Source organism: Pseudomonas sp. 3MA1 (assembly GCF_029237275.1).
Classification (GTDB): Bacteria; Pseudomonadota; Gammaproteobacteria; order Pseudomonadales; family Pseudomonadaceae; genus Aquipseudomonas; species Aquipseudomonas fluorescens_AP.
In genome coordinates this window covers 1-50905 of the sequence record NZ_JAACFX010000020.1, presented here as the reverse complement: position 1 = coordinate 50905, position 50905 = coordinate 1, and the positions used below count along the sequence as shown (strand labels likewise).

Annotated in this window: 53 protein-coding genes; 29 read left to right on the top strand and 24 right to left on the bottom strand. The window is 65.5% G+C overall.

What is annotated here, in order from left to right:
• Nucleotides 1-316: 316 nt before the first annotated feature.
• Complete coding sequence (locus GWQ44_RS30475; protein WP_179596972.1) at nucleotides 317-1021, bottom strand: glutathione binding-like protein; 705 nt, start codon at nucleotides 1019-1021, stop codon at nucleotides 317-319.
• A 217-nt stretch (nucleotides 1022-1238) separates the two neighbouring features.
• On the opposite strand from GWQ44_RS30475, the gene GWQ44_RS30470 reads away from it, so the two are divergent.
• The 3 genes from GWQ44_RS30470 (at nucleotide 1239) to GWQ44_RS30460 (ending at nucleotide 3775) form a co-directional block, all read left to right on the top strand.
• Nucleotides 1239-1895 (top strand): histidine phosphatase family protein, encoded by a 657-nt coding sequence (locus GWQ44_RS30470; protein WP_275929071.1) that lies wholly within the window; start codon nucleotides 1239-1241, stop codon nucleotides 1893-1895.
• A gap of 254 nt (nucleotides 1896-2149) precedes the next feature.
• On the top strand, nucleotides 2150-3205 hold the full coding sequence (locus GWQ44_RS30465; RefSeq protein ID WP_275929070.1) for a permease: 1056 nt from the start codon (nucleotides 2150-2152) through the stop codon (nucleotides 3203-3205).
• Between the two features lie 228 nt (nucleotides 3206-3433).
• A complete protein-coding gene (locus tag GWQ44_RS30460) occupies nucleotides 3434-3775 on the top strand; it encodes a DUF3077 domain-containing protein (protein ID WP_275929069.1) in 342 nt (113 codons plus the stop codon).
• Between the two features lie 52 nt (nucleotides 3776-3827).
• Here GWQ44_RS30460 and mnmH read toward each other — a convergent pair whose 3' ends face one another.
• The 3 genes from mnmH to GWQ44_RS30445 are packed head-to-tail and all read right to left on the bottom strand — an operon-like array spanning nucleotide 3828 to nucleotide 6374.
• Nucleotides 3828-4931 carry a tRNA 2-selenouridine(34) synthase MnmH gene (gene mnmH, locus GWQ44_RS30455; RefSeq protein ID WP_275929068.1) on the bottom strand — a complete coding sequence of 368 codons (1104 nt, stop codon included), beginning with the start codon at nucleotides 4929-4931 and terminating at the stop codon, nucleotides 3828-3830.
• Nucleotides 4931-5965 (bottom strand): selenide, water dikinase SelD, encoded by a 1035-nt coding sequence (selD, locus tag GWQ44_RS30450; protein ID WP_275929067.1) that lies wholly within the window; start codon nucleotides 5963-5965, stop codon nucleotides 4931-4933. The genes mnmH and selD overlap by 1 nt, the downstream gene beginning before the upstream one ends.
• Nucleotides 5966-6008: 43 nt before the next feature.
• The gene (locus GWQ44_RS30445; protein WP_275929066.1) at nucleotides 6009-6374 is read right to left on the bottom strand and encodes a nuclear transport factor 2 family protein; all 366 of its coding nucleotides are present in this window, start codon (nucleotides 6372-6374) and stop codon (nucleotides 6009-6011) included.
• Nucleotides 6375-6587: 213 nt separating this feature from the next.
• On the opposite strand from GWQ44_RS30445, the gene GWQ44_RS30440 reads away from it, so the two are divergent.
• From GWQ44_RS30440 to GWQ44_RS30390, 11 genes are all read left to right on the top strand, one after another.
• Nucleotides 6588-7559, top strand: coding sequence for a LysR substrate-binding domain-containing protein (locus tag GWQ44_RS30440; protein ID WP_275929065.1), 972 nt, complete (start codon nucleotides 6588-6590; stop codon nucleotides 7557-7559).
• Between the two features lie 96 nt (nucleotides 7560-7655).
• Nucleotides 7656-9116 carry a 2-hydroxymuconic semialdehyde dehydrogenase gene (locus GWQ44_RS30435; protein ID WP_110594934.1) on the top strand — a complete coding sequence of 487 codons (1461 nt, stop codon included), beginning with the start codon at nucleotides 7656-7658 and terminating at the stop codon, nucleotides 9114-9116.
• A 13-nt stretch (nucleotides 9117-9129) separates the two neighbouring features.
• The gene (locus tag GWQ44_RS30430; RefSeq protein ID WP_199011069.1) at nucleotides 9130-9942 is read left to right on the top strand and encodes a fumarylacetoacetate hydrolase family protein; all 813 of its coding nucleotides are present in this window, start codon (nucleotides 9130-9132) and stop codon (nucleotides 9940-9942) included.
• 13 nt (nucleotides 9943-9955) lie between these two features.
• Nucleotides 9956-10894: an acetaldehyde dehydrogenase (acetylating) gene (locus GWQ44_RS30425; protein WP_275929064.1), complete on the top strand. Its 939-nt coding sequence runs from the start codon at nucleotides 9956-9958 to the stop codon at nucleotides 10892-10894.
• A gap of 12 nt (nucleotides 10895-10906) precedes the next feature.
• Nucleotides 10907-11941: a 4-hydroxy-2-oxovalerate aldolase gene (gene dmpG / locus GWQ44_RS30420; protein WP_275929063.1), complete on the top strand. Its 1035-nt coding sequence runs from the start codon at nucleotides 10907-10909 to the stop codon at nucleotides 11939-11941.
• The gene (locus GWQ44_RS30415; RefSeq protein ID WP_275929062.1) at nucleotides 11938-12729 is read left to right on the top strand and encodes a fumarylacetoacetate hydrolase family protein; all 792 of its coding nucleotides are present in this window, start codon (nucleotides 11938-11940) and stop codon (nucleotides 12727-12729) included. The genes dmpG and GWQ44_RS30415 overlap by 4 nt, the downstream gene beginning before the upstream one ends.
• Complete coding sequence (locus GWQ44_RS30410; RefSeq protein ID WP_016965506.1) at nucleotides 12726-13160, top strand: RidA family protein; 435 nt, start codon at nucleotides 12726-12728, stop codon at nucleotides 13158-13160. Before GWQ44_RS30415 ends, GWQ44_RS30410 begins: the two co-directional genes overlap by 4 nt.
• 2 nt (nucleotides 13161-13162) lie before the next feature.
• Complete coding sequence (locus tag GWQ44_RS30405) at nucleotides 13163-13735, top strand: 3-hydroxyanthranilate 3,4-dioxygenase (protein WP_275929061.1); 573 nt, start codon at nucleotides 13163-13165, stop codon at nucleotides 13733-13735.
• Nucleotides 13732-14721, top strand: a complete 990-nt coding sequence (locus GWQ44_RS30400; protein WP_275929060.1) for an amidohydrolase family protein — start codon at nucleotides 13732-13734, stop codon at nucleotides 14719-14721. Before GWQ44_RS30405 ends, GWQ44_RS30400 begins: the two co-directional genes overlap by 4 nt.
• Before the next feature lie 102 nt (nucleotides 14722-14823).
• On the top strand, nucleotides 14824-16167 hold the full coding sequence (locus GWQ44_RS30395; RefSeq protein ID WP_275929059.1) for an MFS transporter: 1344 nt from the start codon (nucleotides 14824-14826) through the stop codon (nucleotides 16165-16167).
• 151 nt (nucleotides 16168-16318) lie between these two features.
• Entirely contained in the window at nucleotides 16319-16726 is a 408-nt protein-coding gene (locus GWQ44_RS30390) for a hypothetical protein (protein ID WP_103740263.1), read from the top strand.
• A gap of 82 nt (nucleotides 16727-16808) precedes the next feature.
• Here GWQ44_RS30390 and GWQ44_RS30385 read toward each other — a convergent pair whose 3' ends face one another.
• The 3 genes from GWQ44_RS30385 to kynU all read right to left on the bottom strand — a co-directional run bounded on the left by GWQ44_RS30385 (nucleotide 16809) and on the right by kynU (nucleotide 20984).
• The gene (locus GWQ44_RS30385; protein ID WP_275929058.1) at nucleotides 16809-18140 is read right to left on the bottom strand and encodes an OprD family porin; all 1332 of its coding nucleotides are present in this window, start codon (nucleotides 18138-18140) and stop codon (nucleotides 16809-16811) included.
• Nucleotides 18141-18292: 152 nt separating this feature from the next.
• Nucleotides 18293-19708 (bottom strand): amino acid permease, encoded by a 1416-nt coding sequence (locus GWQ44_RS30380; RefSeq protein ID WP_275929057.1) that lies wholly within the window; start codon nucleotides 19706-19708, stop codon nucleotides 18293-18295.
• Between the two features lie 31 nt (nucleotides 19709-19739).
• Nucleotides 19740-20984 carry a kynureninase gene (gene kynU, locus GWQ44_RS30375; protein ID WP_275929056.1) on the bottom strand — a complete coding sequence of 415 codons (1245 nt, stop codon included), beginning with the start codon at nucleotides 20982-20984 and terminating at the stop codon, nucleotides 19740-19742.
• 356 nt (nucleotides 20985-21340) lie between these two features.
• Between kynU and GWQ44_RS30370 the strand changes: the two genes are divergently transcribed.
• Both GWQ44_RS30370 and GWQ44_RS30365 read left to right on the top strand, forming a co-directional pair.
• On the top strand, nucleotides 21341-22297 hold the full coding sequence (locus tag GWQ44_RS30370) for a nucleoside-specific channel-forming protein Tsx (RefSeq protein WP_047303441.1): 957 nt from the start codon (nucleotides 21341-21343) through the stop codon (nucleotides 22295-22297).
• Nucleotides 22298-22384: 87 nt separating this feature from the next.
• Nucleotides 22385-23413: a purine nucleoside permease gene (locus GWQ44_RS30365; protein WP_275929055.1), complete on the top strand. Its 1029-nt coding sequence runs from the start codon at nucleotides 22385-22387 to the stop codon at nucleotides 23411-23413.
• 113 nt (nucleotides 23414-23526) lie between these two features.
• On the opposite strand, the gene GWQ44_RS30360 is transcribed toward GWQ44_RS30365, so the two are convergent.
• The 3 genes from GWQ44_RS30360 to GWQ44_RS30350 all read right to left on the bottom strand — a co-directional run bounded on the left by GWQ44_RS30360 (nucleotide 23527) and on the right by GWQ44_RS30350 (nucleotide 25680).
• A complete protein-coding gene (locus GWQ44_RS30360) occupies nucleotides 23527-24483 on the bottom strand; it encodes a zinc-binding alcohol dehydrogenase family protein (RefSeq protein ID WP_275929054.1) in 957 nt (318 codons plus the stop codon).
• Nucleotides 24484-24523: 40 nt separating this feature from the next.
• Nucleotides 24524-24697 (bottom strand): DUF1427 family protein, encoded by a 174-nt coding sequence (locus GWQ44_RS30355; RefSeq protein WP_016965498.1) that lies wholly within the window; start codon nucleotides 24695-24697, stop codon nucleotides 24524-24526.
• Nucleotides 24698-24912: 215 nt separating this feature from the next.
• On the bottom strand, nucleotides 24913-25680 hold the full coding sequence (locus GWQ44_RS30350; protein ID WP_047303435.1) for a helix-turn-helix transcriptional regulator: 768 nt from the start codon (nucleotides 25678-25680) through the stop codon (nucleotides 24913-24915).
• A gap of 232 nt (nucleotides 25681-25912) precedes the next feature.
• On the opposite strand from GWQ44_RS30350, the gene GWQ44_RS30345 reads away from it, so the two are divergent.
• Entirely contained in the window at nucleotides 25913-26140 is a 228-nt protein-coding gene (locus tag GWQ44_RS30345) for a DUF6555 family protein (protein ID WP_011060569.1), read from the top strand.
• Nucleotides 26141-26188: 48 nt separating this feature from the next.
• Here GWQ44_RS30345 and GWQ44_RS30340 read toward each other — a convergent pair whose 3' ends face one another.
• Complete coding sequence (locus tag GWQ44_RS30340; protein WP_016965497.1) at nucleotides 26189-26359, bottom strand: metallothionein; 171 nt, start codon at nucleotides 26357-26359, stop codon at nucleotides 26189-26191.
• A 232-nt stretch (nucleotides 26360-26591) separates the two neighbouring features.
• Here GWQ44_RS30340 and glcD point away from each other — a divergent pair, with 232 nt between their 5' ends.
• From glcD to glcF, 3 genes are read left to right on the top strand one after another with little or no spacing between them, the layout of a single operon-like run.
• Nucleotides 26592-28091, top strand: coding sequence for a glycolate oxidase subunit GlcD (gene glcD, locus GWQ44_RS30335; RefSeq protein ID WP_275929053.1), 1500 nt, complete (start codon nucleotides 26592-26594; stop codon nucleotides 28089-28091).
• Nucleotides 28091-29155: a glycolate oxidase subunit GlcE gene (gene glcE, locus GWQ44_RS30330; RefSeq protein WP_275929052.1), complete on the top strand. Its 1065-nt coding sequence runs from the start codon at nucleotides 28091-28093 to the stop codon at nucleotides 29153-29155. The genes glcD and glcE overlap by 1 nt, the downstream gene beginning before the upstream one ends.
• Before the next feature lie 3 nt (nucleotides 29156-29158).
• Nucleotides 29159-30376 (top strand): glycolate oxidase subunit GlcF, encoded by a 1218-nt coding sequence (glcF, locus tag GWQ44_RS30325; protein WP_275929051.1) that lies wholly within the window; start codon nucleotides 29159-29161, stop codon nucleotides 30374-30376.
• Nucleotides 30377-30417: 41 nt separating this feature from the next.
• Here glcF and GWQ44_RS30320 read toward each other — a convergent pair whose 3' ends face one another.
• Both GWQ44_RS30320 and GWQ44_RS30315 read right to left on the bottom strand, forming a co-directional pair.
• Complete coding sequence (locus tag GWQ44_RS30320; RefSeq protein WP_275929050.1) at nucleotides 30418-30891, bottom strand: DMT family transporter; 474 nt, start codon at nucleotides 30889-30891, stop codon at nucleotides 30418-30420.
• Nucleotides 30892-30893: 2 nt separating this feature from the next.
• Nucleotides 30894-31319 (bottom strand): DMT family transporter, encoded by a 426-nt coding sequence (locus tag GWQ44_RS30315; RefSeq protein ID WP_233172619.1) that lies wholly within the window; start codon nucleotides 31317-31319, stop codon nucleotides 30894-30896.
• 191 nt (nucleotides 31320-31510) lie between these two features.
• Between GWQ44_RS30315 and GWQ44_RS30310 the strand changes: the two genes are divergently transcribed.
• Nucleotides 31511-32443, top strand: coding sequence for a LysR family transcriptional regulator (locus tag GWQ44_RS30310; RefSeq protein WP_047303426.1), 933 nt, complete (start codon nucleotides 31511-31513; stop codon nucleotides 32441-32443).
• Nucleotides 32444-32546: 103 nt separating this feature from the next.
• Here the strand turns inward: GWQ44_RS30310 and GWQ44_RS30305 are convergent, their stop codons facing one another.
• A complete protein-coding gene (locus GWQ44_RS30305) occupies nucleotides 32547-33866 on the bottom strand; it encodes an Nramp family divalent metal transporter (protein WP_103740276.1) in 1320 nt (439 codons plus the stop codon).
• Between the two features lie 158 nt (nucleotides 33867-34024).
• Here GWQ44_RS30305 and GWQ44_RS30300 point away from each other — a divergent pair, with 158 nt between their 5' ends.
• A complete protein-coding gene (locus GWQ44_RS30300) occupies nucleotides 34025-34486 on the top strand; it encodes a thiol-disulfide oxidoreductase DCC family protein (protein WP_275929049.1) in 462 nt (153 codons plus the stop codon).
• An 18-nt stretch (nucleotides 34487-34504) separates the two neighbouring features.
• Here the strand turns inward: GWQ44_RS30300 and GWQ44_RS30295 are convergent, their stop codons facing one another.
• From GWQ44_RS30295 to folE, 3 genes are read right to left on the bottom strand one after another with little or no spacing between them, the layout of a single operon-like run.
• Nucleotides 34505-35032 carry a DUF3833 domain-containing protein gene (locus GWQ44_RS30295; protein WP_047303420.1) on the bottom strand — a complete coding sequence of 176 codons (528 nt, stop codon included), beginning with the start codon at nucleotides 35030-35032 and terminating at the stop codon, nucleotides 34505-34507.
• A 24-nt stretch (nucleotides 35033-35056) separates the two neighbouring features.
• The gene (locus tag GWQ44_RS30290; protein ID WP_275929048.1) at nucleotides 35057-35584 is read right to left on the bottom strand and encodes a chalcone isomerase family protein; all 528 of its coding nucleotides are present in this window, start codon (nucleotides 35582-35584) and stop codon (nucleotides 35057-35059) included.
• Complete coding sequence (gene folE / locus GWQ44_RS30285) at nucleotides 35585-36145, bottom strand: GTP cyclohydrolase I FolE (RefSeq protein ID WP_016963769.1); 561 nt, start codon at nucleotides 36143-36145, stop codon at nucleotides 35585-35587.
• Nucleotides 36146-36567: 422 nt separating this feature from the next.
• On the opposite strand from folE, the gene GWQ44_RS30280 reads away from it, so the two are divergent.
• From GWQ44_RS30280 to GWQ44_RS30260, 5 genes are all read left to right on the top strand, one after another.
• Nucleotides 36568-37350, top strand: a complete 783-nt coding sequence (locus GWQ44_RS30280; RefSeq protein ID WP_275929047.1) for a hypothetical protein — start codon at nucleotides 36568-36570, stop codon at nucleotides 37348-37350.
• 97 nt (nucleotides 37351-37447) lie between these two features.
• Nucleotides 37448-38224: an AraC family transcriptional regulator gene (locus tag GWQ44_RS30275; RefSeq protein WP_275929046.1), complete on the top strand. Its 777-nt coding sequence runs from the start codon at nucleotides 37448-37450 to the stop codon at nucleotides 38222-38224.
• 100 nt (nucleotides 38225-38324) lie between these two features.
• Nucleotides 38325-39239, top strand: coding sequence for a DMT family transporter (locus GWQ44_RS30270; protein WP_047303410.1), 915 nt, complete (start codon nucleotides 38325-38327; stop codon nucleotides 39237-39239).
• A 28-nt stretch (nucleotides 39240-39267) separates the two neighbouring features.
• Entirely contained in the window at nucleotides 39268-41070 is a 1803-nt protein-coding gene (locus GWQ44_RS30265; protein WP_275929045.1) for a cobalamin-dependent protein, read from the top strand.
• A gap of 159 nt (nucleotides 41071-41229) precedes the next feature.
• Nucleotides 41230-41808: a hypothetical protein gene (locus tag GWQ44_RS30260; protein ID WP_275929044.1), complete on the top strand. Its 579-nt coding sequence runs from the start codon at nucleotides 41230-41232 to the stop codon at nucleotides 41806-41808.
• 13 nt (nucleotides 41809-41821) lie between these two features.
• Here GWQ44_RS30260 and GWQ44_RS30255 read toward each other — a convergent pair whose 3' ends face one another.
• The 5 genes from GWQ44_RS30255 to GWQ44_RS30235 all read right to left on the bottom strand — a co-directional run bounded on the left by GWQ44_RS30255 (nucleotide 41822) and on the right by GWQ44_RS30235 (nucleotide 45832).
• A complete protein-coding gene (locus GWQ44_RS30255; protein WP_275929043.1) occupies nucleotides 41822-42538 on the bottom strand; it encodes a dienelactone hydrolase family protein in 717 nt (238 codons plus the stop codon).
• Between the two features lie 71 nt (nucleotides 42539-42609).
• Nucleotides 42610-42993 carry a hypothetical protein gene (locus tag GWQ44_RS30250; protein ID WP_275929042.1) on the bottom strand — a complete coding sequence of 128 codons (384 nt, stop codon included), beginning with the start codon at nucleotides 42991-42993 and terminating at the stop codon, nucleotides 42610-42612.
• A 122-nt stretch (nucleotides 42994-43115) separates the two neighbouring features.
• Complete coding sequence (locus GWQ44_RS30245) at nucleotides 43116-44228, bottom strand: succinylglutamate desuccinylase/aspartoacylase family protein (RefSeq protein WP_275929041.1); 1113 nt, start codon at nucleotides 44226-44228, stop codon at nucleotides 43116-43118.
• A gap of 116 nt (nucleotides 44229-44344) precedes the next feature.
• A complete protein-coding gene (locus GWQ44_RS30240; protein ID WP_275929040.1) occupies nucleotides 44345-45124 on the bottom strand; it encodes an ABC transporter substrate-binding protein in 780 nt (259 codons plus the stop codon).
• Between the two features lie 273 nt (nucleotides 45125-45397).
• Complete coding sequence (locus GWQ44_RS30235; protein ID WP_103740285.1) at nucleotides 45398-45832, bottom strand: rhodanese-like domain-containing protein; 435 nt, start codon at nucleotides 45830-45832, stop codon at nucleotides 45398-45400.
• Between the two features lie 103 nt (nucleotides 45833-45935).
• Here GWQ44_RS30235 and ftrA point away from each other — a divergent pair, with 103 nt between their 5' ends.
• Entirely contained in the window at nucleotides 45936-46904 is a 969-nt protein-coding gene (ftrA, locus tag GWQ44_RS30230) for a transcriptional regulator FtrA (protein WP_275929039.1), read from the top strand.
• 149 nt (nucleotides 46905-47053) lie between these two features.
• Here ftrA and cobF read toward each other — a convergent pair whose 3' ends face one another.
• Together cobF and GWQ44_RS30220 are read right to left on the bottom strand one after the other, a co-directional pair.
• Nucleotides 47054-47815: a precorrin-6A synthase (deacetylating) gene (gene cobF / locus GWQ44_RS30225; protein WP_275929038.1), complete on the bottom strand. Its 762-nt coding sequence runs from the start codon at nucleotides 47813-47815 to the stop codon at nucleotides 47054-47056.
• 81 nt (nucleotides 47816-47896) lie between these two features.
• Complete coding sequence (locus GWQ44_RS30220; RefSeq protein ID WP_047303394.1) at nucleotides 47897-48460, bottom strand: histidine phosphatase family protein; 564 nt, start codon at nucleotides 48458-48460, stop codon at nucleotides 47897-47899.
• A 238-nt stretch (nucleotides 48461-48698) separates the two neighbouring features.
• On the opposite strand from GWQ44_RS30220, the gene GWQ44_RS30215 reads away from it, so the two are divergent.
• The gene (locus tag GWQ44_RS30215) at nucleotides 48699-50654 is read left to right on the top strand and encodes a GGDEF domain-containing phosphodiesterase (RefSeq protein ID WP_275929037.1); all 1956 of its coding nucleotides are present in this window, start codon (nucleotides 48699-48701) and stop codon (nucleotides 50652-50654) included.
• Nucleotides 50655-50905: the final 251 nt, after the last annotated feature.

Sequence of the window (50905 nt, the reverse complement as noted above, 5' to 3'; positions counted from 1 at the left end):
CCAGTTAAAAACTGTTACCTATGTGCTTGAACTGGTTTGTTACCTATGTGGGTGAGTCATACCGGCAAGACTTTTTGCTTACTTTTGTGTCGTTTGACAAAAGTGAGTCGCCGTAAGGGCGAAACCCTAAGTGGCCGTTACCGCAGCAATGGATATGTACTCCATCCCACTCGCCGCAAGAGCGAAACCCTAAGCAGCCGTGACCGCAGCAACGGATATGTACCCCACTCCCCCGCCATAAAGGCAAAACCACAAGCGGCGATAACCGCAGCACCGGATATTTACCCCCTTCGCGCTCGCCCCCTAAAAAAACACCTCAAACCACCTTGGGAATCTCCAACCCACGTATCACCGCCGGCCGCGCCACAAACTTGGCCAGCACCCGCTGCACCTGCGGGAAGCTATCAAACCCCACCAACCCGCCCGCCTCATAAAACCCGACCAAATTCCGAATCCACGGAAAGGTCGCAATATCGGCAATGGTGTAGCGCTCACCCATGATCCACTCGCGCCCCTCCAGGTGCTTGTCCAACACCCCCAGCAAGCGCTTGGCCTCGTTCACATAACGCTCCAGCGGCCGCTTGTCCTCGTAGTCCTTGCCGGCGAATTTGTGGAAGAACCCCACCTGCCCGAACATCGGCCCGATACCGCCCATCTGGAACATCAGCCACTGGAGTGTTTCATAACGCGCCGCCGACTCCTGGGCCAGCAACTGCCCGCTCTTGTCCGCCAGGTAAATCAGGATCGCCCCCGACTCGAACAACGCCAGCGGCTGGTCGCCAGGACCATGGGGATCGAGAATCGCCGGGATCTTGTTGTTCGGACTGACGCTGAGGAACTCCGGGGTCATCTGATCCTGAGTCTCGAAGCTGACCCGGTGCGCTTCATAAGGCAGGCCGATCTCTTCGAGCATGATCGAGACCTTGACCCCGTTGGGCGTCGGCAACGAATACAGCTGAATCCATTCGGGAAATTGCGCAGGCCATTTCTGGGTAACGGCAAAAGCGGAAAGATCGGTCATGACAGGCTTCCAATGACAGTCAAAGGGGGGCGCCACACAAGGCAACGGTCGAGGATTATCCGCCGGGTTTTCTTAAATCGGCAACACACCGTGGTTAGTCTGGCGCTGCATCGAACCAAACGCCGTCCAAGGACTCAGAAGCACTGCCTTCACCGGCCGTGATGACAGGGAATACACAGGTTTGTCAGCCTCCACCCTTGCGCTGAAGAAGCTCGCCATGCCCCTGTTACGCCATCTCAAGAACCGCGCCTACCTGCTGCTACCGGCCATGTTGCTGGGCAGCGCCTTGTCCCTGGAATCCAGTGCCAGCCGTGCACAACCGGTGGACGGCACCCAGACCCTGGTGTTCCTGCGCCACGCGGAAAAGCCCGCCGGCGGCCTCGGCCAGCTCAATTGCCAGGGGCTGAACCGGGCCATCGACCTGGCCTCGCTGCTGCCGGAAAAGTTCGGCAAGGCGCAGTACGTGTTCGCCGCCGACCCCACGCGCAATGTCGAGGAAGGCGAGCTGGACAATTCCTACAGCTACATCCGCCCCTTGATGACCATCAGCCCCAGTGCCATCAAGCTCGGCCTGCCGGTGAACATCGATTTTGCCGCCAATGACACCAGCGACCTGGCGGACGAGCTGCTGCACGACCGCTACCACAACGCGACCATCTACACCGCCTGGTCCCACGGCTACCTGCCGGAGCTGATCAACAAGGTCGCCGAAGAGGCCGTGGGCGAAACACGCCCGATCACCGAGGACTGGGCCTCCAGCGACTTCGACTCGCTGTACGTGCTGACCCTGACCTGGCGCAACGGCAAGGCCAGCCTGCACAGCCAGAGCTACAAGCAGGGCCTGGACGGCGGCGAGCAGGATTGCCCGAGCTGATGGTTCCGGACTACAGGCGGCCTCCGTCCCTGTAGCCGCTGCCGCAGGCTGCGAACGGCTCCGCAGGAGACGCCACGATCTTTAGGTTGCTGCGCGTTCGACAGGAGATCGCCAGGCAAGGTCCTGCGGCCCTTTGCGCAGCCTCGCTGACGCTCGGCAGCGGCTACAGTCCAATGCCGGACGAGATCGGTTCGCGGCGCGCCGGCGCCAGCGGCTACAATTCGCGCTTATTGTCTTCGTGCGGAAACCCCTTCATGTCCAACCTCGCCCCCACCCAGCCCGCCCGTGGCTGGGCGTTCTGGTGCAAACCCCTGTTGTTCCTGCTCGTGGCCGCCATCGGCCTGTACTACGTGAAGTGGTCGCCCTATTACCTCAAGGCCTTTGTCGCCGCCGACAGCCACAGCATCGGCGCGTCGATCCTTAACGATCAGCAAAGCTCACCCTGGAGCGCGGCCCTGGCCTATTCCCAGGTGTACTTCCTGGCCATCTGGAAAGCCGCGGTGCTGGCGGTGATCTTGGGTTCCCTGCTGCAGGTACTGATTCCCCGGGACTGGCTGCTGCGCCTGTTCGGCCGCGCCGGTTTCGGCTCGACCCTGCGCGGTGGGCTGTTCGCCCTGCCGGGCATGATGTGTTCCTGCTGCGCCGCGCCGGTGGCCGCTGGGTTGCGACGGCAGAAGGTTTCGGTGGGCGCGGCCCTGGCGTTCTGGATCGCCAACCCGGTGCTCAACCCGGCGACCCTGGTGTTCATGGGCTTTGTCCTGGGCTGGGGCTTTTCCGCCCTGCGCCTGGTGGCGGGCATTGTCCTGGTGCTGGGCGTGTCCCTGGTGGCGCAACGGGTCGCCGGCCCCGAGCAACTGCCCGAAGCCGCGGTGGATGCGGTGGTGGAAGCCAGCACGGTGAACGACCAACCGTTCCTCAGCCGCTGGGGCAAGACCCTGTGGCAACTGTTCTGGAGCACCATTCCGATCTACGTGCTGGCAGTACTGGTGCTGGGCGCGGCGCGGGTCTGGCTGTTCCCCCATATCGACGGCGCCATGGGCGACAGCCTGTGGTGGCTGGTGCCGCTGGCGATTGCCGGGACCCTGTTCGTGATTCCCACAGCAGCGGAGATTCCCATCGTCCAGACCATGATGACCCTGGGCCTGGGCACTGGGCCGGCAGTGGCCCTGCTGATGACCCTGCCGAGCATCAGCCTGCCGTCGCTGCTGATGCTGCGCAAAGACTTCGATGCCCGGGTGCTGGTGACCGTGGCCGTGCTGACCATGCTGGTGGGGATTGTCTGCGGGTTGATTGGTGCGGTGTTGTTGTAGAGCCCTGTTTATTGTCTTGAAACACATTGGTCAGGGAATGACGCTCCCGAAACCAGAGTTTTCGCTTTGTTTTGTAAGGCTTGTCCGAGAGAATCGCCAACGCCTTTAAGCGGCTTGCGCCCTTGGTTTTCGTCAGGCAGCCTCCCTGAGCCGCTGCACAATCAGCGACCCGGATGTGGAAGTCTGGAAGAGTCGAAGGTACATCGCCCTTAACGCGTAGGTACCCTTATGAAAAAGCTCGTCCCCGATCCATCCCGCCCCCTGCGCGATCCCGAGCTGGATCGCGCCAACGCCAACCTGCTCAGCGCGCTGAAACCGACCCAGGCACGCCCGTTCGGCCTGCGCGATGCCCAGGGCAATACCCTGTTCAGCGTGCAAGCCGGGGTCAACGCCGAAGAGGCCTTGAGGCACGTCGCCCTGCTGCTCAAGTGCGCCGAGGAGGTGTCTGATGAAATCACCGAGCGCGCCAGCGGTATCGAACGCGGCCTGATCTGGTCCATGGTGCATTCCGTGGAAATGGCCCGGGCCGTGGTCGAGGCCTTGCTCGACCGTCCACGCCCTGCCGGCTGACGCCCGCGCACACCGCGCGCTCGGGTGCTGCGAGCGCGCGGTTTTTTGAGCGCTAGCGCGATGGCGGCTGGCGCTGGCGCAGGTAATCGAGCACGGCGCCGTGGTCGCCGCTGAACTCGATCCGCGCGCCCTTGCTCTCGCGCTGGAAGGCGTACATCGGGTCGTAGTATTCGCCCAGCAAGCCTTCGATCCAGGCCCGGTGCAGTTCCACGTCGCCGCTGCGGGCCTGTTCGGCCAGGGCGGCTTCCATCAGCAGCAACAGGCGCTGGTGACGCTCGCCACCGAGGCGTTTGTGGATCTTGTTCAGGCTTTCCAGCAGGCGTTCGGCAAACAGGGCAAAACCTTCCTCGCCATGCACGGCCACGAACTCGGCGCTGAGGTTGACCACGTAATCGTCGAGGATGCGCTGCACCCGGCTGTCGAGGCGGTCTTCCAGCCAGACCATGGGCAGGCCCTGCATGCTCTGGTACAGCGACAGCGGCAAGGCGCAGCTGCCGATCATGCGGTTTTCGTCTTCCAGGACAAAGCTCTGCACGCCGCGCTCACGCTTTTTCAGCAGGTCCACCGCCAGGCGGTTTTCGAAGTCGATGTTGCTCGGCTGCCCGGTGGCGCGGCGGCCGAAGCTGGAGCCGCGGTGGTTGGCGTGGCCTTCCAGGTCCAGGGCGTTGTCCAGCTGGCCCAGCACTTGGGTCTTGCCGGTGCCGGTCATGCCCCCCAACAGGACAAAATCGCACTGCTGCAGGGCCTGTTCGGTGGTGTCCAGCAGGAAGGTACGCATGGCCTTGTAACCGCCGCCAACCCGCGGGTAGTCAATGCCCGCTTCGTCCTTGAGCCATTGCTGGACGATCTGCGAGCGCAGGCCGCCACGGAAGCAGTACAGCAGGCCGTCGGGGTGAGCCCGGGCAAACTCGGCCCAGGCCTGGATGCGCTGGGCCTTGATGTCCCCGGACACCAGTTGATGCCCAAGCACGATGGCCGCCTGCTGGCCCTGCTGCTTGTAGCAGGTGCCGACCCGCTGGCGTTCCAGGTCGGTCATCAGCGGCAGGTTGAGCACCCCGGGAAAGGCGCCCTTGGTGAATTCGATCGGCGCGCGGGTGTCCATCATCGGCCGGTCGTTGAGGAATATGTCGCGGTAGTCGGTGCAGTCCAGAGGCATCAGAACACCTCGACCGCGTGGTTCTGTCGCTCCACCAACTCGCCGATGGGCGCCAGTTCCAGGCCCAGTTCCGCCGCCAGGGCGAGGAACTCGGCATTGCCTTGCGGGGTCACCGCCACCAGCAGGCCGCCGCTGGTCTGCGGATCGCAGAGCACGCGTTTGTGCAGCTCCTGGACCCGGCCGATCTTCTCGGCGTAGCTGCTGTAGTTGCGCAAGGTGCCACCCGGCACGCAGCCCTGGTCCAGGTAGTACTCGACCCCAGGCAAACAAGGCACGCGGTCGTAGTGGATCTGCGCGGTCAGGCCGCTGCCGTCGGCCATTTCCACCAGATGCCCGAGCAGGCCGAAACCAGTGACGTCGGTCATCGCGGTCACCCCTTCGAGCTTGCCGAAACGCGCGCCGGGCTTGTTCAGGGTGCACATCCAGTCGCGGGCCAGGCCGATGTCGGCGTCGCGCAGCTTGCCCTTTTTTTCGGCGGTGGTGAGCACGCCGATCCCCAGGGGCTTGGTCAGGTACAGCAGGCAGCCGGCGGTCGCGGTGTCGTTGCGCTTCATGAAGCGTTTTTCCACCAGCCCGGTGACCGCCAAACCGAAAATCGGCTCCGGCGCGTCGATGGAATGGCCGCCCGCCAGGGGAATGCCCGCCGCGTCGCACACCGCGCGGCCGCCGCGGATCACTTCCCGGGCGATTTCCGGGGCCAACACGTTCACCGGCCAGCCGAGAATGGCGATCGCCATCAGCGGGTCGCCGCCCATGGCGTAGATGTCGCTGATGGCGTTGGTGGCGGCGATGCGCCCGAAGTCGAAGGGGTCATCGACGATGGGCATGAAAAAGTCGGTGGTGGAGACCACGCCGCGTTCTTCGTCGATGGCGTAGATCGCCGCGTCATCGCGCGAGGCGTTGCCGACCCAGAGCTTGGGATCGAGGTTCTGCGCCCCGCTGCCGGCCAGAATCACCTCCAGCACCTGGGGGGAAATCTTGCAGCCGCAGCCGGCTCCGTGGCTGTACTGGGTCAGGCGAATCGGCTCGCTCATGGGGCACCTCGTCAAGTCTGGGATCGGGATTCTAGCAGAGCCCTCAGGCACTGGGCCGCGGCGTGCCCTGATGGAACAGCATCTGCCAGCGCCCTTCGCGGCAGCGCCACAGCGAACTGCGCCAGGCACTGCTGGCCGCCCGCCCGCCGGCTGCGGCGTTATGGCACAGGTAGGTGACCTGGGCCAGATCGGCCGCCAGGCGCTGCAGCGCAAACTCGCTGATACGCCGTTCGATGAAGTCCTGCTGCGGCAGGCTGTGCAGCACCTGGGCCTTGTTCCAGCGCCCGCCGCTGGCGCCGAATTCAAGAAAGTCATCGGCCAGCAAGGCCTCCAGCGCCTGACGATCGGCGCGCACTTCGGCCAGTTGCAGTTGGCGTTCGAGCATCAACAGGTGGTCGGACAATTCCATGGTCACTCCCGGGGCGGCGGATCAGTGGCGCACTCTAGCATCCGCGCCCAGCCCCTCAAGGCAGGACACCTGCGGTAGCGCTTGCGCCAAGCAAATGCGCCGGACTTTGGTTAGGCTTGCAGCGCCCTGCCTGGGCACGCTTGTCCTCATACCCACAAAAGCGCCCCCCCGCCCCTCACCCGAGGCCAGGGCAAGACGCTGACGGAGCCCGCCATGAAATTCACCACCCAGTCCATCGCCCGCAAGCTCAAGTTCCACCAGTTGGTGGTGTTCGAGCAGGTGCTGCAAAGCGGCTCGCTGGTGCGCGCCTCCCAGGCGCTGAACCTGACTCAGCCGGCGGTGACCAAGATCATTCACGAGCTGGAATCCTACTTCGAGGCGCCGCTGCTGGTGCGCAGCAACCGCGGGGTCAGCGCCACCGAGCTGGGCCAGGTGGTGGTGCAACGGGCCAAGTCGCTGCTGGCGGAGCTGCGGGCCCTGACCGACGAGGTCAACGCCTTCCAGGAAGGCACCTCGGGGCAGGTGATGGTCGGCACCCTGATCTCGGCCTCGACCTCGCTGCTGCCCCGGACCATCCAGTTGCTCAAGCAGCGCGCGCCGGGGGTGCTGGTGTCATTGCGGGTCGGGCAGATGGACCAGTTGTTCCCGGCGCTGGCGGTGGGCGATGTGGATCTGGTGGTGGGCCGGGTGCCGGACGACTGGCACCGGCGCAGCGAGGCCCTGGAGGTCGATGTGCTGTACCGCGAGGACTTGAGCATCGTCGCCGGCGTGCATCACCCGTTGCACCAGCAGACGCCGGTCAGCCTGGCACACCTGCATGCCTACCCCTGGGTGCTGCCGACCCGCGACTCGCTGCTGCGGCGCACCGCCGACCGACTGTTCGCCGACAACGGCCTGCCGACGCCGGACAATGTTGCCGAGTCGCTGTCGATCCTCACCAACATCACCCTGATGCAGGATCAGCGCACCGTGGCCCTGATGCCCTACGAGGCCTCGTTGCAGTTCATCCAGGCCGGCATGCTCCAGGCTTTCGATCTGGGGACGCCACTGCAGTTCGGCGACATCGGTTGCTTCTACGCCGCCCAGCGCAACCTGGGCCCGGCGGCCCGGCTGTTTCGCGAATGCCTGGACCTGGCCCGGGCAGAGTCCGACAGCGGGCAAGCGCCGATCCAGGCCTCGCCCTGATATTCCAATTGATAATAGTTAGCGGCCGATCTTTGATTATTAACTAATACCAGGCCTTCCTACACTCGCCCCGAAACCCATGTTTCGGAGGTTCAAGTGTCCACTGCCCTGCTGCGTCATTTCATCGACGGCGAGTTCGTCGCCAGCCCCCAGACCTTTGCCAATATCTCCCCGGTCGACGGCCGCGTGCTGGGCCAGGTCTGCGAGGCCGACCGATCCCAGGTGGACCGCGCCGTGACCGCGGCCAAGGCGGCGCAGTCCGGCCCCTGGGCCGATTACAGCGCCAGCCAGCGCGCCGACCTGCTGCTGCGGATTGCCGCCGGCATCGAGGCGCGTTTCGAGGCGTTCGTTGCCGCCGAAGTCGCCGACACCGGGCGCCCGGTGCAACAGGCGCGCACCCTGGACGTGGCCCGCGCGGTGCAGAATTTCCGCACCTTCGCCGAGCTGCTGCGCCAATCCGGCGGCGAAATCTTCGAGATGCGCGGCGCCGACGGCAATGACGTGTTCAGCTACAGCGTGCGCAAGCCCCACGGCGTGGTGGCGATCATCTCGCCGTGGAACCTGCCGCTGTTGCTGCTCACCTGGAAAGTCGCCCCGGCCCTGGCCTGCGGCAACTCGGTGGTGGTCAAGCCGTCCGAGGACACCCCCTCCAGCGCCACGCTGCTGGCCGAAGTGATGCGCGACGCCGGGGTGCCGGCCGGCGTGTTCAACCTGGTGCACGGCTTCGGGCCGAATTCGGCCGGGGAATTCCTCACCGCCCATCGCGACGTCGACGCCATCACCTTCACCGGCGAATCCCGGACTGGCGCCACCATCATGAAAGCCGCCGCCGAAGGCGTGCGCGAGGTGTCCTTCGAGCTGGGCGGCAAGAACGCCGCGGTGGTGTTCGCCGACTGCGATTTCGACGCCGCGGTGGCCGGGGTGCTGCGCGCAAGCTTCACCAACGCCGGGCAGGTATGCCTGTGCTCGGAGCGGGTCTACGTCGAACGGCCGATCTACCAGCGCTTCGTCGCCGCCCTCAAGGCCGGCGCCGAACAGTTGAAGATCGGCTACCCCGATGAAGACGGGGTCAACATGGGCTCGCTGATTTCCCACAAACACCGGGACAAGGTCCTGGGCTACTTCCAGCTGGCCCTGGAGGAAGGCGCGACCCTGGTCAGCGGCGGCGGCATTCCGCAGTTCGGCGATGCCCGGGACCAGGGCGCCTACGTCCAGCCGACGATCTGGACCGACCTGCCGGACCACGCCCGCTGCCTGCGCGAAGAAGTGTTCGGCCCGGTCTGCCACATCGCCCCGTTCGACACCGAGGACGAAGTGCTGCGCCGGGTCAACGACTCGGCCTATGGCCTGGCCACGGCCCTGTGGACCCGCGATCTGAAGCGCGCCCATCAGCTGTCCCGGCGCTTCCGTGTGGGCATGGTCTGGGTCAACACCTGGTTCCTGCGCGACCTGCGCACGCCGTTCGGCGGCACAAGGCTCTCGGGCGTGGGGCGCGAAGGCGGCCGTCACTCCCTGGATTTCTACTCCGAGATCACCACCATCTGCGTCAACCCTTGAGGGGCACCCCGACATGCATGCAGACCTGATTGAAGCGGCGCACCACCTGCGCCAGGCCCAGCTCAACGGCCAGCCCTGCGCCCCGGTGCGCGAGCTGATTGCCCAGGCCCAGGCCGCGCAACCCCACACCTCCCTGGCCGACCTGGCCTACCAGGTGCAGCACTACAACAACCTGGCGGCCATCGATGCCGGACGCCGCCCGGTGGGCCACAAGATCGGCCTGACCTCCCGCGCCGTGCAGCAGCAACTGGGGGTGGACCAGCCGGACTTCGGCCAGCTGTTCGCCGACATGGCCCGCGGTGACGACCAGCCCATCGCCTGGAGCGACACCTGCCAGCCCAAGGTCGAAGCCGAGGTGGCCCTGGTGCTGGAACATGACCTGAACCATGAGCGCCACACGCTGGCCGACCTGATCCGCGCCACCGCCTTTGCCCTGCCGGCCATCGAGATTGTCGGCAGCCGCATCGCGCAATGGGACATCCGCCTGAGCGACACCATCGCCGACAACGCCTCCAGCGGGCTGTTCGTGCTCGGCAGCCAGCCGGTGGCCCTGGAAAAACTCGATCTGGTGCGCTGCGGCATGAGCCTGACCCGGCGAGGCGAACCGGTGTCGGTGGGCGCCGGCGCCGCCTGCCTGGGCAACCCGCTGAACGCCGCCCTGTGGCTGGCCGACACCCTGGCCCGCCTGGGCACGCCACTGCGGGCCGGCGACATCCTCCTGACCGGCGCCCTCGGGCCCATGGTCGCGGTGCAGCCGGGAGATCGCTTTACCGCGCACATCCAGGGCCTGGGCAGCGTCAGCGCCGCCTTCGCCAGCGTCCAATGAACCGGAGCCACGCATGAACCCAACCCTCAAGGCCGCGATCATCGGCTCGGGCAATATCGGCACCGACCTGATGCTGAAAATCCTGCGTCAGGCCCGGCACCTGCAACTGAGCGCCATGGTCGGCATCGACCCGGCTTCCGACGGCCTGGAACGGGCCCGGCGCCTGGGCGTGGCGACCACCCACGAAGGCGTCGAAGGCCTGCTGCGCATGCCCGAGTTTGCCGCCATCGACATCGTGTTCGATGCCACCTCGGCCGCCGCCCACCAGCACCACGAGGCCGTGCTGCGCCAGGCCAAGCCGGGCATCCGCCTGATCGACCTGACCCCGGCGGCCATCGGCCCCTACTGCATTCCGGTGGTCAACCTGGAGCAGCACCTGCACAGCCTCAACCTGAACATGGTCACCTGCGGCGGCCAGGCGACCATTCCCATGGTGGCGGCGGTGTCGCGGGTGGCCCAGGTGCACTACGCGGAAATCGTCGCCTCGATTGCCAGCAAATCCGCCGGCCCCGGCACCCGGGCCAATATCGACGAGTTCACCGAGACCACTCGCCACGCCATCGAGACCCTCGGCGGCGCCACCCGGGGCAAGGCGATCATCGTCATGAACCCGGCCGAACCGCCGCTGATCATGCGCGACACGGTGCTGATGCTGTCGGCCGCCGCCGATCAGCGGGAGATCGCCGCCTCCATCGCCGAGATGGCCGCGGCGGTGCAGGCCTATGTGCCCGGCTACCGCCTCAAGCAACAGGTGCAGTTCGAGCCGATCCCGGCCTCGGCGCCGCTGTTGATCCCAGGGCTGGGGCGTTTCAGCGGGCTCAAGACCTCGGTGTTCCTGGAGGTCGAGGGCGCCGCCCATTACCTGCCCGCCTACGCCGGCAACCTCGACATCATGACCTGCGCCGCGCTGGCCACCGCCGAGCGCATGGCCCAGTCGCTGCTCAACCGCTGAAGGAGCTTCGCCATGACTTTCAACCCCGGCAACAAGCTCTACATTTCCGACGTGACCCTGCGTGACGGCATGCACGCCATCCGCCACCAGTACAGCCTGGATCAGGTCCAGGCCATCGCCCGGGCCCTGGACGCGGCCCGGGTCGACAGCATTGAAGTGGCCCACGGCGACGGCCTGCAGGGCTCCAGCTTCAACTACGGCTTCGGCGCCCACACCGACCTGGAATGGATCGAAGCCGCGGCCGAGGTGCTCGAACACACGCGCATCGCCACCCTGCTGCTGCCCGGCATCGGCACCGTGCATGACCTCAAGGCCGCCTACCGGGCCGGCGCCCGGGTGGTGCGGGTGGCCACCCACTGCACCGAGGCCGATGTTTCGCGCCAGCACATCGAGTGCGCCCGGGAACTGGGCATGGACACCGTGGGCTTTCTGATGATGAGCCACATGACCAGCCCGGAAAACCTCGCCGTGCAGGCGCAGAAAATGGAAAGCTACGGCGCCACCTGCATCTACGTGGTGGACTCCGGCGGCGCCATGAACATGCAGGACATCCGCCTGCGCTTTCGGGCGCTGAAGGCCGTGCTCAAGCCGGACACCGCCACCGGCATGCACGCCCACCACAACCTCGGCCTGGGGGTGGCCAACTCCCTGGTGGCGGTGGAAGAAGGCTGCCAGCGCATCGACGCCAGCCTCGCCGGCATGGGCGCCGGGGCCGGCAACGCGCCGCTGGAAGTGTTCATCGCCGCCGCCGACAAGCTGGGCTGGAACCACGGCACCGACCTCTATCGCCTGATGGACGCCGCCGACGATCTGGTGCGCCCGCTGCAGGACCGGCCGGTGCGGGTCGACCGCGAAACCCTGGCCCTGGGCTACGCCGGGGTCTACTCCAGCTTCCTGCGCCACGCCGAACAAGCCGCCCACAAGTACGGCCTGAAAACCGTCGACATCCTGGTCGAGCTCGGCCGCCGGCGCATGGTCGGCGGCCAGGAAGACATGATCGTCGACGTCGCCCTCGACCTGCTCGCTGCCCGGGAGTCCCGCCCATGAACCTCGATCTTGCCCCCATCGCCCACGCGCTGGATCAGGCCGCGCGCAACGCTCGCGCCCTGCCCCAGTTCAGCCGGCACACGCCCTTCAACCTGGAGCAGGCCTACCAGATCCAGCGCGCCTCCATGGCCCACCGCTACGCCGATGGCGAACGCATGATCGGCCTCAAGCTGGGCTTCACCAGCCGCGCCAAGATGCAGCAGATGGGCGTCGACAGCCTGATCTGGGGCTGGCTCACCGACGCCATGCTGGAAGAGGACGGCGGCCAGCTGAACCTGGACCGCTACATCCACCCCCGGGCCGAACCGGAGCTGTGCTTCCTCACCCGGCGCGCCATCGACCGGCCGCTGACCCAGCTCGAAGCCGTGGACTATCTGGAGGCCGTGGCCCCGGCCATCGAGATCATCGACTCGCGCTACGAGGCGTTCAAATTCAGCCTGGAAGACGTGGTGGCGGACAACTGCTCCTCGGCCGGGCTGGTGGTCGGCCCCTGGTCCCGGGATTTTTCCACCCTGGCCAACGCCGGCGTGCTGATGCGCCTGGACGGTGCCCTGGTGGAAGCCGGTTCGACCGCGGCGATCCTCGGCCATCCGCTGCGCAGCCTGGTGCACGCCTCGCAACTGCTGGCCCGGGCCGACATCAGCCTGCCCGCCGGCAGCCTGATCATGGCCGGCGCCGCCACCGCCGCCGTAGCCCTGACACCCGGCGCACAGTTGACGGTGGAGATCAATGGCTACGGCGAATGCGCCTTCACCTGCAGCGGCCAGGCCCAAGGTGAACGCTCATGACCGTCAACCGCGCGACCCTGGTGCCGGGCAAGGCCAAGCCCCGGGGCCGCTTCCCCCATATCAAGCGCGCCGGCGATCTGCTGTTCGTTTCCGGCACCAGCTCGCGGCGCCCGGACAACAGCTTCGACGGCGTCGAAGTGGACGAGCTGGGCACCACCCGCCTGGACATTCGCGCCCAGACCCGGGCGGTGATCGAGAACATCCGCGATATCCTCGCCAGCGAAAACGCCGGGCTGCAGGACCTGGTGGAAATCAGCGCCTTCCTGGTGGATATGAATGACTTCGGTCCCTACAACCAGGTCTACGCCGAGTACTTCGACGAACAGGGCCCGACCCGCACCACCGTGGCCGTGCATCAGTTGCCGCACCCGCACCTGCGCATCGAAATCAAGGCGGTGGCCTACGCCCCGCTCAATCGCCGAGAACAATAACAATGGACAAGCACCACTACAGCGCACCGCTGAACTTCAACCGCTGGCTGGACGAACATGCCCATCTGCTGCAACCGCCGGTGGGCAACCGCCAGGTATGGCAGGACGCCGACTTCATGGTCACCGTGGTCGGCGGCCCCAACCAGCGCACCGACTTTCACGACGACCCCATGGAAGAGTTCTTCTATCAGTTCAAGGGCAATGCCTACCTGAACATCTGGGACCGTGGCCGCTACGAGCGCATCGATCTGCGCGAGGGCGACATCTACCTGATGGCGCCCCACGTCATTCATTCCCCGCAACGCCCGGAGCCCGGCAGCCTGTGCCTGGTGGTGGAGCGCCAGCGGCCCGCGGGCCTGCTGGACGCCCTGCAATGGTCCTGCGCCCGCTGCGGCACGCTGATCCAGCGCTATGAAATGCAGCTGCAGAGCATCGTCAACGACCTGCCACCGGTCTACGAAGAGTTCTACGCCACCAGCCAGGAGCAACGGCGTTGCAGCGGCTGCGGCGAAATCCACCCGGGCCGCGACTGGCAGACCTGGCACCACACCCTCAAGGCAGCGACCCCCTTATGAAAATCGACATGCATTCGCACTTCTTCCCCGACATCAGCCAGGACGAGGCCGCACGCCTGGACCCGGTGCGCGCGCCCTGGCTGCACAAGGACGGCGCCCGGGGCCAGATCATGGTCGGCGACAAAGCCTTTCGTCCGGTGCACGACGTGCTCTGGGACCCGGCGCGACGTGTCGAGCATCTGGACGAACAAGGCCTGGACCTGCAGATCATGTGCGCCACGCCGGTGATGTTCGCCTACGACGCGCCCATCGAACGGGCCCTGCCCTGGGCCCGGTTGATGAACGATCGGGCCATGGCCATGACCGCCGGCCACGAACGCCGGCTCAAGGTCCTGGCCCAGGTGCCGCTGCAGGACCTGGACGCCGCCTGCGCCGAAGCCAGCCGGGCCCAGGCCATCGGCCACGTCGGCGTGCAGATCGGCAACCACGTGGGCAATCACGACCTGGACCACGATCATCTGGTGACCTTTCTCGATCACTGCGCCCGTAACCAGATCCCGGTGCTGGTGCACCCCTGGGACATGATGGGCGGCGAGCGCATGCGCAAATGGATGCTGCCGTGGCTGGTGGCGATGCCCGCGGAAACCCAGCTGGGGATTCTGTCGCTGATCCTCTCCGGAGCCTTCGAGCGCCTGCCCGAATCCCTGCGCATCTGCTTCGCCCACGGCGGTGGCGGCTTCGCCTTTCTCCTGGGCCGGGTGGACAACGCCTGGCGTCACCGCGACATCGTCCGCGAAGACTGCCCGCAGTTGCCGTCCAGCTACGTCAAGCGCTTCTGCGTCGACTCGGCGGTGTTCGATCCCGGCGCCCTGAAACTGCTGGTGGAAGTGATGGGCAGTGAACGGGTGATGCTGGGTTCGGACTCACCCTTCCCCCTCGGCGAACAGCGCATCGGCAGCGGCATCGCCGAACACCCGACCCTGGCCGAAGCCGACAAGGCACGCCTGCTTGGCGGCAACGCCCAGGACTTCTTCAACCTGTACTGAGTGCCCGCACTCAGCCCCTCATCCCCCTCGCTGCACCCGTCACCGTGGTCATCCGGCGGGCACCCCATGCCCGCCTCGAACAAAACCTATAAGGAGCCACCCATGTACGAGCGAACGCAACACCTGAGTGAACTCATCGACCGCAGTCCTCTGTCCGCCCTGCAAATGCGGGTGCTATTGCTGTGTTTCCTGATCGTCCTGCTGGACGGCTTCGACACCGCCGCCATCGGCTACATTGCCCCGGAACTGATCCAGCACTGGAACATCGAGCGGGCACAACTGGCCCCGGCCTTCGGTGCCGGGCTGTTCGGCATGCTCCTGGGCAGTTTCTGTTTCGGCCCCCTGGCCGACCGCCACGGACGCAAGGTCGTGCTGCTGACCTGCGTGGCGATCTTCGGCCTGGGCACCCTGGCCACGGCGCTTTCACCGAACATCGAAGTGCTGAGCATCCTGCGCTTTGTCACCGGCATCGGCCTGGGCGGCGTGCTGCCCAACTGCATCACCCTGAGCTCGGAATACTCCCCGGCGCGGCGGCGCATGCTGCTGGTGACCCTGAGCTATTCCGGCTTCACCCTGGGCCTGGCCCTGGGCGGCGCGGTGGCCGGCGCGCTGCTGCCCCGGGTGGGCTGGCAGGGCCTGCTGCTGATCGGCGGCCTGGCGCCCCTGCTGCTGTTGCCGGTGCTGTACCTGGCGCTGCCGGAATCGGTGTGCTTCATGGCCAACAGCCCGCGCCACACCGCCACCTTGCGCCGCATCATCACCCGCATCAGCGGCCAGTCCGACTGGGAACGGGTACGACTGGTGGGCGATAGCGGCGAGGCCGGTGCACGCTCACCGCTCTGGGCATTGTTCAGCCCCGGCCAGCTGGCCCGCACCCTGCTGCTGTGGCTGACCTTCTTCTGCTGCCTGTTCGTGTTCTACCTGCTGACCAACTGGCTGCCCACGGTGCTGCGGGCCAGCGGCTACGACACCGGCGGCGCGGCACGGATCAGCGCCATGATTCCCTTTGGCGGCGTGCTCGGCGGCATAGCCATGGCCCTGCTGATGGACCGCATCGGCGCCCTGCGCATCCTGCCCTGGCTGTGCCTGATCGCCGCCTGCGCCCTGGCCCTGACCGGCAGCCAACTGCACAGCGCCGCCGGCACCCTGGCCATCGTGTTCCTGGCCGGTTTCAGCCTCACCGGCACCCTGAACAACCTCAGCGTGGTGGCCGCCACCCTCTACCCCACCGCCTCCCGGGCCACCGGCGTGGCCTGGGCCCTGGCGGCGGGCCGTGCCGGCTCCATCGTTGGCTCGCTGCTCGGTGGCTGGCTGTTCAACAACGCCGGGGGCCTGGAAAAATTCTTCATGTGGATTGCCATCCCGGTGCTGCTGGCCGCGCTGGCGCTGGGGCTGATGAACCGCGCTCGGCACACAGCGGACACTGAGGCCAACGCAGCGGCTTGAATAAACAGTGCTCGCGTTTTTTGCCCAGCCACGCGCGGATATGGATGTCCATGGCTGGCGCTCGGCACGAAAATCGCGATACTGCGCGACGGCATGCCAGCTAGTCACTGGCGTGCCGTCCAATCCAATACTGACGGACAAGGCCTGGACCATGAGCAGCCAAAAAACCACCGTTGGCGACATCGTGCTGATCCCCATCACCCAAGGCTTCAGGCCGGCCAAGGTGCTGTACGTTTCACAGCGCTACAAAGACACGATCCTGCTGGGCCTCTACGCAACCTGCGTCAGTGCCCAGCAACTGCCCGAGCCGCTTGCCGACACCTTTGCCCTGCTGCTCTATACCTCCAGGGCACCTGTGCAAAAGCAGCGCTGGCCCCGTGTAGGCCATGAAGCCCTGCGAGAAAGCCAGACCCGACTCGACCTGAGAGTGGTGGCCGGAGAGCTTTGGCAGGGTGATGAACATTTGGGGGTGGCCTCGGCAGAACAGCGCAAAACCCTGCCTGAGATGCTGGTCATGGGGGCAGCCCTGGTAGAGAAAAAAGCTGCAGCACTCCGCTAGGCAGAGACGGCTGCAAGCGCTGCCGGACAGACCATGGCGTTACCCCTTGCGAGGTCACGCCATGGTGCTTGCCGCCCTGCCTTCAAAAAATATCGATCGGGTAATCGGTAATCAGCCGGAACTCATCGATATTGCCCTCGCCCTGGGCCACGTTGGCCCGGTGCCAGGTCTGGCGCAGGCGGAAGCTCAGGTCTTTCAGCGGGCCGTTCTGCACCACATAGCGCGCTTCGAAGTTGATTTCGCGGTGCACGCCGTCCTGGCCATACATCCCGGCGTAGGCGCTGCCTGCCGGGGTGTGCGTGCCGTCGATGCCGGAGCCGCGCAGGTAGCGGGTCATCAGGTTCCAGCCGGGCATGCCGTAGCCGGCCAGCGACAGGTCGTAGCGCAGTTGCCAGGAACGCTCGTTGGGGCCGTTGAAGTCCGAGTACTGCACCGAGTTGGGCAGGTAGATCGAGGCGCCCTGGTCGCGGCCATTGCGGCCGTTGCGGTCCAGGTCGCCCACCCCCAGGTAGTCGAACGGGGTGTTGCCGTCGACGTTCTGCAGCGCCAGGGTCAGGCGGTGGGCGCCCAGGCCATAGAACACCGAGGCGCCCAGGGTGGTGTTGTCGATGGCGCCGGCTCTGGCCCGGCCGGTGTCGAGGGTGCGGTAGAGGTTGAGGTCGAAACCGGCCTGCTGGCCCTGCCCCAGGTCGGTACGGCCATTGAGGTTGGCGTAGTACTGGTTCCAGATGTCGGCGAAACGCGCCGCATAGAAGCTGGCGCCCAGGTCTTCGGTGAACGCGTACTGGCCGCCCAGGTAGTCCACCGAGGGTGTGGTGACGCCGGCATAGAAGGCCCAGAGGTCGCCATTGCTGTTGGTGGTGACGTGGCCGGTGGCCGAGGTGAAATGCCCGGCCTGCAACTTGAGTTTGTCCAGTTCCTGGCTGTCCAGGGCAAAGCCGGTGGCGGTTTCCGGAATCAGGCGGTTGTGGCCGACGGCGAACACCGGGGTGTCCACCGACTGCTCGCCGAAACGCAGCACGCTGTTGGAGACTTTCAGTTTCAGCGCGGCACCGGCCTTGGCGTATTCGTCCGCCGGCTTGCCGTTGTCGTGGATCGGCAGGTTGTAGGTGCCGGTCTTGCCCCCGGAGGCATCCAGCTTGAGCCCGAGGGTGGCGAAGGCATCCACGCCGACGCCGACCGTGCCCTGGGTGAACCCGGATTCGAAGCGGCCGATAAAACCCTGAGTCCAGTCCTTGCGGTCGGCACGGCCGTCCTGGACGCTGCGGTTGAGGTAGTAGTTGCGGGCCAGGATGCGCAGATGGCTGTCCTCGATGAAACCGGCCGGCTCCTCCCCGGCCCCATGGACGCTCCAGGGCAGGCAACCCAGCAGCGGCAGCAGCAAAAGCGGTGAACGGCGCATTACGTCAGACATGGCAAAACCCTTGGTGAATTATTGTTTTTGTAAAGGTGACGACAGGGATCGACAGTGGCCAAAGGCCCCGTGGGAGCCGGCTTGCCGACGAAGGCGATCACGCGGACCGCTTCGCCGACCAGCCGGCTCCCGCAAACGGGGTGCTCCGGAACTCAGGGTTGGATCGGCAACGGCTTGGGCGCCTCGGCGTCCAGCGGGCGCTGGCCGCGAAAGCGCAGGTAGTAGATGAGCAGGATCAGCGCCAGGAACGGCAGCCCGCAGACCAGGGTCAGGAAGAACTGCTCGGTGAACAGCGTGGTGATCATCACCGCCAGCATCAGCAACAGCCCTCCCAGGCTGGTCCAGGGATAACCCCAGAGCTTGAACGCCAGGGGTTCGGAGCCCTGTTGCCGGCGAAAGAACAGGTGGGTGAGGAAGATCCCGGCCCAGGTGAACATGGCGCCAAACATGGCGATGGACATCATCAGGGTGAAGGCTTTTTCGGCGTAGGCCAGGTACAGCAAGGTGGCCAGGGCAATCCCCAGGGACGACAGCAGCAGCGCCGCCAGGGGCACGCCATTGTTGGTCAGGCGCCCGAACAGCGACGGCGCCTGGCCGGCCCGGGACAGGCTGAACATCAGCCGCGTGGTGATGTACAGCTGGCTGTTCATCGCCGACAGCGCCGCCACCAGGATCACCGCATTGATCACCCCGCCGGCATAGGGAATGCCGGTGGCCGCCATGACCATGACAAAGGGGCTTTCGCCGCCGGTGTTGCGGCTCCAGGGCACGATGGCCAGGACCAGGGCAATGGTCAGCAGGTAGAACACCACCAGGCGCACCATGGTGATGCGAAAGGCCCGGGTCACTGCACGTTCCGGGTCCTTGGCCTCGCCCGCGGCCACGGCGATCATCTCGATGCTCAGGTAACTGAAGAAGGCCACGATCACCGCCACCCAGGTGCCCCAGGCGCCGTTGGGAAAGAAGCCGCCCTCGTTGCTGTAGTTGGCAAAACCGATGCCCGAGCCAGGCGCCGCGCCGTACACCACCCAGGCCCCGAGCAGGATGAACACCAGGATGGCGCACAGCTTGAGCAGCGAGAACACATACTCGATGCCGCCGAACACCTTGACGCTGAAGGCGTTGGCCAAAATCAGCGCCAGGGAGAAACCGAGCATCCAGTAACCGCCGGGCACCTCGGGGTACCAGTACTTCATGTACATCGCCGCCGCGGTGATTTCCGTGCCCACGGCAAACACGATGGAGGCCCAGTAGGCGTAGCGGATGGCAAAGCCGAACCAGGGCGCCACATAGAATTCGGCGAATGAACCGAACGAGCCGGACGTCGGATGGCGCACGGTCATTTCCGCCAGACAGCCCATCAGCAACAGGGCGATTACCGCGCCGATGGCGTAGCTCACCAGCACGCTGGGCCCGGCAAAGCCGATGGCGAAACTGCTGCCCAGAAACAGCCCGGTGCCGATGGCCCCGCCGATGGCGATCATCGACAGCTGGCCGCTGCTCAGGCTTTGCTTGAGGCCGTGTTCACGGTCTGCCACTTGTTTGAAGGTGCGTATTGTTTTTGTCATGACACTCTTGCTCCAAGGCTGGGCACGGGGTTCAGGTCACCGCTTTGCGGGCCAGGAACTGCGGCTGGTTCCATGCCTCGCTGACGAGGATGTCGCGCAGTGCGTCGACGCAGCTCCAGATGTCTTCAAAGCGGTTGTACAGCGGCGCGAAACCGAAGCGCAGGATGTCCGGCGCGCGAAAATCACCGACGATGCCCCGGGCAATCAGGGCCTGCATCACCGGGTAGGCCTGGGGGTGGCTCAGGGAAACCTGGCTGCCGCGCTGCTCGGCATCGCGCGGGGTCTGCAACTGCACGCCCAACCCGGCCAGTTGCTCGTCACACAGGCGGATAAACAGCTCGGACAAGGCCAGGCTCTTGCTGCGCAAGGCCTGCAGGTCGACGCCGTCGAACACCTCCAGCGCCGCTTCCAGGGCCAGCACACCCAACTGCGGCGCGGTGCCCACCAGCATCCGGTCAAGGCTCGGGTGGGGCTGGTAGTCATGGCTGAAATCGAAGGGCTTGGCGTGCCCGTGCCAACCGGTCAGCGGCTGGCGCAATTGGGCGATGTGACGCTCGGCGACAAACACGAAGGCCGGCGCGCCAGGGCCGCCATTGAGGTACTTGTAGCCGCAGCCCACGGCAAAGTCCGCGCCGGCCACGTTCAGCTCCACCGGCATGGCGCCGGCCGAGTGGCACAGGTCCCAGACCACCAGCACCCCCAGCTCGTGGGCCCGCGCGGTGATCGCCGCCATGTCGTAGCGGCGGCCGGTCTTGTAGTTGACGTGGGTCAGGGAGAGGATCGCCACCTGGTCGCTGAGGGCGTCGAGGATCTGCTCCGGGTCAACGCACTGCAGCCGGCAGCCGGTCAGCTCCGCGACGCCCTGGGCGATGTACACATCGGTGGGAAAGTTGCCGTTCTCCGCCAGGATCACCCGGCGCGACGGCTGCATGCGCAAGGCCGCCACCAGCACCTTGAACAGGTTGATCGAGGTGGAGTCGGCCACTATTACTTCGTGCCCCTGGGCCCCGATCAGCCCGGCGATGCGGGCCCCGGTGCGCTGCGGCGCGGGGTACCAGTCGGCGTCGTTCCAAGAGTTGATCAGGCCCTCGGCCCACTCCACCTTGAGCACCTGCTCCAGGCGTGCCGGAACATGGGCCGGCATGGCCCCCAGGGAGTTGCCGTCGAGGTAGATCTTGTGTTGCGGCAAGGTAAAACGCTGGCGACAGAAGGCCAGCGGGTCTGACTGATCCAACTGCTGGATCTGCTCCCGGGTACAGGGCGCGGAACGGCTCATGACGATCCCTCGGTATCGATGATTGGGGCGCCGGGGCCGCAGCAAACGGCCCTGGCGAGTCCGGATGCTAGCCAGGGTCGTCATTACTGGATAATAGAAAAGGCGGCCCTTTGTATTCCCACTGGTAATACCCAGCCCTGCTCACCGCCGGCCCTCCATCGGCGGGCCGCTCGGTAGCGCCGCAGCCGCCACAGCGCTGGCGCAAAGGCCCTGTCGAGGACTTTTATTTGCCAAGGCTATTTCAAGTTGGTACGCCATGTGCAAACGTTTGCGAGTTGCATTTTTGTGGGTGTTCGCCACCGCCCTGCGGGGGAACGGACATCAGGGACTTCACACCGCACGAACAGGGACTTTCCATGCACAATCGCTTCCCCCGCCCGGCTTGCCGCGGCCTGTCGGCTGCTTCCTTCGGGCTGGCCGGCGTTACCGCGCTACTCAGCCACGCCGCGCAGGCCCAATCCCCCGCCCCGGACGCATCAGCCCAGGGCGAAAGCCTGAGCGCCGAGGTCCAGCCTGCGAAACAGGGCGCCTACCTTTCCGACTGGTACAACCAGGACCTGATGCTGATCGGCAGCAAGGACATCAGCTTCGGCCCGCGCCCGGCGGACGACATCTACCTGGAATACGAATACTTCGGACGCAAAGGCCCCTTCGAGCTGTACGGCTACATCGACCTGCCGAAGATCCTCGACATCGGCAACAGCCACGACAAGGGCATCTGGGACCACGGCTCGCCGCTGTTCATGGAGCACGAACCGCGCATCTCCATCGACTACCTGGCCGGCCGCAGCCTGGCCATCGGCCCGATCAAGGAGTGGTATGTGGCCTTCGACTGGATCTACGACCACGGCAGCCGCACCGCCAACCGCGCCAACACCCTGTACAGCGGCCTGGGCACCGACATCGACACCCATTCCCGGGTCAACCTCTCGGCCAACTTCTACGGCCGCTACCAGTGGGAAAACTACGGCGCCAGCAACGAGTATTCCTGGGACGGCTACCGCGCCCAGCTGAAATACATCGTGCCCATCGACAGCTACAGCAACGGCGCCTCGCTGACCTACATCGGTTTCACCAATTTCGATTTCGGCTCCGACTTGCACAAGGACAACCCGGCGCGCACCGCCAATGCCACGGTGGCCACCAACGTGCTGCTGTATGCCTTCACCCACCTGCGCTTCACCCTGGTGGGCCGCTACTTCCACAACGGCGGCAACTGGGAGGATGGCAGCGTGCTGAATTTCGGCGATGGCGAGTTCCGTGCCCGCTCCAATGGCTGGGGCTATTACGCCGGGGTCGGTTATCAGTTCTAGAAGCAGCGGCAAGCGGCAAGCGCCGTCTGTTTGTAGCTTGAGGCTTGTAGCTTGAGGCTTGGTATTTCTGAAGATGAAGGAGGTTGTATGCGTGGGATTCAAAAGGTTTCGTGGGTATTGGGCTTGAGCGCGCTGATGGTCAGCGGCGCCTGGGCCAATGAGGCACCGATCACGCCCAAGGTGGTGCTGATCAGCATGTTCGCGCCGGAAGCGCAGCACTGGATCGAGCGCCTGGAGCTCAAGCGCGAGATTCGCGTGCCGGGGCTGGCGGCGGAGTATCCGAGCATTCGCTGCAATGACCGGGACGTGTGCCTGTTGACCACCGGCATGGGCCAGACCAATGCCGCGGCCTCGACCCTGGCCCTGGCTCTGTCGCCGAAGTTCGACCTGCGCAAAAGCTATTTCCTGATTGCCGGGATCGCCGGCATCAGCCCGTACCACGGCACCATCGGCACCGCCGCCTGGGCTCATTACCTGGTGGAGTTCGGCACCCAGTGGGAAATCGACTCCCGGGATGCGCCCAAGGACTGGCCCACCGGCTACCTGGGGATCAACACCAAGGGCCCCAACGAAAAACCGCCCCTGGACTACAAGACCGAAGTCTTCGAGCTGAACCCGAAACTGCAAGCCAAGGCCTTCGCCCTGAGCCGCAACGTGCCACTCAGCGAGAGCCAGGAATCGGCAGCCTGGCGCCTGAAATACCCCAAGGCCCCAGCCAACCAGCCGCCGGTGGTGACCCGCTGCGACACCCTGGCAGGCAACACCTGGTTCTCCGGCACTCGCCTGAGCGAACGGGCCGAAGTCTGGACCCGCCTGCTGACCGACAACAAAGGCACCTACTGCACCACCCAGCAGGAAGACAACTCCACCTACGAAGCCTTGCTGCGGGCCAGCCGCGAGGGCCTGGTGGACATCCAGCGCCTGGCGGTGCTGCGCGCCGGCTCCGACTTCGACCGCCCGGCACCGGGGGCCAGCGAAGTGGACAACCTGCTCAAGTACGCCGACCAGGGCGGCTTTGTCCCGGTCCTGGAGAACCTCTACCGGGCCGGCAATCCGCTGGTGCAGGACATTCTCGACAACTGGTCGACCTGGGAAAAAGGCGTCCCCGACGCCTGATCTCCCACCCCATGCCCCATAACCCGTAGGAGCCGGCTTGCCGGCGAAGGCGCTCTCAGGGGCCTCTTCGCTGGCAAGCCAGCTCCTACGGGGCGCAGGTGCAGCGTGGGCGCTCAGGGCATGAGGATGACTTTCTCGCCACGCCCCTGGTTCACTTCGGCGTAGCGCTCCAGCCCCTGCTCCAGTGGCGACTCGACCAAGCCTTCGGGCAGCGGCAGCAGGCCTTCATCAAAGTAGCGGCCGAACTGCTCCAGCATCGCCGCGCACGCCTCTACGCCATACAACAGCGAGTTGATCCCCACCACCGAGCCACCCTTGCGGTACAAGGCCAGGGCCGGCAGTTGCACCTGGCCGTCCAGCGGCGCGGCAATGATGGCGATACGGCCAAAGGTGGCCAGGGCCGGCACTGCCGCTGGCAGCCAGAAGCCGGTGGTGTCGAAGATCACCTCGGCGCCGTCGGCATACACCTCGGCCACCTGGGTCGCCAGGGCTTCCGGCTGTTGCAGGTGCAGGGTCGGATAGCCCAGCGTTTCAAGTGCCTGGACCTGCTCGGCCCGCCGCGCCGCCGCCAGCACCCGGGCCCCGCGCACCTTGGCCAAAGCCAGGGCCGCCGTGGCCACCGCGCCGCCACCGATCACCAGCAGCCGCGTGCCGCTCGTCACGCCGCTGCGCTCCAGGGCATCCCAGGCGGTGGTGTATGGCACCCCGAGGCTCGCGGCCTGGGCAAAGCTCAGCTGCCGGGGCTTGCGGGCCACGCCCCGGGCGGACAGCACCACGTACTGGGCATGGCTGCCGTCGGCGAAGAAACCCAGCTCCTTGCCGGTGCCCCAGACCTCCTGACCGATCAGCTCGGCCGGCCCCTGCTCCACCACCCCGGCAAAATCCCGCCCGGGAATCCGCGGCAGCGTGGTGTAGGGAAAGCGCCCGAGCACATTCTTCACGTCGCTGGGGTTCAGGCCCGCGGCCTGGATACGCACCAGCACCTGGCCGGGGCCCGGCAGCGGCGTGGGAAGGTCCACCAGGCGCAGGGCAGCGAGGTCGCCGGTGGCGGAAAATTGCAGTGCTTTCATCGTCGGTTCCATGCGTCAGGGAGAAAGGAAAAACCCGGGTTCAGGACAGCCAGCTGCTCAAGAGCTGGCGCCCCAGCGGCCACAACTGCTCACCGCCGAGCATGCCCAACAGGCCCACCAGGGCAATCGCCGGCGGCGCCGGGGAACGCACCTGCAAGGCGCCGTAAAGCAGGCCGACCAACAGGCCGGCGGCCAGGGAAATCAGGTAGTTCATGCTGCGCTCCAGAAGCCGTGCTGTTGATGCCGGGGTGAGGTGGCGTGTGCGGCACAGTCTAGGTGGCGGCGGCCTGCGGCATCGGCCAAGTGCTTCAGGATTTCGGCCAAAGCCGAAACCCGGGCGGGCGCTTGGCTGGCGTCCGCCTGATGCACCTCGGGGGCTCTGCGGAGCTTCGCGTCTCCTGCGCAGCCGTTCGCAGCCTGCGGCAGCGGCTACACCAGGCTGGCGTATTGGGAGGGCGCGACACCCAGTTCGCGGCGGAACATGTCGCTGAAGCTGCTGGGGGAATAGCCCAGCTCCCGGGCAATGCGGCTCACCGGTACGCCCTGGATCAGCTCCGCGGCAGCGGTGGCCAGTTGCACCTGGCGCCGCCATTCGGCAAAGCCCAGGCCCAACTGCTCCTTGAACAGCCGCGCCAGGGTGCGCACGCTGGCCCCGGCCGCGTCAGCGTGCTGTTCAAAGGAAATGGCCAGGGACGGCGCCGCCATGACCGCCTGGCACAGGCTGCCCAGGCGCCGGTCGGAGGCGTCCGGCAGGGCGATCTTCAGCAGCGAGCGGCGGGCCCGTCGCAGCTCCAGCAGGGCCAGTTGCACCAGGGCCTCGTAGTAATCCGTCTGCGGCGGCTCGAGTTCCACCAGGCGCACGATCAGCTCCCGCAGCAGGTTGTCCACCTGCAGCACCTGGACGCTGGGGTCCAGGGTCGCCGCCAGGGATGGGCGCAGGTAGATATTGCGCATCTGCAGGTCGCTGACCACGCGAATCCCGTGCCGTACCCCGGGCGGCAGCCACACCGCCCGCTGCGGCGGCACCACCAGGGCCTCGGTGGGCGTCTCGACCCACATCACCCCGCTCATGGCATACAGCAACTGGCCCCAGGCGTGCTCGTGGGGCTCGATGAACAAGCCGCGCGGATAGGTGCGAGCCAGGGGTTGCAGTGGGATCGCGGTGTCGCTCAGATCGGGAGGGGTGGCCAGGGCCATGACAAGCTCGCAACGGGTCAGCGGGCGCCCATGGTAACCAGCAGCCGCAGCGCTCGCCAGACGCTGGGAGCGCTCCGGGCGCGGACTTTTCCCCGGGCCCTGGCGGCCTCGCCCCGGCCTTGGGCCGGTCAGGCGCGGAGCCAGGACCGTTGGCGCCAGAGTCGGCCAATCAAAGTGAATTTTTTCCAGCCCACAGGATCACTCAAGGATCACAGGGAGGAATCAAGGCTCTATGAACAACGCAAAACTCTTCGTCATCGAATACACCCTTCACGGCGCGCCCAAGTCCTTCATCATTCGCCAGGAAAAGATGGACAACGCCGAGGCCTGGCACTGGGCCAGTTGCGATGCCGGTGTCGGTCGCATCGGCCGTTTCGGCCGCGAACGGGTGAAGAAAACCAGCAAGCCGATGGCCGAGAAATTCGGCATCGAGAACGTCACCTGGCGCCCTTCGGTCTAGGCGCTGGCGATGCGGGTGGAGCCCTGTGGCGCCACCCGCCTGACGGCTTCAGCCGTGGGCGCCCTTGGCGCATTTGCAGCCTTCGGTGGAGGCGCAAGGCTCACCATGGGCATGGTGATCGGCGCACGCCTGACAGCAGTAGTGCTTACCGTGACGGACAATCGAGTGGGCTCCAAGCTTGCAGGTGCAAGCCGGACAGGCACAGGTTTGATTGGACATGACAAGGCTCCTCTTGAGCGGCCTTCTGGTGGGACTCGATCAGCGCAGCGCCCGCAACAGCAACGGCCAGCGCAGGGTTCGAGTACCTGGAAAGGTTAGGCCAATCCGCTCCCCTCACCCGGCCACAAGCGACTAAAGTGGTTCAGCCAGGGCAAACGCCGACGGACGGACACCCGCCCCGCCAATGCCGCTGTCGCGACCTGACAACCATCACTCAAGGTCCTTCGCCGCCATGACCATGCTCTACGACGAACGCCTCGACGGCGCCCTGCCCGAGGTCGACCGCCAGGCCCTGATCCAGGCCCTGCGCCAGCAGCTTCCAGAGCTGGAACTGCTGGACCAGCAAGCGCAGCTCAAGCCCTACGAGTGCGATGGCCTCAGCGCCTACCGCAGCATGCCGATGCTGGTGGCCCTGCCCCGGCATCTGGACCAGGTGCAGCGCATCCTGCAGATCTGCCATGCGCACCGGGTGCCGGTGGTGGCCCGGGGCGCGGGGACCGGCCTGTCCGGCGGCGCCCTGCCCCTGGAGAAAGGCCTGCTGCTGGTGATGGCGCGCTTCAAGGACATCCTGCAGATCGACCCCGCCGCCCGTTGCGCCCGGCTCCAGCCCGGGGTGCGCAACCTGGCGATCTCCCAGGCCGCCGCGCCCTTCGGCCTGTACTACGCCCCCGACCCGTCTTCGCAGATCGCCTGTTCGATTGGCGGCAACGTCGCGGAAAACGCCGGCGGCGTGCACTGCCTGAAATACGGCCTGACCGTGCACAACCTGCTCAAGGTCGAGATGCTCAGCGTCGAGGGCCAGCCCCTGACCCTGGGCAGCGAGGCCCTGGACGCGCCGGGCTTCGACCTGCTGGCGCTGTTCACCGGCTCCGAAGGCCTGCTGGGGGTGATCACCGAAGTCACGGTCAAGCTGCTGCCCAAGCCGCAGATCGCCAAGGTGCTGCTGGCGGCCTTCGACTCGGTGGAAGCCGCCGGCCGCGCGGTGGCCGAGATCATTGCCGCGGGGATCATCCCCGGCGGCCTGGAGATGATGGACAACCTGGCGATCCGCGCCGCCGAGGACTTCATCCACGCCGGCTACCCGGTGGACGCCGCGGCCATCCTGCTGTGCGAGCTGGACGGCGTGGAAGCCGATGTCCACGACGACTGCGAGCGGGTGCGCCAGGTGCTGCAACGGGCCGGCGCCAGCCAGGTGCGCCTGGCCCGGGACGAGGCCGAGCGCGTGCGCTTCTGGGCCGGGCGCAAGAACGCCTTCCCGGCGGTGGGGCGCCTGGCGCCGGACTACTACTGCATGGACGGCACCATTCCCCGCCGCCAGCTGCCGGGGGTGCTGCGGGGCATCGCGCGCCTGGCCGAGGAACACCAGCTGCGGGTGGCCAACGTGTTCCATGCCGGCGACGGCAACATGCACCCCTTGATCCTGTTCGACGCCAACCAGCCCGGCGAACTTGAGCGGGCCGAGGCCCTGGGCGGCAAGATCCTCGAACTGTGCGTGGCAGTGGGCGGCAGCATCACCGGCGAACACGGGGTGGGCCGGGAGAAAATCAACCAGATGTGCGCCCAGTTCAACCATCACGAGCTGAGCCTGTTCCACGCCATCAAGGCCGCCTTCGACCCCAGCGGCCTGCTCAACCCCGGGAAGAACATCCCGACCCTGCAGCGCTGCGCGGAGTTCGGCGCCATGCACGTCCACCATGGGCAACTGCCCTTCCCCGAACTGGAGCGGTTCTGATGAGCACGGACAGCGATTTCGATGCCGCAGAAGAGTTGCTGGAGCAGGTGCGCGACGCCTTGCAGAGCAACACCCCGCTGCGCATCCAGGGCTCCAACAGCAAGGCCTTTCTCGGCCGCGAGTGCGCCGGGGAAATCCTCGACACCCGCAGCCATCGCGGCATCGTCAGCTACGACCCCACGGAGCTGGTGATCAGCGCCCGGGCCGGCACCCCGCTCGCCGAGTTGCACGCCACCCTGGACGCCGCCGGGCAGATGCTGCCCTGCGAACCGCCATCCTTCGGCGCCGGCGCCACCCTGGGCGGCATGCTCGCCTGCGGCTTGTCCGGACCGCGTCGGCCCTGGGCCGGCGCGGTGCGCGATTTCGTCCTCGGCACCCGGATCATCAGTGGCAGCGGCCAGCACCTGCGCTTTGGCGGCGAGGTGATGAAGAACGTCGCCGGTTATGACCTGTCGCGGCTGATGGCCGGCAGCTACGGCTGCCTGGGGCTGATCACCGAAGTCTCGCTGAAGGTCCTGCCCAAGCCCCGGCAATGCCTGAGCCTGAGCCTGGAAATGGACCGCCAGCGGGCCCTCGCGCAACTGGCCGAATGGGGCCAGCAACCCTTGCCGATCAGCGCCGCCTGCCATGACGGCGAGCGCCTGCACCTGCGCCTGGAAGGCGGCGCAGGCTCAGTGGCGGCGGCCCACGAACGCCTCGGCGGCGAGCCCCTGGATTCGGGCTACTGGACCTTGCTCAACGAACAGCAACTGGATTTTTTCAACCCCGGCCTGCCGCTGTGGCGCCTGTCGCTGCCGCACAACACGCCGCTGCTGGCACTGCCCGGCGAACAACTGCTGGACTGGGGCGGCGCCCAGCGCTGGCTGAAGAGCGATGCCACGGCGGCCGAGATCCGCGCCGCCGTCAGCGCCGTTGGCGGCCACGCCAGCTGCTACAGCCACGGCCTGCAGGACAGCCCGTTCCAGCCCCTGGCGCCGACCCTGCTGCACTACCACCAACGGCTCAAGGCGCAGCTGGACCCGCAAGGGATTTTCAACCCCGGCCGACTCTACGCGGAGCTCTAACCCATGCAGACCACCCTCAGCCCCGAGGCCCGGCAACTGCCCCGGGCCGCCGAAGCCGAGCGCATCCTGCGCAGTTGCGTGCACTGCGGTTTCTGCAACGCCACCTGCCCCACCTACCAGTTGCTGGGCGACGAGCTGGACGGCCCGCGGGGGCGCATCTACCTGATCAAGCAGGTGCTCGAAGGCGCCCCGGTCACCGCCCAGACCCAGCAGCACCTGGACCGCTGCCTGTCCTGCCGCAACTGCGAGAGCACCTGCCCGTCCGGGGTCGACTACCACAACCTGCTGGACATCGGCCGCGCCGTGGTCGATGCAGCCCTGCCCCGGCCCGCCGGCCAGCAACTGCTGCGCCGTGGCCTGCGAGCGCTGAGCGCCAACCCGCAACTGTTCAAGGCCCTGATCCAGGGCGGCAGCCGCCTACGCCCGCTGCTGCCCCAGGCCCTGCAGGACAAGCTGCCGCGCCAGGTGCCCAGCGCCAAACCGCGCCCCGCCCCAGGCCATTCGCGGCGCGTGCTGTTGCTTGAAGGCTGCGTGCAGCCGGGGCTGTCGCCCAATACCAATGCCGCCACGGCGCGGGTTCTCGACCGCCTGGGCATCAGCGTGCAGCCGGTTGCCGAGGCCGGCTGCTGCGGCGCCGTGGACTATCACCTCGACGCCCAGGAAGCCGGCCTGCAACGGGCCCGACGCAATATCGACGCCTGGTGGCCCCAGCTGCAACAGGGCGCCGAAGCCATCGTCCAGACCGCCAGCGGCTGCGGCGCCTTCATCAAGGATTACCAGCACCTGCTGGCCCACGACCCGGCCTACCGCGACAAGGCCCGGCAGGTCAGCGCCCTGGCCCGGGACCTGGTGGAAGTGCTGCGCGATGAACCCCTGGAGCAGCTCGGCGCCCACAGCGACCAGCGCCTGGCCTTTCATTGCCCCTGCACCCTGCAGCACGCGCAAAAGCTCGGCGGCGCCGTGGAAAGCCTGCTGCAACGCCTGGGTTTCCACCTCACCGCGGTGCCCGACAGCCACCTGTGCTGCGGCTCGGCGGGCACCTATTCACTGACCCAGCCAGCGCTGGCGCGGCAACTGCGGGACGACAAGCTGCGGGCCCTGGAAAGCGGCCAGCCGGACCTGATCGTCACCGCCAATATCGGCTGCCAGAACCATCTGGATGGCGCCGGCCGCACCCCGGTGCGGCACTGGATCGAAGTGCTGGAAGACGCGCTGCGCTAGGCGCCAAGCTGCAACAAGCTCCAAGCTCCAAGCTTCAAGCTTCAAGCTTGTGGCTTGCGGCTTGCCGCTGATGGCTTCTGACTCCGGTACATGAACAGCAGCGCCAGGGCCAGGCACAGCATCGCCAGCAGGCGGTTGGACGACAGCTCGATGGCCGGGTTGCCGAACCAGCCGAAGTTGTCGATCAGCATGCCCATGCCCAGTTGCCCGAGGATCACCGCCACCGTGGCCACCGCGGTGCCGACCCGGGGCACCGCGCCGACCATCACCAGCATGTAAACCACCCCGAACAGCGCGCCGCAAAGCTGCCACTTGGGCGCCTGGAGCAAGGTCATGGCCTGGGGTGGCTGGAAAAACACAATCAGCAGCCCGGTGATCAAGGCCCCCACGGCAAAGGTCAGCAGGCTGCTGCGCAGCACCCCGACGCTTTCTCCCAGGCGGCCATTGATCGCCGCCTGCACGCTGAGCACCGCACCGGCGCCCACCACCAGAACCAGCAATAGAATCAGATTCATCTTCAACCTCGGGCCATCAGGATCAGGGCCACGACAATCAGCGTCAGGGCCAGCCAGCGTTCTGCATTGACCGGTTTGCGAGCACTGCCGAACCAGCCGTAATGGTCGATCAGCACGCTCTTGCCAACCTGCCCGGAAAGGATCGCGATCATGGTCATGGCAATGCCGATATGGGGCGTGGCCAGGGTCAGCACCACCACGTAGATAGGTCCCAGCACCCCGCCCAGCAGTTGCCAGCGCGGCAACTGACTCAAGGCCGGGCCGGGCTGCGGGCCGCTGAACAACAGCAGCAGAAACAGCAACGCCGCGCCCACGCCGAAGATGCTCAGGGTGGCCCACAAGTGCCCGACCTGAGCGCCCAGCGGGCCGAGCAGACCGGCCTCCACCGACAGGCCCATGCCGGCCAGGATCACCAGCGGCAAGAGCATCAGGCGCTGCCAGCCGGCGCGGGATTCAGTGACCGGCGCCAGGTTTGGCAACGCGGGTTCGACAACATCGGAAGACATGCAATACCTGCCTGAGATCAAGAAACGGCAGGCATTATCGATTGCACCTGCTTTGCGATAAATGCCAGCATGCCGACAACTCTTTTGCGCAAAACGCACAGCAGGACTCCCTCATGCAAGGCTTCAACGACCTCGGTTTCAAGGCCCTGCGCCTGTTCATCGCGGTGCTCGACCAAGGCAGCTTCTCGGCCGTGGCGCGCCGCGAGGGGCTGGCGCCCTCGTCCATCTCGCGGCAGATCCAGCTGATGGAGCAGGCCCTGGGCCAGCAGTTGCTCTATCGCCACACCCGCGCCGTCAGCCCCACCGAGGCCGGGCGCTTGCTGGGCCACCATGCGCGGCGGGTGCTGGCGCAATGGGAAGAAGCCGAACAGGCGCTGCAGGAACAGCAGGACGAACCGGCCGGGCTGGTGCGGATCAACGCCCCGGTGGTGTTCGGCCAGCGTCACCTGTCGCCCTGGCTTGGCGAACTGCTGGGCCGCTACCCCAAGCTGCAACTGGACATCCAGCAGACCGACAACTACATCGACCCCTTGCAGGACGGCACCGACCTGCTGTTTCGCATCGGCACCCTGGAAGACTCCTCGATGCAGGCGCGCCTGCTGGCCCCGCAGCGCTACCGGGTGGCGGCCAGCCCGGCCTACCTGGCCCGGCACGGCACACCGCACCACCCGGAGCAGCTGCAACAGCACCAGTGCCTGGCCTACAAGGGCGAAACCGGACAGCAGCGCTGGTTCTTCCGCCAGGGCCACCAGGACTGGACCTGCTACAGCGTCAAGGGCCCGCTGACCGGCAACCACGCCGACACCCTGACCCAGGCCGCCGAACAGGGCCTGGGGCTGGTGATGTTTCCTTCCTGGCTGATTGGCGAAGCCCTGCACCAGGGCCGACTGGTGGGCCTGTTCGAAGGCTTCGAAGTGGCCACCAGCCTCGAACCGCAGCAGATCGCCGCCCTGTGGCCCGGCAGCCGCCGGTTGTCAGTGAAAGTGCGCACCGTGATCGACTTCTTCGTCGAGAAATTCGGCCCCGAGCCGTACTGGGATCGCTAGCGCCACCGCCACCCGCCCGGTCACCGTAGGAGCTGGCTTGCCAGCGAAGGCGTCGGCAAGACCGGCACAAGACTCAGCGGCTCCTTCACCGGCAAGCCGGCGCCTAGAGGAAGAGTTGGGCAATCAGCCAGGCGTTGGCGGCGCTGATGATGGCGAACAGGCTCCAGGCGAGGATCCGGGTCGGCCAGCGGTTGACGAATTCGCCCATCAGGCGCCGGTCGTTGGTCATGCGGATCAGCGGGTACAGGGCGAACGGCAACTGCAGGCTGAGCACCACCTGGCTCAGCACCAGCAGTTGGCCCACGGCGCCGTCACCCAGCAGCCAGACGCCGATGAACGCCGGGATCAGGGCCAGCCCGCGGGTGATCAGGCGCCGTTGCCAGCAGGGAATCCGCAGGTTCAGGTAGCCCTCCATGATCACTTGCCCGGCGATGGTGCCGGTGAAGGTCGAGCTCTGCCCCGAGGCCAGCAGCGCCACGCCGAACAGCACGCTGGCCAGGGCTCCGCCCACCAGGGGGTCGAGCAGGTGGTAGGCGTCCTGGATTTCCACCACGTCGCTGTGGCCGGTGTTGTGGAAGGCCGCGGCGGCGAGAATCAGGATCGCCGCGTTCACCAGCAGCGCCAGGGCCAGGGAGCCGATGGTGTCGATCCGCGCCAGCTTGATGGCGTCGGCGCGGCTGGCCCGGTCCTGGCCGATCAGCCGGGTCTGCACCACGGAGGTGTGCAGGTACAGGTTGTGCGGCATCACCGTGGCGCCGAGGATGCCGATCGCCAGGTACAGCGGCGCCGCATCGCTGATGGCCGCGAGCGACGGGGTGAAGCCCCGGGCCACGTCCGGCCAGTAGGGTTTGATCAGCAGCAGTTCAATGAAAAAACACACGCCGATGGTCGCCACCAGCGCCAGCATGATCGCCTCCAGCCGGCGAAAGCCGCGGTTCTGCAAGGCCAGCACCAGCAAGGTGTCGAAGGCGGTGATGACGATCCCGGTGCTCAGCGACACCCCCAGCAACAGGTGGAACGCCAGGGCGCAGCCCAGCACTTCGGCAAGATCAGTGGCGATGATCGACACCTCGGCCGCCAGCCACTGGGCTCGGGCCGAACGGCGGCTGTAGCGCTCCCGGCACAGTTGCGCCAGATCGCGCCCGGTGGCGATGCCCAGGCGCGAGCACAGGCATTGCACCGCCATCCCCGCCAGGCTCGCCAGCAGCACCACGAACAGCAGGCTGTAGCCATAGCGCGAGCCGGCTTCGATGGCCGTGGCCCAGTTGCCCGGGTCCATGTAGCCGATGGAGATCAGCAGCCCGGGCCCGGCAAAGCGCAGCAGGCGCTTGAACAACGAGGCACGGGGATCGACGGACACGGAACCCGCCACTTCCGGCGGACAAAAGGGCGCTGTGGCGATTTTCGGCAGGCTGAATTTCACGGGGGATTTCCACAACGAATTGGCGCAAGGGCCCAGCTTAGAGGTTTCAGCGCGGGCACCCAAGCCTGAATCTTGACCATGCAGGCGCGTATGCTACCGCCTTTGCAACGCCTGGCGGCCCCCGCCGCAGGCTTCGATACCACGCCCAAGGTGGCCCCGTGAACAACCCTGCGACCACTCCCCGACCCGACAGCCTGCCGCCCTTCCTGCAACCCGGCGACCGGGTCCTGCTGTTCGATGGGGTGTGCAAGCTGTGCAATGCCTCGGTGCAGTTCGTGATCCGCCACGACAGCCAGCGGCGGATCAAGCTGGCGTCGATGCAATCGCCCCAGGGCCAGGCCCTGCTGAAGTGGTTCGGCCAGCCCAGCGAAGCGTTCGACACGGTGCTGCTGATCGAGGACCGGGGCCTGTCCCAGCGCTCCGAAGCGTTTATCCGCCTGATGGCGCAACTGCCCGCGCCCTGGCGCTGGCTGCGCCTGCTGCGCTGGATCCCGCGGCCGCTGCGGGACTGGGCCTACGACCGGATCGCCAGCAACCGCTACCGCTGGTTCGGCCGCCACCAGGTGTGCCTGCTGCCCAGCCCCGAGCATCGAGGGCGCTTTCTCGACGATCCGTCCTGAGGTTCGGGTCGCGCCCGGTCAGTTGGGCTGGCGACGGAAGAACAGGCTGACCTGCCCCAGCTCGAAGCCGAACTTGGTCATGTAGGAACGATTGGCCAGGGTGTTTTCGTCCAACAGAAACATCCAGTCGTCGAAGTGCACCTGGTAGGTCTTGCCGTCCACCGGCAGGTTGAGCACGTAGCGCCAGCGCAGGGCATTGCCGGACACTTCGCCCAGGGCCTCGCCGACCACATCGTCGGCGGTGCCGCGCCACAGGCCGGGCCCCGCCGGAACCAGGGTCCAGACCCGGGTCTGGCGGGTGCCGTCGCTGTAGGTGAAGTCCTCGTGCATGATGAATTTCTCGCCCTCGCTGCGGCTGTCGATCTGCACATGGAAGCGCTTGATCACCTCGCCGGAGCGCTTCTGGAACAGGCCCCAGGCCTCGACCCGGCCACTGAAGAACTGGCGCAGTTCCAGCTCGGGCTTCTGGTCACGGTATTGCTTGACGTCGAGGTCGCTGCACGCGACCAGGCCAAGGCACAGCAACAGCAAGTATTTCTTCAACATGCAACCTCTCCTGTGCTGCGCCCGCTATTGGCCCAGCAGTTGTGCGCGCAGCTGCGGATTGCGGGTGCGCGGGTCGAGCCAGATGGCGAAAAACGCCCGGGCGAAAGCTTCGTCCTCGACCTTGTACTGCAAGCGCTGGTCGACAAAGAACTGCACCCCGTGCCCGGGCAGGAACACCCCGGTGATGCGCTGGCCCGGCTCGACATCGACGAAGGCGCGCTGCATCTGCGCCTGCCAGTCCTTGAGTTGCGCCGGGCTCACCGCGCTGCCGGACAGGCGCTGGATCTCGTCGAGGCTGGTCTGCACCAGATCGTCGCGGCTGATCGTGCGCCGGTAGGTCAGTTCCAGGGCGAAGGGGCTGTCGTCCGCCAGAGGTAACGCCCTGCCCCAGAGCCGCGCGTGATAGACCTTGAAGCCGAACCAGCTGAACTCGCCGCTGCCCAGCAGCCGGGCATCGGGCAGCGAGGCCTGCCAGTCGGCGCTGGCCGTGGCGCTGAGCAGCACCAGCAGCCACCACCACCGGGCCATCCCCACTCGCCGGATGCGCTTCATTCAAGGCTGCCTGCGCAACAGTTGGAGAAACTCCTGGCGGGTGCTGGCCGACTCGCGGAAGGCCCCCAGCATTACCGAGGTGTTCATCAGCGAGTTCTGCTTCTCGACCCCGCGCATCATCATGCACATGTGTCGCGCTTCGATGACCACCGCCACCCCGGCCGCCCGGGTCACTTCCTGGATCGCCTCGGCAATCTGCCGCGTGAGGTTCTCCTGGATCTGCAGGCGTCGCGCATACATGTCGACGATCCGCGCCACCTTGGACAGGCCCAGCACCTTGCCGGTGGGGATGTAGGCCACATGGGCCTGGCCGATGAAGGGCAGCAGATGGTGCTCGCACAGGGAGTACAACTCGATGTTCTGGACCATCACCATCTCGTCGCTGGTGGAGCTGAACAAGGCACCGTTGACCAGTTCTTCGAGGCTGGTTTCGTAACCATGACACAGGTAGCGCAAGGCCTTTGACGCTCGCTGCGGGGTGTCCCGCAGGCCTTCGCGTGAGGGGTCTTCACCCAGACCCTGGAGAATGCCGTGAAAGTGCTGCGAAAGAGGATCGTGCATGGCGCATGGGTTCCGAAAAGCTGGCGAGGCGGGCAATTCCTTGCACGTGCCAAGGAAAAAAAGAGCGCCGAGGTGGCCGACCGCACAACTGACCCAGCCCCGGTTCCACCCGGGCCTAACCTCGGAGCCCCAAAAGTGTGGAGAGCGACCGCCTGCCCCTGAAAGGATTGAGCAGGCATCGACACATTCCACCCTTAAAAACCTATACGACAATTTAAATTTTGTACAATTTTTATCGTTAAAAACCAGCTTAAATGCCTAAATACTTGTACAAAACCGCTTCTAATCGATTCAAAAGCTTTTCGCTGTACAAGAAAAAGCAGCAGCACACCGCACTCCCGGCCACCTTCCTGCCAGCACATACGCGCCAAATGCTGCGTTGGATGCTAGCGTGGCGCACCGTTTATCCACTGAGTGCGCCCATGCTGCTGTTAAAACTGCTGACGGTTCCCGGATTCCTCTGGCTGATCTCCCTGGCGAGCCGGCGCTGGGGCCCGAATGTCGCCGGCTGGCTGGCGGGGTTTCCGGTGGTGGTGGGACCGATCCTGCTGTTTCTGGCCCTGGAGCAAGGCACGGCCTTCGCCACCCAGGCGGCGGGGGCCGCCCTCTCGGCGTTGCTGGCGATGATCGCCTTCAGCGTCGCCTACACCCATGCCGCGCAGCGCCTTGCCTGGCCCGGGGCCCTGGCCGTCGCGACCCTGGTCTGGGCTGTGCTGGCCGGAGCCATTACCCGGATGCCGCCCTCGTTGGGCTTGTCCGTGGCCTGCGCCGCCGGCGGCCTGCTCCTGGCACCGCGCCTGTTTCCCCGGGTGGGCGACCTGCCCGCGGCCCCCGCGCCGCGTTCCGACAAACTGCCCTACCGGATGCTCGCCGGGGCCGCGCTGACCCTGGCGGTGACCCTGCTGGCCAGCACCGTGGGCGAGCGCTGGAGCGGCATGCTCGCGGTGTTCCCGGTGCTCGGCAGCGTGCTGGCGGTGTTCTCCCACCAGAGTCACGGCGTGGCCTTCACCACCGTGCTGCTGCGCTCGCTGAGCACCGGCCTGTATTCCTTTGCGGCGTTCTGCCTGGTACTGGCCGTGGCCTTGCCCAAACTGGGAATGCTGGCCTTTGCATTGGCAGTGGCGGTGTCGATGCTGGTGCTGGGCTTGAGCAAGCGGTTGTTGGCGCGAAATACCACCAACTGCGCTGCCAGGCAACGTCCATGAACCGCAAATAAACCGTCACAAAGCCTCGGCATTCAGAGACTGGCGCCGAACTCTGGCACTCATGCATCATGCATCGTCAGTCTTATGGAAGAGCGTGATGAGCAACATAGAACCCCCAAAGGCTTCATTGGCCTTGCGATCCTACTCTGGCCAGGTTGAGCTGCATGACCACGACTACCACCAGATCGTACTGCCGCAGTCAGGCGCCATGGAGATAGAAGTCGATGGCCGTGGCGGCAAAGTCGACTGGAGCCAGGGCGTGATCATCCCGGCAGGTTGCCCTCATACCTTTTCCGCCAGCACCGCCAACACTTTCCTGGTTCTTGACGTCCCGCTTTCATCACCCCGCACCCAAAAATTCGAAGCTGAAACCATCAAGAGGCTCAACGAAAAAAGCTTCTTTCCGGTCAGGCCGGAGATTCGTCACCTACTTGACTACGCCACACGCAGCGTTCCATTGCTGACCAGCTCACCTGAGGTGGCTCAATCCTGGAGTACCTTGTTGATGTCGTCCCTGGTCCAGCCCCACAGCCACACCCCTGACCACGGACAATTCACCCTGGCCAGGGCCTTGACCCATATTGAAAACAATCTGGACACTCACCTGACCGCCTCTGAAATAGCTCGAATCTCCGGCACCAGCGAACGACGCTTGTACATACTCTTCGAGCAACACCTGAAAACCACGCCGTTTGCCCATATCACGCGTCTGCGCCTGGACCTGGCCATGGACCTGCTGCGCGATACTCGACTGTCGATCAGCGAAGTTGCCCATCGAGTGGGTTACGCGGATCAGAGCGCCTTGAACCATGCGCTGAAGAAAAACCGCAACCTGACACCGGCATCGGCGCGAAGGTGCAGCAGAACCGGCTGAAAACGTGCAGCCTGGAACAAGTATTAGGCAGCACACGCCAATACCCGACCGACCGTCCTCCCTATGATCCCCGCTTCGAAATGCTTATCGGGCGGGACTCATGACCCAAGCAACGACGTCCAATAAAACGCTCTCGGCTCCAAGGTCTGCCGCCTCGGCAACCGCCATTGGGGTGATTGCTGTGTTTCTGTGGTCCTGCCTGGCCTTGCTCACCACGCTGACGTCAGGCATCCCGCCTTTCGAATTGCTGGCTTTGAGCTTTGCCGTGGCCTTTCTGGCCAGCCTGTTCATTCTCGGGCTGCGAGGTGCCGCGGGTTTTCAAGGCTGGCGCCAGCCATGGAAGGTGTGGGCCACAGGTTTCCTGGGAATCTTTGGCTATCACGCGCTGTATTTCTTCGCCCTCAAGGCCGCGCCCCCGGCCGAGGCCAGCCTGATTGCCTACCTCTGGCCACTGCTGATCGTCTTGCTGGCCGGTATCACGGGCGGTCAGTCACTGCGCCCACGACAACTGCTGGGAGCACTCCTGGGGCTCGCGGGCACGGCGTTCATCATGCAGCAACGCTCACAGTCAGGCGTGGCCAGCATGCCGATCGCCGGCTATACGGCGGCCTTGCTCTGCGCCTTGGTCTGGTCGGGCTACTCGGTGATCAATCGACGCTTGAGCAACGTTCCCAGCAGCATCATCGGGGCAATCTGCGGCCTGGTGGCGGTAGCTGGAGCGCTTTGTCACCTGGCATTCGAAACCACGGTTCAGCCTGACTACGGGCAATGGCTGGCGATCATCGGCCTCGGGCTGGGCCCGGTTGGCCTGGCGTTCTTTGCATGGGATCACGCGACCAAACACGGCAACCTGGCAAGTCTCGGCGCTCTTTCCTATCTGGCGCCGCTGTTTTCCACCCTGCTGCTGATTCTGGTCGGCCAGGCCCACGCCAACCCGATCCTGCTCATGCCGGCGTTACTCATCATCGCTGGAGCGGTGATCGCTACCTCACGCCAGGGCACCTCCGGGGCCTGAATCTCTGTACCAACAAGGAGTTCAAAAAATGCATCTGATTGCCTCCCAAGGGGCTGAGAGGCTCGATCGTACTGGCCCGCTTTTTTCGGTAGCCCCCACCAGAGCGACACTTCAGAATCTGGGTCTTCCCTCCAGAACGACCAGCCATAGCGCCACGCGCCGCCGCTCCCATGGCGAGGCCCCAAAAGTGCTGTTATTCGTTCCGCCCTACACGCGCTTGGTCGAACCGGCGCCGAAAGACAGCGCATTCACCCAAATCGGCATCGATACCTTTGAAGTGATGAAGCGTGCAGGCACTCCCATTGGCCTGCTGCGTATCGCCACAGTGGCCCGTCGCGCGGGGTATGACGTACAGATCATCGACGCCCCCTTCGCTGGCTGGGAACAGGAGTCCCCCCTGGTGCAAGTCGATCAGGGACACCTGCTGCGCTACGGCCTGAGCGATGAGCAGATGCGCACCATCATCGAGACTGCACAGCCCGACATCGTCGGCATCCAGTGCAACTACACCGTGCAATGGGGCAACGCTCGGGCGTTGGCGGATCTGGTCAAGTCCATTGATCCCAAACTGGTATTGGTGACTGGAGGCGCACACTCCAGCGGCGATTGGCAGAACGCGCTGCTGGACTCCGCATTTGATTTTGTCCTGATCAATGAAGCGGACCGAGCCTTCACCCTATTGCTCGACGCCTTAAGCCATGGCGACGGCAACATTCATGCAGTTCCAGGGGTTGCCTATCGTGGCCAGCAGGGACAACTGGTTCGCCCTTCGCGCAAATCCAACTACTTGAGCATTGTGCCTAGCCGCCAGGGTCTGGAGGAACGTCTCGGGGTCATGCCCTTGCCCGACTTCAGTTTCCTGGACATGAACCACTATCTGCAGCCCTATCACTCCTCCGGCGCTCGGGTACACAAACACGGCGCCTGGGCGCAGATTTTCTCCACCATCGGCTGCAATGTGAACTGCAACTTCTGCTACATCCCCAAGATCAACGGCCCATGGCGTGCCCTGGGACTGGATTGGTTCGACCTGCACCTGGCGGATCTGGTCAATCAGGGCGTGACCGAGGTACTGATTGAGGACGACCATCTGATGCACGATCCGCTGTATGCCATGGAAGTGGGACGCCTGCTGAAAAAGCACAATTTGCCCTGGGTCGAAGAAGGTGGCCTGAGTCTGTTCAATCTAGTGCTGCTGCACAAAGGCGAGCGATTCCTCGCTGAGCTGGATGATCAGGAACTGAAAAGTCCGCAGTACCGCAACGTCATCGCCGCGATCAAGGGCGGACTGACGGCCCGGCAGTTCATCCGCTCGATTGCCGAAAACGGCTGCTACAACATCTACCTTGCGGTGGAAAGCGCCAACGAGGAAAGCCTGATCAATTCCAACAAGTCGCGCTTCAATGCCATTCAGCAAGCCACCTTTGAACTCATCGAGATATTCACTGAGCACGGCATCCAGGTCACTGGCGGCTTCATGTTGGGCTTTGTCAACCCGCCCGCCACTGCGGGCGCCAAGCCGTTTATCGAAAGCCTGGAATTGATAGAAAGAACCACCGACTACGCGGTGAGCCTAATGGGTGCGGGAATGGCCTACGCCAACCCGTTTATCGTGACGCCCATTCCTGGCACCGCAATGTGGGATTACCAGCAGCAATATGTGGTGCGTCACTACGACAATGGCTGGTCCCATGAGAAAGCCACGATGGCAACCGAGTTCTGGAGCGCTGAGGACATCGAAAAGGCCAGGCTGGAACTTCTAGTCCGTGCCAATGGCGCAGATCGAGTCAAAGAGATGGTTCGGCGCGGCACTTGGCCCGTCAATACGTAACCGGCTCCCGGAGAAGTTGATGCCACTGTTCGGTGTCTTATAAACCTCAATAATCAAAACAGTTTGCAGTCATTGATCCACCACGAAAAATCCTTCTGGAGCCTTCTGTGACGACCGTGGGATGATGCGCCCCCTTGATCCCATGCCCGGAGATTGCGCATGTCATCCTTCGCTAGAAAAGCCCTGGTCCTGGTGTTCGCCGCAGTGGCGGGCTTTGGTGCGCTGAACGCGCTCGCGGCCGGCAAGTCCACGACCAAGCAGGCGCCAGGGGAAAAGGTTTCGATGCTCGGCGGCAAGCTCGCCTTCACCCTGCCCAAGGGCTTCAGCGCCTCGGCCCTGCCGGCCGGCAGCGAGGCCGATGGCACCGCGGGCGCCAGCGGTACTCTGTATTCCAATGCCACCACCCGCACCGTGGTGATCGCCGCGCAGAACAGCATTCCCAATGCGGCTCAGGTCAAGGACAACGACAGCGCCTTTCTCGACGCCGCCGTCAGCAGCTTTCTCTCGCAACAGGCCGCCGCCCTGCCGGACTTCAGCAAGCAGAGTGAAAAGAGCATGACCCTCAAGGGCCTCGGGGTGCGGCAGATCGACAGCACCGCGACCCAGGGCGGCGGCCAGACCCTGAACTCGACCCTGATCGCCGGTTCCGGCTCGCGCATGGCGGTGGTCCAGGTGATTTCCCGCGCCGCCGACAAGGCCGGGCATGCGGCGCTGATGAAGCAGATCCTCGGTCAGTAAACCCTGCTTCGGCTCAGGGGTTGAGCCCCTGCAGCCAGGCCTTGAGGTCTTCGATCTCGGCTTCGCTGATGCTGTGCCCCAGCCCCGGGTAGGCATGGAACTGCGGTTGCAGCGCGGCTTCAAGCAGCAAGCGATGGGCCTGTACCCCGTCGCTGTAGGGCAGGCGCCGATCATCGGTGCCGTGGCCGATGAAGATGCCCAGGCGCTGCAGCTCCGGGCTGTTGTTCACCTGGGCCGCCAGCAGCGGCAGGATCTTCCCGCTCAGGGCGGCAATACCGCGCACCGACTGCGGATGACGCAGCCCCACTTCATAGGCCATGACCGCTCCCTGGCTGAATCCCACCAGCACCACCTTGTCCGGTTGGGTGTGGTACTTGGCCACCGCGGCGCGGACAAACTGGCCAATCAGCTCGGCGCTGCTGGCCAACTCCTCGGTCACGCCGTCATAGGCGCCCTGGCCCTTGCGCTGGAACCACTGGTAACTGCCCTGCTCCAGGGTCTGCGGTGCCCGGGCCGAAAGGTAGGTGTAGGTCGCCGGCAGATGCTCATGCAGGCCGAACAGGTCGGCCTCGTTACTGCCGTAACCATGCAGGAAGATCACCAGCGGCTGGTTGCGGGTGTCGTCGGGGGCCTGCTCCAGGTAGCGCAGCGGCAGATCGTCGTGCAGCGTCGGCGCGGCGTGGGCCAGCGGCGCGGCCAATGCAACCAGTAGCGCCAGGTAGCGGATCATGTACGGCTCCTTGTGCCTGAGGGATGGTAGGAAAATCAGTGCAGGAGCCTAGCATCGCCGGGCCCGGTGGTTCATCTGGCGGGCAGCGCCAGCCCGCGCCAGGCCAGGGGCAACAGCAGCGCCACCACCAGCCCAAACCCCACCTGAGACAGGTAGAAGGTTTCCAGCCACTGGCCGTGGGCTGCCACATAAAAGCTGTTGTGCAACACATCCAGCACGATGATCGCCAGGGTCAGCAGCAGGCCCCAGCGCGGGCGCACGAACAACAGCAACGCCGCCAGAGGGTCGAACAGGGTCAGCGAGCCCCAGAAGGCCCGGCTGGCCAGGGGTGTGTCGACGCCGTAGCCATAGTCCCAGAGCAAGCCGTGGTCCAGCGCCGCGCGCAGGTGATTGACGGTGGCCGCCAGCAGGCACAAGGCCAACAGCAGGCGGATGAACAGCGACACTCGGGACATGGACGCCTCTACTGTAGGAGCCGGCTTGCCGGCGAAAGGCGCGCTGGCGGATCGAGGGCAACCGCACCAGGGCTTTGCTTGACCAGCCCGCATCCACCCTGGTGCGCCCCTGTCGTCGAGCTTCAGTCGTTGATCAGCTTGCCGGCGCGAATCGCCTCGCGGCCGGCCACCTTGGCCAGCCAGATGCCCGGCTGGGTGTAGCGCCCGCGGTCCAGGGCAAAGAGCACGCCGCTGGTGCCGGCCCGCACGGTGCTGACGCTGTCGTTCAGCGGGTCGACCACTTCGAACAAGGCATCGCCGCGCTCGACCCACTCGCCGGCCTCGCGCAGAAAACTCACCACACCGTGGTGCGGGGCAAACAGGTATTCGGTGCCTTCGAAGGGCATGCCTTCGCAGCACTGCGCCGGCGCGGCGGGCCAGTCGCCGCTGATCAGGTCCTGCTCGGCGAGAAAGCCGAGGATGGCCTCAGCATTGGCCCGGGCCTGTTCGACCCGGGTGTCGCCCATGCTGCCCAGCTCCAGGGTGGTGGCCAGGTTGGCCGGGGGGATTGCCGCCCGGGGGAAATCCCGGGCCAGGCGCAGCCAGGGCGCGGAACAGGACTCGTCGAAGGAGCTGCCGCCGGAGTCTTCACAGAGCAGCGCCACCCCGGCCTTGAGCCGCGCCGCCAGGGACTGCCACTGCGGCCAGTGCTGGGGCAAGGCATAGAGATGGATCGCCGCTTCGAAATCGCAGTGCAGGTCCAGGGTGATGTCGGCGTCGCAGGCATGACGCAGCAGCAAGCGGTGCAGGGCCTCCAGTTGCGAGGCCGGCGGCGGCAGTTCATCCAGCACCTGGACCATGGTGCGGCGGATCAAGGCGATATTGGCGGCGGCATCGCTGCCCAGCTGCTTGCCGATCAGGTCGCCCACCGGGCCACTGAGTTCGACGAAGGCGCGGTTGAAGTTCTTGCCGCTGCCCAGCTCGAAACGCCCCAGGTGGCTGCCCTGCACCTGCTGGTCCAGGCCGATGGGGTTGGCCACCGGCACCAGTTCGATCACCCCCTTGAGGCGGCCCTGGCGCTCCAGTTCGGCCAGACGCTGCTTGAGTTCCCAGGCGGTGCGCATGCCCGGCAATTCATCGGCGTGCAGGCTGGCCTGGATGTACACCTTGCGTGTGCCGCTACCAAAGCGGAACACGCTGAGCTGACGCTGAGTGCCCAGATGGCCCCAGGGCAGGGAATGATCGATGCGTTGCATGCTGGCTCCAGGGATCGAAAAAAGCGCGGTGCAGAATAAAACAGTGGCGCAGAAAAAAGGTGGCGACCGAGTTGCGGCCGCCACCTTTTTTTACTGCATGTATCGAGCCCGACGGTTTACTCGCCGTAGACGTCGAAGTCGAAGTACTTGTCCTGCACTTGCTTGTACTTGCCGTTGGCGCGGATCTCGGTGATGGCGGTGTTGAATTTCTCCGCCAGCTCCTTGTCGCCCTTGCGCACGGCAATGCCGGCACCGCCACCGAAGTATTTCGGATCGTTGTACTCGGGACCGACGAAGGCAAAGCCCTTGCCGGCGTCGGTTTTCAGGAAACCGTCGTTGAGGTTGACCGAGTCGGCCAGCAGCGCGTCGATGCGACCGGAGACCATGTCCAGGTTGGCTTCCTGCTGGGAGCCGTAGCGCACCAGGTCGATGCCAGCCGGCACCAGCACTTCGGTGGCGAAGCGGTCATGGGTACTGGCGCGCAGCACACCGACTTTCTTGCCCTTGAGCTCGGTCAGCGGGTCCTTGATGGCGGTGCCGGCCTTCATCACGAAGCGTGCTGGGGTGTGGTAGTACTTGATGGTGAAATCGACGTTCTTCTTGCGATCGTCAGTGATGGTCATGGACGACAGGATGGCGTCGATCTTCTTCACCTTCAGCGCTGGGATCAGGCCGTCGAACTCCCGCTCGACCCAGGTGCACTTGACCTTCATCTGCTCGCACAGGGCATCACCCAGGTCGACGTCGAAACCGGTGAGCTTGCCGTCGGGGGTCTTCATCGAGAACGGTGGGTAGCCGGCTTCGATACCGATGCGGATCGGCTTGGCCTCGTCGGCCGAAGCGGTGAAGGAAAACAGCGACAGTGCCAGGGCACCAAACAGCGCAAACTTGTTCATTTATAACTCCAGGAGACGGAGACTTTTATTGGCTGGTTTCGATTAGGGGCAAATCGAAGTGGCCAGCAGTCTAGAGCGGCTCCCGGGAAGCAAATTGTGTTGATGCGACAAATACTTATAAAAAACATAAAGCCGCGACGCTGCGCCCTCCCCCTCGCCCCGACGTGGTGCGTTTATCCCTGAACAACCCGACGTTCGCCTCAGAACGGACCATTTTTACCCACACATCCTGCGCCAGCCGCAGCCTGGGGCCGCCGCCAGCGCAGTGCCCCCTCAGCAGGCGCAGGACAGGTCCGGCCCCTCGCTGCGCGGTTGTCCGGTGCTGAGCCCAAAACCCTCATCGAGCCAGCCGGTGACACCGCCGATCATCTCCTTGACCGGGTATTCCAGGGCCGCCAGCTTGACCGCCGCCTTGTTCGCGCCGTTGCAGTGAGGGCCGGCGCAATACACCACGAACAGGGTGTCGCGGGGATAACCAGCCAGGTGTTCGGCGCTGAGCAAGCGCCCGGGCAGATTGATCGCCCCGGGGACATGGCCACGGGCAAAGGCCTCGGGGCCACGCACATCCACCAGGACAAAATCCACTTCACCGGCCTGCTGGCTGCTGTAGACGTCGGAACAGTCGGTTTCAAAGGTCAGGCGGTTGCAAAAATGCATCAAGGCAATGGCCGAAGGGGCGGCGGCAGTGCTGCGGACCAGGCTGGTCATGGGCGTCTCCAGAAACTCGCGATTAAGGTGGGAAGGACTTTATCGGCCCGGCCCCACCGCGTTAAAGTGGCGCCCCGGACAGCCACTGGTAACTTTCCGCCAAATGCATAATCCTCCCGGCTTAGTCGCGATCCTGGCTTACGACGGCCTGTGCACCTTCGAATTCGGCATCGCCGTGGAAATCTTCGGCCTGGCCCGGCCGGAGTTCGATTTTCCCTGGTATGAGCACTGCATCGTCGCCGTGGACCCGGGGCCGATGCGCGCGGCGGGCGGTATCCGGATATTGGCCGATGGCGGCCTGGAACGGCTGGAACAGGCCCGGACCATCATCATTCCCGGCTGGCGCAGCCGCGACCAGGCGCCGCCGCCCGAGCTGATGGCGGCCCTGCGCCGGGCCTACCACCGCGGCGCGCGGCTGCTGTCGATCTGCTCGGGGGTGTTCGCCCTGGCGGCCAGCGGCCTGCTCAACGGCCTGGGCGCCACCACCCACTGGCGCTACACCCAAGAACTGGCCGAGCGCTTCCCGGACATCCGCGTGGACCCGGACGTGCTCTATGTGGACGCCGGCCAACTGATCACGTCTGCCGGCAGCGCCGCCGGAATCGATGCCTGCCTGCACCTGGTGGCCCGGGACTTTGGCACCGGGGTGGCCAACAGCGTGGCCCGACGCCTGGTGATGTCACCCCAGCGGACCGGCGGCCAGGCCCAGTTCATTCCGGCGCCGGTCAGCCGCACCCCGCGCAGCGACCTGTCACAGGTCATGCAATGGGCCAGGGAGCGCCTGCATCAGCCGCTGACGGTGAGCGACCTGGCGGCCCGGGCGCTGATGAGCGAACGCACCTTCTTGCGACGTTTCAGCGCCGCCACCGGCGCCACGCCCAAGGCCTGGCTGCAACATGAGCGACTGGCCCGGGCCCGGGAACTGCTGGAAAGCGGCAGCCAGACCACGGAAAGCATCGCCCTGCATTGCGGTTATCGTTCGGTGGAAAGTTTTCGCGTGGCCTTCCGCAGCCTCGTAGGCCTGCCGCCCTCGGCCTACCGCGAACGCTTCGGCCAAAAACCCCCCTCGTAGCCGGCTTGCCGGCGAAGCACCCGACGTTTATCCGGTGGTGTTCATCCCGGCCTCTTTGCGGGCAAGCCCGCTCCTACGGGAAAGGAGGGAGACCCCGCTGCTGGCGAAGAACACCACGCTTATCCGGTGGCGTCCATTCCGGCCAGTGCCTAAGGCTCCGGTTTGCGCAGAAGGTAGGTGTCCATGATCCAGCCATGCGCCTCGCGCGCTTGGCGACGGACCCGCTGGATCTCGTCGGCGACCTCGTCCAGGCGCCCGGCGATGAGGATCTCGTCCGCGGTGCCGAGGTAGGCGCCCCAGTAGATGTCCAGGTCCTGATGGCGCAACTGGCGGTAGGAGTCTTCGGCGTCGAGCATCACCACCCGACTCTCGGCATCACCGACCTGTCCTGCCGCCAGGCGCCGCCCAGTAGTGATTTCCACTGAGCGGCCAATACCGTTCAACGGCACCTTGTGCTGCGCCGCCAGGGCCTGGACGCTGGTGATGCCGGGGATCACCTGATACTCGAACTGCGCCGCGCCGCTGGCCAGGATCTGCTGCAGGATGCGCAGGGTGCTGTCATACAGCGCGGGATCGCCCCAGACCAGAAAGGCCCCGGTCTGCCCCGGCTGCATTTCCTGGTTGATCAGGCGTTCGAAGATCCGCTGCTTGTCACGGTTCAGCGCCTGGACGCTGGCCGGGTAATCCACGTTGCCTCGCTGACGCTCCGGAGTCTGCGCCTCGACGAAGCGATAAGGGCGCTCGGTGAGGTAGCGCTGGCACAGCTCGCGGCGCAGATCGATCAGCGAGTCCTTGCTCGGGCCCTTGTCCATCAGGAACACCAGATCGCAGCGGTTCAGCGCCTTGATCGCCTGGACGGTGATGAAATCGGGGTTGCCGGCGCCGATGCCGATGATCAGGAGGGTTTTCATGGGGTCAGGTTCTCGCTGCTGTGCCTGGGGACAGTATGGGCGGTGCGGCGCGCCCGACCAATGCGCCGCCGGCCCAGGGGCTCAGTCACGGCCGTCCAGTCGCAGGCGCCAGCGCCCGGCGTGGCTCAAATCCAGGCGCCCCAGGGGCTCGATGTCCAGCAGGTTGAAGCTGCTCAGGGGCGCCTGCAGCACCTGGAGCATGGCCGCGCGGATCACCATGGGATGGGTCACCGCCAGCCAGTGCCCGGGCTGCTGGGCCATCTGCTCCAGCCATTGGGCCACGCGCCGGCACAACTCGACCCGCGACTCTCCCCCCGGCGGCGCGCACTGCGGGTCTTCGAGCCAGGCCTGCAAGGCCTGGGGCTCTCGCGCTTGCAACTCGGCGAGCCGCAGCCCCTGCCAGGCGCCCACAGCGCAATCGCGCAAGGCTTCCTGCACCTGGGGCGCGGCGCTGAACAGCGCGGCCGTCTGCCGGGTGCGCCGCTCCGGCCCGCAGAGCACCCGCAGCCCGGGCTTGAAAGCCGCCGCCCGACTCAGGGCCTGGGCCTGCCAGTCCATTTCCAGGGCTTCGTCCAGGGGCAGGCGCGCCTGCTTCTGGGCAGCGGTACGGGCATGGCAGATCAGGGTCAGGCGGGTGGCCGGCAATGGGGCGATCTCGACAAAGGGCTATCAGGGGTGAGGCGCGGTTGTAGCACGATGGCCGAGGGAAAAAAACCGACGGCGAGCGCTGGAAAGCTCTCATAAAAATCAAGAACAAACTGCTTTCAAAAAGAGAATCAGCTTATAGGCCACCCAGGCACCTCCCTCTTATCCTCCAGCCCTCTTCCACGTTTCGACCCAACCAGGCACCTAAACAACCATGCACAGCGGTATGTGGGAGCTCATGTCTCTCGACCTGGCAGTCAACACTTCGCTGCTGCCGATCATCCTCTTGCAATACGTGGCCATGGTCGGGATCTTCAGCACCCTGCTGATGCTGCGCGAAGATGCCCAGCGCCTGATCAAATCCAAGAAAGTGCTACTTGGGTTGATCCTCGGCACCAGCAACGTCGCGCTGATCGCCCTGGCCTCGCAGTTCATGCAAACCCCGGTGAAGGCGTTCCTGAGCAACGACATGCTGTTTCTTGCCGGTTTGCTGGGCGGCTGGTGGGGCGGCCTGGCCTGCCTGGCACTGGTGGCGCTGGCACGTTTCTGGATCGCCGGGGCCGAGCTGTTTGCCGAAGCCCTGTTCAGTTTCAGCCTGATGACCCTGGGCGGCGTGCTGTTGCACCGCTGGTTCGAGTCGCGCGACCTGTGGTCCCTGCGCCTGAAGGATATGGCGCTGGTGGTGCTGGTGCGGATCGCCGCCGCCATCGCCCCGATGCAACTGATCGACTGGTTCGGCAGCATCGATTCCGCCATCAATGCCCAGTTGCTGTCACTGCGGATCAGTTCGACCCTGCTCTCGCTGCCGCTGATCATCCTGATCCTCGCCATGCTGCGCCGCGAAGCGCGCTACCAGCAGGCCCAGCAGCGTCTGCTGCAACAGGCCCTGACCGACTCGACCACGCAACTGCCCAATCGCCGGGCCCTGAACCTCTACCTGGAACGACTGCTGCAGCACAGCGGCCCCAAGCTCGGGCGGCACACCCTGATCGTGATCAAGATCGGCAACCTCAAGGACCTGGTGGCCATCCATGGTCACGACTGGAGCGATCAGCTGCTGACCGGCCTGGCGCAACAGTTCAGGGACGGCGCGGCCCGACACGTCCTGCAGACCGCCAGCGACCCCAGCCCCTTCATGTTCTCCGACCTCAGCATCGCCCTGGCCCTGCCCAACTGCGGGATCCGCCAGGTCGAGGAGTCGGCGCTGCTGACCTCCCTGCAAATGACCCTGCAGGCCAGCCTGCCCGGCGACGGCGGCCTGCCTCCCACCCTGCAGTACTGCGTGATCGATGCCTGCGCCGGCGGCAGCCCCACCGTCACCTTGCGCAATATCAGCCTGGCGCTGGAGGACAGCCGCCAGCCGGTGCGCTACCTGCACCAGTCGCTGATCGAGCAGGCCCAGAGCAACGAACGCATCCGCCAGCAGTTGCTGGAATGGGTGCGCACCCACAACCCGCCTCTGCACTACCAGCCGAAGTTCTGCCTGGAGCGGCGCAGGGTCATCGGCGCCGAAGCCCTGCTGCGGGCCCGGGACGAACAGGGCGCGGCCATTTCTCCGTTGCTGATTCTCGACGTCATCCGCCACCACGACCTGCAACACGCCTTCGAATGGTCGACCATCGAAGCGGTGATCCGCGATGCCCGGCGCTACATCGACGCCGGATTGACGGGACCGCTGGCGGTCAACGTTTCGGCCTCGACCCTGAGCGATGCCAACTTTGCCGTGCTGCTGATACAGCGCCTCAAGGAAAGCGGCCTGCCCGGCCACCGCCTGACCCTGGAACTGACCGAAAACACCCTGCTGCAGGACACCCGCCAAGCGGCCCACAACATGCTCCTGCTCAAGGATCATGGCGTGACCCTGTCCCTGGACGACTTCGGCACCGGCTATTCGGCGCTGAGCATCTTGGCCAAATACCCCTTTGCGGAAGTGAAGATCGACCACTCGATGATCTCGCTGCTGCACTACGAACGGATGCGCACCGCCGTGTCCATCGCCCAGGAAACCGCCCGCCTGTACCAGGCGACACTGACCGCCGAAGGGGTCGAGACTCAGGAGCAGATCGATATTCTGCGGAGCATTGGCATTGGCTGTGCCCAGGGGTACTTCTTCTCGCCGGCGGTGCCTCTGGAGCAATTGATTGAATTGGGGGTTGGTTGTGAGGGCTTGCGGAGCGAAAGGCGGGGGGATTGATCCAGCTTTTCGGCTTTTTTTGGGGGGGTACATATCCATTGCTGCGGGTGCGGCTACTTAGGGTTTCGCTCTTACAGCGAGTTTGACGGGGTACATATCCGTTGCTGCGGTCACGGCCACTTACGGTTTCGCTCTTACAGCGAGTCACTTTGAAGAGCCCAAAGTAACCAAAGGCTCCTGCCCCTCCACTCGGTGCCTCGCCTAGGCTCGGCATGCCCTTGTAAGCTAATTTCTACCTGCCTCAGATCGCG

Excerpts from the sequence above, each read along its gene's own strand:
- GWQ44_RS30475 (WP_179596972.1), bottom strand. The coding sequence starts at position 1,021 with ATGACCGATCTTTCCGCTTTTGCCGTTACCCAGAAATGGCCTGCGCAA.
- GWQ44_RS30470 (WP_275929071.1), top strand. The coding sequence starts at position 1,239 with ATGCCCCTGTTACGCCATCTCAAGAACCGCGCCTACCTGCTGCTACCG.
- GWQ44_RS30465 (WP_275929070.1), top strand. The coding sequence starts at position 2,150 with ATGTCCAACCTCGCCCCCACCCAGCCCGCCCGTGGCTGGGCGTTCTGG.
- GWQ44_RS30460 (WP_275929069.1), top strand. The coding sequence starts at position 3,434 with ATGAAAAAGCTCGTCCCCGATCCATCCCGCCCCCTGCGCGATCCCGAG.
- mnmH (WP_275929068.1), bottom strand. The coding sequence starts at position 4,931 with ATGCCTCTGGACTGCACCGACTACCGCGACATATTCCTCAACGACCGG.
- selD (WP_275929067.1), bottom strand. The coding sequence starts at position 5,965 with ATGAGCGAGCCGATTCGCCTGACCCAGTACAGCCACGGAGCCGGCTGC.
- GWQ44_RS30445 (WP_275929066.1), bottom strand. The coding sequence starts at position 6,374 with ATGGAATTGTCCGACCACCTGTTGATGCTCGAACGCCAACTGCAACTG.
- GWQ44_RS30440 (WP_275929065.1), top strand. The coding sequence starts at position 6,588 with ATGAAATTCACCACCCAGTCCATCGCCCGCAAGCTCAAGTTCCACCAG.
- GWQ44_RS30430 (WP_199011069.1), top strand. The coding sequence starts at position 9,130 with ATGCATGCAGACCTGATTGAAGCGGCGCACCACCTGCGCCAGGCCCAG.
- GWQ44_RS30425 (WP_275929064.1), top strand. The coding sequence starts at position 9,956 with ATGAACCCAACCCTCAAGGCCGCGATCATCGGCTCGGGCAATATCGGC.
- dmpG (WP_275929063.1), top strand. The coding sequence starts at position 10,907 with ATGACTTTCAACCCCGGCAACAAGCTCTACATTTCCGACGTGACCCTG.
- GWQ44_RS30415 (WP_275929062.1), top strand. The coding sequence starts at position 11,938 with ATGAACCTCGATCTTGCCCCCATCGCCCACGCGCTGGATCAGGCCGCG.
- GWQ44_RS30410 (WP_016965506.1), top strand. The coding sequence starts at position 12,726 with ATGACCGTCAACCGCGCGACCCTGGTGCCGGGCAAGGCCAAGCCCCGG.
- GWQ44_RS30405 (WP_275929061.1), top strand. The coding sequence starts at position 13,163 with ATGGACAAGCACCACTACAGCGCACCGCTGAACTTCAACCGCTGGCTG.
- GWQ44_RS30400 (WP_275929060.1), top strand. The coding sequence starts at position 13,732 with ATGAAAATCGACATGCATTCGCACTTCTTCCCCGACATCAGCCAGGAC.
- GWQ44_RS30395 (WP_275929059.1), top strand. The coding sequence starts at position 14,824 with ATGTACGAGCGAACGCAACACCTGAGTGAACTCATCGACCGCAGTCCT.
- GWQ44_RS30390 (WP_103740263.1), top strand. The coding sequence starts at position 16,319 with ATGAGCAGCCAAAAAACCACCGTTGGCGACATCGTGCTGATCCCCATC.
- GWQ44_RS30385 (WP_275929058.1), bottom strand. The coding sequence starts at position 18,140 with ATGTCTGACGTAATGCGCCGTTCACCGCTTTTGCTGCTGCCGCTGCTG.
- GWQ44_RS30380 (WP_275929057.1), bottom strand. The coding sequence starts at position 19,708 with ATGACAAAAACAATACGCACCTTCAAACAAGTGGCAGACCGTGAACAC.
- kynU (WP_275929056.1), bottom strand. The coding sequence starts at position 20,984 with ATGAGCCGTTCCGCGCCCTGTACCCGGGAGCAGATCCAGCAGTTGGAT.
- GWQ44_RS30370 (WP_047303441.1), top strand. The coding sequence starts at position 21,341 with ATGCACAATCGCTTCCCCCGCCCGGCTTGCCGCGGCCTGTCGGCTGCT.
- GWQ44_RS30365 (WP_275929055.1), top strand. The coding sequence starts at position 22,385 with ATGCGTGGGATTCAAAAGGTTTCGTGGGTATTGGGCTTGAGCGCGCTG.
- GWQ44_RS30360 (WP_275929054.1), bottom strand. The coding sequence starts at position 24,483 with ATGAAAGCACTGCAATTTTCCGCCACCGGCGACCTCGCTGCCCTGCGC.
- GWQ44_RS30355 (WP_016965498.1), bottom strand. The coding sequence starts at position 24,697 with ATGAACTACCTGATTTCCCTGGCCGCCGGCCTGTTGGTCGGCCTGCTT.
- GWQ44_RS30350 (WP_047303435.1), bottom strand. The coding sequence starts at position 25,680 with ATGGCCCTGGCCACCCCTCCCGATCTGAGCGACACCGCGATCCCACTG.
- GWQ44_RS30345 (WP_011060569.1), top strand. The coding sequence starts at position 25,913 with ATGAACAACGCAAAACTCTTCGTCATCGAATACACCCTTCACGGCGCG.
- GWQ44_RS30340 (WP_016965497.1), bottom strand. The coding sequence starts at position 26,359 with ATGTCCAATCAAACCTGTGCCTGTCCGGCTTGCACCTGCAAGCTTGGA.
- glcD (WP_275929053.1), top strand. The coding sequence starts at position 26,592 with ATGACCATGCTCTACGACGAACGCCTCGACGGCGCCCTGCCCGAGGTC.
- glcE (WP_275929052.1), top strand. The coding sequence starts at position 28,091 with ATGAGCACGGACAGCGATTTCGATGCCGCAGAAGAGTTGCTGGAGCAG.
- glcF (WP_275929051.1), top strand. The coding sequence starts at position 29,159 with ATGCAGACCACCCTCAGCCCCGAGGCCCGGCAACTGCCCCGGGCCGCC.
- GWQ44_RS30320 (WP_275929050.1), bottom strand. The coding sequence starts at position 30,891 with ATGAATCTGATTCTATTGCTGGTTCTGGTGGTGGGCGCCGGTGCGGTG.
- GWQ44_RS30315 (WP_233172619.1), bottom strand. The coding sequence starts at position 31,319 with ATGCTCTTGCCGCTGGTGATCCTGGCCGGCATGGGCCTGTCGGTGGAG.
- GWQ44_RS30310 (WP_047303426.1), top strand. The coding sequence starts at position 31,511 with ATGCAAGGCTTCAACGACCTCGGTTTCAAGGCCCTGCGCCTGTTCATC.
- GWQ44_RS30295 (WP_047303420.1), bottom strand. The coding sequence starts at position 35,032 with ATGTTGAAGAAATACTTGCTGTTGCTGTGCCTTGGCCTGGTCGCGTGC.
- GWQ44_RS30290 (WP_275929048.1), bottom strand. The coding sequence starts at position 35,584 with ATGAAGCGCATCCGGCGAGTGGGGATGGCCCGGTGGTGGTGGCTGCTG.
- folE (WP_016963769.1), bottom strand. The coding sequence starts at position 36,145 with ATGCACGATCCTCTTTCGCAGCACTTTCACGGCATTCTCCAGGGTCTG.
- GWQ44_RS30280 (WP_275929047.1), top strand. The coding sequence starts at position 36,568 with ATGCTGCTGTTAAAACTGCTGACGGTTCCCGGATTCCTCTGGCTGATC.
- GWQ44_RS30275 (WP_275929046.1), top strand. The coding sequence starts at position 37,448 with ATGAGCAACATAGAACCCCCAAAGGCTTCATTGGCCTTGCGATCCTAC.
- GWQ44_RS30270 (WP_047303410.1), top strand. The coding sequence starts at position 38,325 with ATGACCCAAGCAACGACGTCCAATAAAACGCTCTCGGCTCCAAGGTCT.
- GWQ44_RS30265 (WP_275929045.1), top strand. The coding sequence starts at position 39,268 with ATGCATCTGATTGCCTCCCAAGGGGCTGAGAGGCTCGATCGTACTGGC.
- GWQ44_RS30260 (WP_275929044.1), top strand. The coding sequence starts at position 41,230 with ATGTCATCCTTCGCTAGAAAAGCCCTGGTCCTGGTGTTCGCCGCAGTG.
- GWQ44_RS30255 (WP_275929043.1), bottom strand. The coding sequence starts at position 42,538 with ATGATCCGCTACCTGGCGCTACTGGTTGCATTGGCCGCGCCGCTGGCC.
- GWQ44_RS30250 (WP_275929042.1), bottom strand. The coding sequence starts at position 42,993 with ATGTCCCGAGTGTCGCTGTTCATCCGCCTGCTGTTGGCCTTGTGCCTG.
- GWQ44_RS30245 (WP_275929041.1), bottom strand. The coding sequence starts at position 44,228 with ATGCAACGCATCGATCATTCCCTGCCCTGGGGCCATCTGGGCACTCAG.
- GWQ44_RS30240 (WP_275929040.1), bottom strand. The coding sequence starts at position 45,124 with ATGAACAAGTTTGCGCTGTTTGGTGCCCTGGCACTGTCGCTGTTTTCC.
- GWQ44_RS30235 (WP_103740285.1), bottom strand. The coding sequence starts at position 45,832 with ATGACCAGCCTGGTCCGCAGCACTGCCGCCGCCCCTTCGGCCATTGCC.
- ftrA (WP_275929039.1), top strand. The coding sequence starts at position 45,936 with ATGCATAATCCTCCCGGCTTAGTCGCGATCCTGGCTTACGACGGCCTG.
- cobF (WP_275929038.1), bottom strand. The coding sequence starts at position 47,815 with ATGAAAACCCTCCTGATCATCGGCATCGGCGCCGGCAACCCCGATTTC.
- GWQ44_RS30215 (WP_275929037.1), top strand. The coding sequence starts at position 48,699 with ATGTCTCTCGACCTGGCAGTCAACACTTCGCTGCTGCCGATCATCCTC.